The sequence below is a fragment of the Paenibacillus sp. HB172176 genome, assembly GCF_011947265.1.
Lineage (GTDB): Bacteria > Bacillota > Bacilli > Paenibacillales > Paenibacillaceae > Pristimantibacillus.
This window is the reverse complement of record NZ_JAATHD010000038.1, coordinates 1-45,180: the sequence shown is the minus strand read 5'-3', so window position 1 is coordinate 45,180 and position 45,180 is coordinate 1. Positions and strand designations below refer to the sequence as shown.

Annotated in this window: 33 protein-coding genes and 1 pseudogene; 6 read left to right on the top strand and 28 right to left on the bottom strand. The window is 51.0% G+C overall.

Features of this window, described 5'->3' with window-relative positions:
• Positions 1 to 169 precede the first annotated feature (169 nt).
• The 6 genes from HFP08_RS27560 to HFP08_RS27535 all read right to left on the bottom strand — a co-directional run bounded on the left by HFP08_RS27560 (position 170) and on the right by HFP08_RS27535 (position 6,910).
• Positions 170 to 1,009, bottom strand: a complete 840-nt coding sequence (locus tag HFP08_RS27560; RefSeq protein ID WP_168123849.1) for a carbohydrate ABC transporter permease — start codon at positions 1,007 to 1,009, stop codon at positions 170 to 172.
• Between the two features lie 11 nt (positions 1,010 to 1,020).
• Positions 1,021 to 1,890, bottom strand: coding sequence for a carbohydrate ABC transporter permease (locus tag HFP08_RS27555; protein WP_168123848.1), 870 nt, complete (start codon positions 1,888 to 1,890; stop codon positions 1,021 to 1,023).
• Positions 1,891 to 1,970: 80 nt separating this feature from the next.
• A complete protein-coding gene (locus HFP08_RS27550; protein WP_168123847.1) occupies positions 1,971 to 3,329 on the bottom strand; it encodes an ABC transporter substrate-binding protein in 1,359 nt (452 codons plus the stop codon).
• A gap of 345 nt (positions 3,330 to 3,674) precedes the next feature.
• Positions 3,675 to 4,763, bottom strand: coding sequence for a hypothetical protein (locus tag HFP08_RS27545; protein WP_168123846.1), 1,089 nt, complete (start codon positions 4,761 to 4,763; stop codon positions 3,675 to 3,677).
• Between the two features lie 283 nt (positions 4,764 to 5,046).
• On the bottom strand, positions 5,047 to 6,114 hold the full coding sequence (locus HFP08_RS27540) for a Gfo/Idh/MocA family protein (RefSeq protein ID WP_168123845.1): 1,068 nt from the start codon (positions 6,112 to 6,114) through the stop codon (positions 5,047 to 5,049).
• A gap of 43 nt (positions 6,115 to 6,157) precedes the next feature.
• Positions 6,158 to 6,910, bottom strand: coding sequence for a sugar phosphate isomerase/epimerase family protein (locus HFP08_RS27535; protein ID WP_168123844.1), 753 nt, complete (start codon positions 6,908 to 6,910; stop codon positions 6,158 to 6,160).
• A 144-nt stretch (positions 6,911 to 7,054) separates the two neighbouring features.
• Between HFP08_RS27535 and HFP08_RS27530 the strand changes: the two genes are divergently transcribed.
• A complete protein-coding gene (locus tag HFP08_RS27530; protein ID WP_168123843.1) occupies positions 7,055 to 7,828 on the top strand; it encodes a helix-turn-helix domain-containing protein in 774 nt (257 codons plus the stop codon).
• Positions 7,829 to 8,026: 198 nt separating this feature from the next.
• Here the strand turns inward: HFP08_RS27530 and HFP08_RS27525 are convergent, their stop codons facing one another.
• The 20 genes and pseudogenes from HFP08_RS27525 to HFP08_RS27430 all read right to left on the bottom strand — a co-directional run bounded on the left by HFP08_RS27525 (position 8,027) and on the right by HFP08_RS27430 (position 35,932).
• The gene (locus HFP08_RS27525) at positions 8,027 to 9,553 is read right to left on the bottom strand and encodes a sulfatase family protein (RefSeq protein ID WP_168123842.1); all 1,527 of its coding nucleotides are present in this window, start codon (positions 9,551 to 9,553) and stop codon (positions 8,027 to 8,029) included.
• A 605-nt stretch (positions 9,554 to 10,158) separates the two neighbouring features.
• Positions 10,159 to 16,614, bottom strand: a complete 6,456-nt coding sequence (locus HFP08_RS27520) for an S-layer homology domain-containing protein (protein ID WP_206109332.1) — start codon at positions 16,612 to 16,614, stop codon at positions 10,159 to 10,161.
• A gap of 394 nt (positions 16,615 to 17,008) precedes the next feature.
• Positions 17,009 to 17,824: an ABC transporter permease gene (locus tag HFP08_RS27515; RefSeq protein ID WP_168123840.1), complete on the bottom strand. Its 816-nt coding sequence runs from the start codon at positions 17,822 to 17,824 to the stop codon at positions 17,009 to 17,011.
• Positions 17,825 to 17,827: 3 nt separating this feature from the next.
• On the bottom strand, positions 17,828 to 18,616 hold the full coding sequence (locus HFP08_RS27510; RefSeq protein WP_168123839.1) for an ABC transporter permease: 789 nt from the start codon (positions 18,614 to 18,616) through the stop codon (positions 17,828 to 17,830).
• Positions 18,613 to 19,635 (bottom strand): ABC transporter ATP-binding protein, encoded by a 1,023-nt coding sequence (locus HFP08_RS27505; protein WP_168123838.1) that lies wholly within the window; start codon positions 19,633 to 19,635, stop codon positions 18,613 to 18,615. Before HFP08_RS27505 ends, HFP08_RS27510 begins: the two co-directional genes overlap by 4 nt.
• A 309-nt stretch (positions 19,636 to 19,944) precedes the next feature.
• Positions 19,945 to 20,457 carry a DinB family protein gene (locus HFP08_RS27500; protein WP_240941916.1) on the bottom strand — a complete coding sequence of 171 codons (513 nt, stop codon included), beginning with the start codon at positions 20,455 to 20,457 and terminating at the stop codon, positions 19,945 to 19,947.
• Positions 20,458 to 20,475: 18 nt separating this feature from the next.
• Complete coding sequence (locus HFP08_RS27495) at positions 20,476 to 21,981, bottom strand: amidase family protein (RefSeq protein WP_168123837.1); 1,506 nt, start codon at positions 21,979 to 21,981, stop codon at positions 20,476 to 20,478.
• An 18-nt stretch (positions 21,982 to 21,999) separates the two neighbouring features.
• Positions 22,000 to 22,170: pseudogene (locus HFP08_RS27490) on the bottom strand (SAM-dependent methyltransferase); the annotation flags it as partial.
• A gap of 476 nt (positions 22,171 to 22,646) precedes the next feature.
• Complete coding sequence (locus HFP08_RS27485) at positions 22,647 to 23,336, bottom strand: AIM24 family protein (protein ID WP_168123836.1); 690 nt, start codon at positions 23,334 to 23,336, stop codon at positions 22,647 to 22,649.
• Positions 23,333 to 23,842: a hypothetical protein gene (locus HFP08_RS27480; protein WP_168123835.1), complete on the bottom strand. Its 510-nt coding sequence runs from the start codon at positions 23,840 to 23,842 to the stop codon at positions 23,333 to 23,335. Before HFP08_RS27480 ends, HFP08_RS27485 begins: the two co-directional genes overlap by 4 nt.
• 124 nt (positions 23,843 to 23,966) lie before the next feature.
• The gene (locus HFP08_RS27475; protein WP_168123834.1) at positions 23,967 to 24,311 is read right to left on the bottom strand and encodes a YrdB family protein; all 345 of its coding nucleotides are present in this window, start codon (positions 24,309 to 24,311) and stop codon (positions 23,967 to 23,969) included.
• Entirely contained in the window at positions 24,308 to 24,952 is a 645-nt protein-coding gene (locus HFP08_RS27470; RefSeq protein WP_168123833.1) for an SGNH/GDSL hydrolase family protein, read from the bottom strand. Before HFP08_RS27470 ends, HFP08_RS27475 begins: the two co-directional genes overlap by 4 nt.
• A 249-nt stretch (positions 24,953 to 25,201) precedes the next feature.
• Positions 25,202 to 25,969: a sugar phosphate isomerase/epimerase family protein gene (locus HFP08_RS27465; RefSeq protein ID WP_168123832.1), complete on the bottom strand. Its 768-nt coding sequence runs from the start codon at positions 25,967 to 25,969 to the stop codon at positions 25,202 to 25,204.
• A 27-nt stretch (positions 25,970 to 25,996) separates the two neighbouring features.
• Entirely contained in the window at positions 25,997 to 27,001 is a 1,005-nt protein-coding gene (locus tag HFP08_RS27460) for a Gfo/Idh/MocA family protein (RefSeq protein ID WP_168123831.1), read from the bottom strand.
• 71 nt (positions 27,002 to 27,072) lie between these two features.
• Positions 27,073 to 28,647, bottom strand: a complete 1,575-nt coding sequence (locus HFP08_RS27455) for an FAD-dependent oxidoreductase (protein ID WP_168123830.1) — start codon at positions 28,645 to 28,647, stop codon at positions 27,073 to 27,075.
• A gap of 107 nt (positions 28,648 to 28,754) precedes the next feature.
• Positions 28,755 to 30,332: an ABC transporter substrate-binding protein gene (locus HFP08_RS27450; RefSeq protein ID WP_168123829.1), complete on the bottom strand. Its 1,578-nt coding sequence runs from the start codon at positions 30,330 to 30,332 to the stop codon at positions 28,755 to 28,757.
• 105 nt (positions 30,333 to 30,437) lie between these two features.
• Entirely contained in the window at positions 30,438 to 31,349 is a 912-nt protein-coding gene (locus HFP08_RS27445; protein ID WP_168123828.1) for a carbohydrate ABC transporter permease, read from the bottom strand.
• Positions 31,350 to 31,376: 27 nt separating this feature from the next.
• Positions 31,377 to 32,342 carry an ABC transporter permease gene (locus HFP08_RS27440; RefSeq protein WP_240941915.1) on the bottom strand — a complete coding sequence of 322 codons (966 nt, stop codon included), beginning with the start codon at positions 32,340 to 32,342 and terminating at the stop codon, positions 31,377 to 31,379.
• A 219-nt stretch (positions 32,343 to 32,561) separates the two neighbouring features.
• Positions 32,562 to 34,304 carry a sensor histidine kinase gene (locus HFP08_RS27435; RefSeq protein ID WP_168123827.1) on the bottom strand — a complete coding sequence of 581 codons (1,743 nt, stop codon included), beginning with the start codon at positions 34,302 to 34,304 and terminating at the stop codon, positions 32,562 to 32,564.
• A complete protein-coding gene (locus HFP08_RS27430; protein WP_168123826.1) occupies positions 34,301 to 35,932 on the bottom strand; it encodes a response regulator transcription factor in 1,632 nt (543 codons plus the stop codon). Before HFP08_RS27430 ends, HFP08_RS27435 begins: the two co-directional genes overlap by 4 nt.
• Positions 35,933 to 36,248: 316 nt before the next feature.
• On the opposite strand from HFP08_RS27430, the gene HFP08_RS27425 reads away from it, so the two are divergent.
• From HFP08_RS27425 to HFP08_RS27410, 4 genes are all read left to right on the top strand, one after another.
• Complete coding sequence (locus HFP08_RS27425; protein WP_168123825.1) at positions 36,249 to 39,956, top strand: glycoside hydrolase family 9 protein; 3,708 nt, start codon at positions 36,249 to 36,251, stop codon at positions 39,954 to 39,956.
• 125 nt (positions 39,957 to 40,081) lie between these two features.
• Complete coding sequence (locus tag HFP08_RS27420; RefSeq protein WP_168123824.1) at positions 40,082 to 40,720, top strand: SGNH/GDSL hydrolase family protein; 639 nt, start codon at positions 40,082 to 40,084, stop codon at positions 40,718 to 40,720.
• Positions 40,721 to 40,842: 122 nt separating this feature from the next.
• On the top strand, positions 40,843 to 41,049 hold the full coding sequence (locus tag HFP08_RS29070) for a hypothetical protein (RefSeq protein WP_206109330.1): 207 nt from the start codon (positions 40,843 to 40,845) through the stop codon (positions 41,047 to 41,049).
• Between the two features lie 150 nt (positions 41,050 to 41,199).
• On the top strand, positions 41,200 to 41,973 hold the full coding sequence (locus HFP08_RS27410) for a Fic family protein (RefSeq protein ID WP_168123823.1): 774 nt from the start codon (positions 41,200 to 41,202) through the stop codon (positions 41,971 to 41,973).
• Between the two features lie 69 nt (positions 41,974 to 42,042).
• On the opposite strand, the gene HFP08_RS27405 is transcribed toward HFP08_RS27410, so the two are convergent.
• Positions 42,043 to 42,861 carry a phytanoyl-CoA dioxygenase family protein gene (locus HFP08_RS27405; RefSeq protein ID WP_206109329.1) on the bottom strand — a complete coding sequence of 273 codons (819 nt, stop codon included), beginning with the start codon at positions 42,859 to 42,861 and terminating at the stop codon, positions 42,043 to 42,045.
• A 129-nt stretch (positions 42,862 to 42,990) separates the two neighbouring features.
• On the opposite strand from HFP08_RS27405, the gene HFP08_RS27400 reads away from it, so the two are divergent.
• Positions 42,991 to 43,887, top strand: a complete 897-nt coding sequence (locus HFP08_RS27400; RefSeq protein WP_240941914.1) for a helix-turn-helix domain-containing protein — start codon at positions 42,991 to 42,993, stop codon at positions 43,885 to 43,887.
• A gap of 63 nt (positions 43,888 to 43,950) precedes the next feature.
• Here the strand turns inward: HFP08_RS27400 and HFP08_RS27395 are convergent, their stop codons facing one another.
• Positions 43,951 to 45,003: an alpha/beta hydrolase gene (locus tag HFP08_RS27395; protein WP_168123822.1), complete on the bottom strand. Its 1,053-nt coding sequence runs from the start codon at positions 45,001 to 45,003 to the stop codon at positions 43,951 to 43,953.
• Between the last annotated feature and the right edge of the window lie 177 nt (positions 45,004 to 45,180).

The window sequence follows — 45,180 nt, the reverse complement described above, 5'->3', positions numbered from 1 at the left end:
TGTCACAGGGCTTCAACCTTAGGATCTCTCCACCAGTTGCCTGTCAGCTACGAGGCGACTTGGCTCTTACCTCGACCGGACTTTCACCGGCTAGTTGTGCCTAGCTTGGCTAGGCGCGCAATATAATAAAAAGGCAAGGGGCCGCCATCACCCGCGACTCCCCTTTCTCTCAACCCTTATGCGCGCTGAACGCCACGCCCTCAATAAATCGTTTCTGAAAAATAAAGAACAACACAATCATCGGAATAACCGCCATAAAGGCTCCCGCCATGAGCACCGGATAATTCGTAGCGAACTTTGAGACGAGTGTCGCCAGGCCCGCCGACAAGGTCAGCTTCTCGGGAGAGCTGTTAATAATGAGCGGCCATTGCAGCTCGTTCCACGCCCAAAGCAGTTGAATGATCACAATCGCGACGAGCGCCGATCTGACTAGCGGCAGCATGATGTGCCAGTAAATTTGGAACGGATTGCAGCCGTCGAGAACAGCAGCTTCCTCCAGCTCCTTCGACAAGCCCAGGAAAAATTGCCGCAGCAAGAAGGTCGCGAACGGACTGATCAGAGCTGCGATCCAGAGCGCCGTTACCGTATTGACCAGCCCCAGCTTGCTCATCATCAAATATTGCGGCGTATAGAACACCGGATTGGGCACCATCATGACCGAGATGATGAGGAAGAAGCAAAGCGTTCTTCCCGGGAACTTGATTCTCGCGAAGGCGAAGGCTGCCATGGAGCTGAAGATAACCGGGAATACCGTCTTCATCAGCGCCGATATGGCCGTGTTAAAATAGTAATAGCTGAACGAGGATTGCTCGAACGCTTCCTTGTAGCTTTCCCAGCGGAACGAAGAAGGAAAGACCTTAATCGGAATTTGCGTCGCTTCCGTCGTCGTTTTCAAGGATGTGAGAATCATCCAGAGAAACGGCAGGATCATGACGACGGAGGTCGCAAGAAGAACGATATGAATGGTAATATTAACCTTGCGATTGGACGCGGCTCTGCTGATGTTCATCTTACCCCTCCTCAGTCATATACGACCCATTTTTTCTGAAACAGGAACTGCAGGCCCGTCAGAAGCAAATTCATAACCAGCAGCATGTTGATGATTGCCGCGCCGTAGTTCTGATCATAATAGACGAACGAATTTTGATAATACGCATAGACGAGCGACCGGACCGCGGGCAGCGCCACATTGGTTTTGCCAATTAGCAAGTAGATCGCGTCGAAAATTTGCGAAGCGCCGATCATCAGCACGATTGTGGTGAAGAACAGCGTGGGCGTCAGCAGCGGCAACGTAATGAACCTGAACTTGTTGAACCGAACGGCTCCGTCGATTTCCGCCGCCTCGTAGAGCGATTTCGGAATGCCCTGCAAGCCCGCCAGAATAAGCAGCATGTTGAATCCGATCGCCGCCCATACCCCGACGATAACGAGCGAATACATCGCGAACCTCGGATCCGACAGCCAGGAAACATGCGTACCGAATACATAATTGATCAAGCCGTAATCCTGCGCGAACAAGACAACCCACACCATGGCTGCCGCCGCCGGCATCGTGACCTGCGGCAGGAAGAAGATGACCCGGTAGATCGAGCGTCCTCTTATCTTGGCATTGAGCAGCACGGCGAAGAAGGTGGACAGCACAATCGTAGCCGGCACGAACAGCACCATGTAATAGAGCGTATTGCGCAGATTTTGCCAGAACTCTTCGTCGTGGAACAGCTTGTCGTAATTCCGAAGCCCGACCCAATGATTCACCATTCCGAAATTTTCCGACTTCAGAAATCCAAGGTAAATTGAATAGACGGCCGGCCAGCTCCAGAATACCAATGTGCCGATTAATGTAGGGGCAATCATGATGTACGCCCATAGATATCTGCTTCTCGAATTCATTTTTGCCACCTCGTTCGATTGCCGCAGGCGCTCCGCTCCTCTGGAACGGAAGGCCTGCGACACTCTTCTTGTTTGGAAATCTATTTCGCGTCTTCAATCGCTTGATTCATCATGTCGGCAACCTTCTTGGCGCCGTCTTCAATCGAGATTGCTCCGCCCCATGCCTGCGACATGATCTCAGGCTCTTTGGCGAACCAAACCGGGTAAGCTTTCGAGCCGCTTGGATACGGAACGGCATTCGCCGCTTGATCAATGAAGATTTGCAAATTCAGATCCGGATTCGACGCGACCCATGCGTCCTGCGTGCCCTTGAAGGCCGGAATTGCAGCGCCCATCTCCGCCGTAATTTCCGCTGCGCGCTTGGAGCCCAGGAAGGCCAGGAACAGCTTCGATTCTTCCTTGTGCTTGCCTTGCGCCGACATCACGTTGCCAAGTCCGTTAATGATGTTGCCGCGCGTTACCTTGCCCTTAGGCAATACTGCCCAATCCCATTTGCCGTGGATAATCTCACTGCTGTCGATATCGCTGTTGCGCCATGAGCCTTCGAAGGTCATCGCCAGCTTGCCGGACTTGAACATCTCTGTCGCTTCCGTGTCCGTGAACTGTTGATGCGTCGGGGAAGCGCCGTCCAGAATCATCTGATAGCGGAACTTGAGCGCTTCGATCGAAGCCGGATCATCATAGCCGGATTTGGTCATATCGTCGTTCAGCACATAACCGCCGTTCGCAATCATGTCATTCCAGTAGCCGACCTGCGTATCCATCTTGGCGCCGAAGCCGTAGATGCCCTTGTCAGGCTGGGAGAGCTGCTTCGCCACCTCAGCCAGCTTGTTGTAATCCCATGTATCATCCGGATAAGGGATGCCCGCCGCATCGAATAATTCCTTGTTGTAGGCAAGACCGATCGTGTCAAAATCCTTCGGAACGCCATAGCTCACGCCGTCGAGCGTGTAGATGGAGCCCAGGTTCGAAGCGTAATCGTCCAGGTTGACCGCGCCCGAATCGATCAGATCCGTGATCGGCTCGATGAAATTGCCGCCGGTTGCGTATTTGATGAATTGACCGCCATGCATCCAGAACACGTCAGGCAGGGTTCCGGCAGGAGCCGCTGCGGACATCTTCGTCCAATAATCCGCCCAAGGAATAACCTCTACCTTGACATGAATATTAGGATGCTCCGCCGTGAATTCCTTGGCGATCGCTTCCATGGCAGGCTGTTGAATTTTGTCCCAAATGGTGTAAGAGATCGTTACATCCTTGGCAGACTCGCTGCCGTTTCCGTTGTCTGCTGGCTGATTGGTTTCCTTGTTGTTATTCGAGCCGTTACCCGAGCCATTATTCGAACCGTTGTTGTTCGAGCAAGCCGTCATCATCATCGTGAATACGAGAATCGCCCCTAGCAAGTAGATGGCCGCTCTGCCTCTATACCGCATCTTCATGTTTCATATCCCCCTCAAGGTTTTCTGCGAATTAGATTAAATGTGGCGGAAGAATCTGCGCAAATCCTCCCGCTTCTAGCATCAGGTGCGCCTTTGATAGCTTAATCATAAGACTCTGTGCCCCGCGGCGAAATGCCGAGGATTAAAGAATGGCTGCCCCATATTTAAGGTGGAGGAATCTTATTAACCCGCTAAGTGGACAAAATGTTCGGTAAAATCTGAGCCAGCGAAAATGCTATCACGCACGCAAAAAAACGGAATCGAGCCTGTTAAGGCGACTCCGCTTCTTTATCAATAGCATTCCAAACTCGAAATCTTCCGTTTTCAATGCTCAGATCTCAAAAATCACTCAATCAAGATGATTTGGTTTGCTCCCATAGAATCTTCCAACTCGAAAGTCACTGTTTTTTCAGGATCGCTTGAAAGCGTACCTGTGGCTTGGCTGGGAAGCCGCGGCTTAAACCAGTATTCGCCCTTGGCTAACGAATTGCCATTCTCATCCTTTTGATCCCAGGAAACCGATGTGTAATAGCTGCCCTTCCTATAGGGGATATTTCCGGTAAAAGGTTCGGTTTTTAATGTACGCACCAATACTCGGCTGTTATTTTCCATTTTATAAATATCAAGATAAAAAAACAAATCTTCCTGAATCGTAATATCATCATCGTCGCTTATATTAATCAATCGAGCGCCAATTTCTACAGATTGGTTTAACTTGACTGTATCCGCGTCTATATATGTCCCTACGATTAATGGATAACCATCGAGACCCCCAGCTCCGGTAAGAACGGATTCCGAATAGATTTGATTAAAATTCCATGTGGTTTGGGGCACGATTTGAAGCTGCAAGCTATACTGATCGGGCTCATCTATATAAGGAAATTCTGTAGAGAATTTAGTAATCTCACCTGCAACCATTTCATCAGCTTGTCTATATGCCAGCTTAAGTTGCTCAGATACAGCAATAACATCTCCATCCTGATTCAGCAAAGAAACGACCAGTTGTTTGTCAGTTGGGAGTGATTGATTAAATTTTAACGTTCCGGTTAACAATGGAGCACTATAATTCAAGTCATCAAACGATAAAGTGAATTTGCCCATTCCGACGGTGTTGCTTTCATCGAAGATTGTGAAATCCTTGTCATCAAGCTTATAAACAGATACGGTAGCTTTAGAATGTCCATAACTTCCCGGCGGTGCGTATTCAACAGTGCTTCCCATATGCTCGGCGAAAGAGCGAAGAGGCACATAAAGATGCTGGTTGTAATTGAGAATAATGTCTTCGCCGTCAGATCGTGTGACCTCATCATTTATTTGATAGGTTATAACAGTTGGGAACAGGATAGCTCTAACCTCAGAACTGGAAGCGGCAGTAGCAAGACATATTGCCATTCCGCATAGGAGACCAAGAATAAACTTTTTCAGAATGCCCACCCTCTCACAAATGTAATGGATATAACACTAGACGTGGATTTAGTGGAAAAAGTTTCTTGGGACGATCAATACTTGCATTCATTTCTCATCCATTTCGTTCATAAACCATGCAACCTATAAAATAAAGACGCAATACCTCCCAATCAGGAAGGCTGCGTCTTACAGAACCTATCACTCTTATTCAACTCGGTGAAGAAAGCCCGTTTCTTTTCTTGCAATAACCGCTATGGATTCCGACTCGACTCGATCCAATCCGCTCTGCTCGACAGCCGTTCTCTACAACCTACAGTCGCACTTCACGACCGGTTTCAGCAGATTCGTAAATCGCCGTCAGAATCTTAACCATATTCACGCCTTGCTCCGGCTCGAATATAGGACTCTCGCCTCTTAGCACGCAGTCTGCAAAGTGCAGAATATTACGACCATGTCCACCGACCGAATCCTTACGCAGCACCGGCTTAATATCAACGAGCTGTCCCGCTGTCTCCGAATAGATCTCAAGCTCGCTATTACGTATGCTTGAGCCTGCCTTCGTGCCTCTAAGCTCTACGAAATTCATCCCCGTTTCAACATTCGAAGCCCAGCTAAATTCGATTTGCAGCGTTGCTCCGTTATCGAAACGAATAAAGCCCGTTGCCAGATCCTCTACATCATAGACGCCATCAGCTTGCTTCTCGCCGAATTTGCTGTGAATCGAGTCGGACAGTTCATTGTCCGCGAACTTGGAGTAGGTTGCCCCGGATACCGCAATCGGCTTCGGATTCCCCATTAACCATATCGCAAGATCGATGAAGTGGACGCCAAGGTCGATAAGCGGACCTCCTCCAGAAAGCTCCTTGTTAGTAAACCACCCGCCCTTGCCCGGGATGCCCCGGCGGCGAACCCACCCGCAGCGACCCGTATAGATATCACCCATATGGCCTTCCTCGATATAACGCTTCAAATATTGCGAAGCTGGCGTGAAGCGATTGTTGCGCATAACCATAAGCATCTTGCCTGACTCGATTGCAGCATCAGCCATCTTCTGCGCTTCCTCCGGATTTACAGCATCAGGCTTCTCACAGAATACATGCTTACCTGCCTTCAACCCCGCTACCGCCACCTTGGAATGATACAGATTTGGCGTACAGATATCCAGCGCGTTAATCTCAGGGCACTTCTCCAGCATTTCATTATAATCTGTAAATACATGGGGGATACCATGTTCCTCTGCAAGCGTCTTGGCTCTCTCTTCATTAATATCACAAATAGCAACGATGGACATATCCTCAGCCGCCATAATATGTGGCAGATGTGCTGATTTAAAAATATTTCCAGCCCCAACAATTCCAAACTTCAACGATTCGGTCATGTCATTCACACCCCTATATTCAAATGTAGTTCGTTTGATATTTTCAACCTAACAGTTGCTTCAGGTTCTTCAAGCTAATCTCGACAGACTCCAACGGAGAACGGCGACAACGATCTTGCTCCACCACATACCATTCTACTCCGCTTTGCTCGCACCACTGCAGGATCGGTTTAAAATCAATACTGCCGGTTCCGATCTCGGCAAAGGTTTCTTCTTCGTCGCTCGTCATATCCTTCAAATGAATAATTGGCATTCTGTTTACATATGGGGTTAAGAAGGATGCCGGGTCATAGCCGCCTTTCTTAAGCCAATACACATCAAGCTCAGCCAGAAGCGGATTGTCTTCACTTGGCTCAAGAAGGAACGATAATGCGGTCTGATCGCCAACGGCTTCCTCCAATTCAAAGGCATGGTTATGATAACTGATTCGAATGCCTTCGCTCTCCAGTTTCCGCGCAACGTCCCCGAGCCGTGCCTTCATCTCGCGAAAGCCCGCTTCATTGCGCATATCCTGCGGCGTGTTCGAACAGATCAGATCGCGCGTGCCAAATCGGCGAGCTTCTGCAACAAGCTCATCCGCTTGTTCTGTTAATTGCATCAGATTGACATGAAGCCCTGCCGTTTTCATCCCAGTCTCATCCAGCACCGCTTTAAGCTCGGCCGGATTATAGTCATGAAAGCCTGCAAATTGAACGGCCGGCCATCCCATTTCCCCCAATTTTCTCAATGTGCCCGGAAAATCCGCTTTACACTCCTCTCGCACTGTATGCAATTGAAGCGCTATTCTCTCTACCATATGAACCTCCTGTTTATTCCGATTCAAAAAACAAACTAAGATCAAGTATTCGTTTACATCATAATCATTATGGGATAGGATGAACATATACAATCTGCCAAATATATGATCTATCTTACGATTATTTGATTGGAGCCAACTGCCATGCTTGAGATGAGCACAATTGATGTGTTAACCTGCAACCACGCCGTACATATCAAGCCATTCTCGGGAGAAAGTCATCTCTCCTGCTATCTCATCCGCTATCAAACGGAAGGAAGCAGCCGTATTCGACTCAACCATGTTCTCTATGAACAGCATCAAGGAGATCTTCTGCTATGTCGACCAGGCGATCATTATACGCTCGAGGATGATGCTTCGCCTGATGCAAGATGTGCAGATTATTTCATTCGTTGCAACGGTGAAGCTCTTGATCAATGGTGGGATAAAGAATACTCACGTCTCATCACTGTTGGTATAGACGATCAGCTCATGCACTTGTTTCAGCACATCATCTATGAACAACGCCGACAGCCAAGAGACGAGAGCCTCATTCAGCACTACTATCTTCGCATCCTCCTCTTGACGATCAAGAGATTACGGATGCATCCTTCAACCCATCGCTATGCTCCTTACCATATGAAGGAATACATCGAGAAGCGTGCAACCGAATCGCTTAAGCTTAGTGAGGTCGCTGCTGCAGTTAATTTGGGTGTTTCTCGCGCTTCTGAATTGTTCAAGTCCACCTTTCACTGCTCCATCATTCAGTATGTCATACAAATTCGCCTTACTCTGGCCAAAGAACGGATACTCTATGATGACTTGCCTCTCGAGGATGTTGCCTACTCCTGCGGCTTTCACTCTTATGCTCATTTCAGCCGAATGTTCACCCGGCATGTCGGAGAATCGCCAGGCTCCTATCGACAACGAAATCGCTGATTAGCTATTCATTACCACGCAGACAGCTTTCAATTCTCCTGGTGAATGAACGTTCATTTGCTTGAAATCATTAAAGCTTTGTATAGGCAATCTCATTTCGCCCAATATGCAAAGCGACCATCTCCAAAGCGAAGATGGTCGCTACGAATCATGCAGCTATATAATAGTTCGCTAGCATGGACAGCAACTAACAATTGATTAACGCAATTCCGGCTTGGTCGAGAACCAATAATTGCGAAAATCCCGCTTCAGCGGATATTCCTTGCCCTCCGGCAAGGTCGGCGCTTGCACGCGAATCATCCAGGTGCACAGCTCGGCCAGCATTTCTCTCTCGACATCCCTGCTGGCTTCTTGCCCGAACAAATTGTTCAGTTCGAGCGGATCTCTCGCAATCTGATAGAGCTCTCCCCTGCCATGCATATCGAGGTTGAGCTTCCAATCGCCTTTGCGGACGGTGCGCAGCCAGCCGGATTGCGTGTATCTGTTCAATTCGTTAAATAGGGCGACGCCGTTCGTCACTTTGCCTACCAGATCGAATTGCGGTTCATCTCCATTGACATGATACAGCCCGCCGTAGCCGTGTTCGGCGAATACGCTTTGAAACTCCCGTTCGGGATAGTCTCCGCCAGCCAGAATTGGCCAGAGGCTGCGTCCTTGCACACTGGCGGGAATCGGACTGCCCATCGCCTCGCACACCGTCGGCATGATATCCGCGAGCGACACATGGGCCGGATGCGGACTTGCGCTCGCCGCGACGCCCGGTCCGTAGAACTGGAGCGGAATGCGCGTCAGAATATCCGGCGCCTCGGGCCCTTTCTTGATCAGCTCATATTCGCCGACAAAATCTCCGTGGTCGGAGACAAAGACGATCAGCGTGTTCTCCAGCAGCGCCTCGTCCTCGAGGAATTGCACGAATCGCCGAATCTGGTCGTCGATCAGGCGAAGCATTCCCAGATAATTGGAACGGGCTCTCGGAATGCGTTCCTTGTAGTCCGGGAGAAAGTGTTCGATTTGATCGCCGTAAAACTTCCACTTCTCTCCTTTGCGATCCCGCTCGTCTTCCTTGGCCCGAAGCGGCGGCAGCTCCTCCGGATCGAACATGGAATAATACGGCTCGGGCGCTTGATACGGATTATGCGGCTCCGGGAAGCTGAGCCACATCATGAAGGGCTGCTCTCGTTGTTGCTCTTGTTGCTCTCGTTGCTCCCGAATCCAGCTTTGCGCAGCCGATACCGCACGATAGGGAAGCTGGCAATGCAGCGGGAACGGCGTTGCTTCCATGCTGACTTGAGATAGCGTCTTCAGCCACCCATCGTAAGCCTTCTCTTCGTCCGTCCGCTGAGGTCCGAAGCCGCCCCAATGACCTTGTTCCAGGCAAAAGTCAGTTTTTTGCTCGGGTCGAAGATAACTGTGATTTTTGCCTATGAGCGCCGTGGCATAGCCCTGTTCTTTGGCTACATCGAATAAGTCCTTCTCGTAGACAGCCTGGTCCAAACAGAAATTCCCGCTCACGCGATGCGCGCTGGGCCAGCAGCCGGTCAACAGACTGGTTCTCGCGGGCCCGCAGATCGGCATCGTCGTATACGCCTTGTCGAACCATGTTCCGTTTTGCGCCAGGCTGTCCAGGAACGGCGTCGTATCCAAGGGATAACCTTCCAGTGCCCGGACGTCGCTTCTTTGCTGGTCGGTCATGATGACGACAACATTCTTTTTTCCGTTTTTCATCACAACATCTCCTCATCGCTTAGCATTCGAATGAACAACCACCGTCATCGTCACATGACCTGCTCCTGACAATGAAGCCCTTTCGCTTCAATGGCGGTTTACAAACATGAAAACGCTTTTAACACTAAGTATACCGACATAAATTCGAGTTCCATTATAAATTCCTGCTATTTTACTGCAATAATCCGTACTGTCCGCTTGCCGTCGCGATGCGATTTGCTCTAAAATTCTGAATTGGCAAAAACAAGCTTCTAAAGGTCGCAAATGTCCGTCAGCTGCAAATCCATCCTGAACCTTATCGCAGAGGGCGAATCCGCATTCCTCCAATCCATCACAATCCGGGAAACGACCCCGCCTCGAAATTTTGAAAAGAATACGAGAAATCCTCTACCCTCGGCCTTTCGAAGATGAGCGACCTAAAGCTTTGCGGAGCAAAGCAGCTTCGTAAGCATGAGGAAAGTTTTATCGCCAAATGAATTTACAGTTTAAATGTCCAGGAAACTTATACGCTATTGTGGTGAAAAGGACACTTCCGGCGATGCTGCTGCAAGAGCAACGGCGCTGAAAGTGTCCCTGATGGAGAATAACGATTACGTTCGTTTCAACTATTCGTTCATAAATTCCATAAATTTCAACAATCGTTTCATCATGACAGTGGCTTCCGCTCTCGTTGCGAGCTCGGCTGGCGCGATTATGGTCTGTGTTCTGCCCTTGATGATTCCGGCCAAGATTAACTCCGACATGGAATCCCTCGCCCACGAGTTGACAGAGCCGTTGTCCGCGTAGCCGGCAAGAGCAGTCGTTTGTTGAGCCTCATCGCTGACAGACTGACCCGCAAAGCTTAGCGCTCTCGACAGCATAACGGCCATTTGCTCGCGCGTAATGGCGTCGTTCGGTCTGAACGAATCGTCCGCGAAGCCATGAACGAGACCGGCTCTCGCAGCAATGGCAATGGCATCCGCATACCAATCCCCTTCGCTTATGTCGACGAAGGACAGGCTCTCGTCGTCCGCTGCTGTCAGTCCTAATGAGCGCACGAGCACAGCTGCAAATTCCGCGCGTGTAGTGGAGCGATCCGGGGCAAAGCTGTCATCCGCAACACCGTTCATTATCCGCTTCGAGGCGAGCAACTCAATATCCGTTTTCGCCCAATGCCCGTTCAGATCGGAAAATGTCTTATCGCTTGAGACGACTGTATACATGCTGTTTCCATTGCGCTTGATGATGACCTCTGTGCTTCCGTCCTTGGCGTTAAATACGGCAGGCACGAAAGTGAATGACTTCGTTGCCGGATCATAAAGAACAGCAGTCGCATGAGCTGAATCTATGGACTCCGGAAGGATGATTGTGCGCTCCACATAAACGCTGCCGAACCGGTTCACATCTATCGTCTTCCCGTTGCTTTCTATTGTAATGCTGTACTCATACAGAGGAGCAAGCAGCCTCATTCCCTCTTCTTCCGCTTGCACAGCGATGGAATCGGCTTCGCTTCCTGCGAGCTTCGAAATAGAGATGCTTACTGTCATTTCACCGAGTCTTGCGCCAAGCGACTCGGCTATTGCTGATAGATCGAGCGCCTCCAGCGGCAATTTGTAGCTGCCATCGTCGGTTTGCACTTGGAGTACCGCATTCGGCATATCATTCATGACATCTGCGAAGGCCGCAGAGGACAGCTTCACTTTCGCGTTTCCTCCTGCATTGTCCACCTTGACCAGAACCGATCTCTTCTCGTTCGAGCTTCCTTGAAGAGCCTTAAAGGCGGCCTTTAGCTTATCCGTATCAAGGGTAGCGACCGTCTCGGTCAAGCCGTTCCCGTTTGTCAGTTGCTCTATTATCATGGCTTCCGCGCCGAGCGCGACTTCGCCGTTCACAGGCTCATTCGGCGTCGTTGTCGGCGTTGACGGCGAACCAGAACCTGAGCCCGTTCCAGAACCTGTGCCGGATCCCGTTCCTGAATCGGAAGCAACCGTTACCTGGAACGTTTTCTCCCAATTCCCGTCCAATGTTCTCGCCGTAATAACGGTCTGGCCCGCGCCGACTGCCGTCACCAAGCCATTCCCGGACACATAGGCTGCTTTCGCGTTCGATGAAGACCATACAACGCCTTTGTTGCCGGCGTTCTGCGGCACCACGGTAACAGCAAGCTGCGAGGTCGATCCAGGCTTCAGCTTGATTTCACCTGCTGTGGTCGCCTGCAGACCTGTTACCCTGATCGGGACCTCTGCCAAACTGTTCGCAACTTCGACGCTGCCGAGCTTCAGCCATCCATCTCCGGCTTGCTCCGCATTTGAGAAGCGGAAGCTCTTCGCATCCGAATTCAACGCTTCGAGCGGATTGACATAACGAACCAGGATATCATACATGCCGTTGCTGAGTGCAGGATTGTCCGCGGCTTCGAATAGCATATTATTTTCATACCCGTTCTCGTTCGGAAGTAGATCTTGCAAATGCCAACCCGGCTGCCACACGCTGACAATGCCGTCTTCGTCTCGCGCGGCCAGCTCCACATTCCAGTCATAATAGAACGGCGCCACTCCCCGGTTCTCAAGTTCCATGCCGACCTTCAGCTGTCCGTCCGCTGCGTCCAGATAGGCTGCAGGCAAAACATAATCGTATCCCATGCTGCGAGAGCCTTCCGTTGCTCTTGCGAGCGGCTCCGCATCCAGCGGAGTCTGAAAAATTCCTTGCGCAATGAGCCAGGAGGCATGCGTCAGATTCAAGCTGGTGTAATAATCCTCGCCTTGACTGCCGCCAATCGGCGTGGAAGGCTCATTGTAGATCGGCGGATTGTTGTTCCACATCTTGACCTGAATTTCCGGTCTCATCTCGCCGCCCATGCTCTTCGTCTTCCAGAAGGAGGTATCTCCGGCGTCGATGACTCTGCCCCAGAACTTCCAGCTCTGTCCGCCCATGCTCGCGGGTAAGGTCTCGAAGGCGAAGGAATCGTCATGATAGCCGATATCAAAATCCTTCGTTTCGAAGGTGCTGTTCGAAACCGGATAACGGACAACGAGCTGCGTGTCATCGAACGAGTTGTCGAACGCTTCAAGCACGCGCTTCATGTTGGCAGGCGATGCCATATAGTTCGGATTTGGCTCGCTGGCGCCCGGCGAGATCACCTGACCGTCATACGGATACGTATGCCATTCTCCCCAGAATCCGATGAGCCCCGCCGTAATGAAGCCGATTCGCGGATCGCCGTCATAGCGCGCTCCCAGCGCTCCGATGAAATTCTCCAACGCCGCCATCAAGCTCGGATCATTATAATTCGGCGCTACGCTCGTGGCGTCTTTTCCGTTGTCATAGGCGGTGTAATCGTAGGTTTGCAGCCCTTCATCCAGCAGGAATTGCGGAATGCCCGACGGCTTGTTGGGATAGTCCAGGTAGATGCGGAAGACCGCCTGATTGCCTCTTGCGGCAATGTCCGATATCCGCCGATCCAGCTCATCCCAATTAAAATCATCGATATTGTTCATCAGCTTGCTCAGCGGCAAATAGAAAAACTCCATGCTATACGGCAATTGCGCCGGCCGGTCTCTCCAATCGTCGCCATCCGTGAAATAAGCCTCTTCCGACGCGTCGTAGAACGGAAGGAAGCCCTTGAGCGGATTCCCCGCGGGAGCCGCTTCGTACTGCAGGTCGAACGTTCCGCCCTCTGTCGCCCAAGTCGGCGGCTCAGGTCTCGCGACTGGCTCCTCCGTCGGCGTCTCTTCGCCTGCACCCGACGTTCTGCCCGTCAGCGCGTATAATCCGAGGGCGTCAATGCTCAGCACATTGTCCGACTGAGCCGAAGGATTAAAGCCGAATTGAACGCCGATTACACTGCTCGGATCGAAAGAAGCGCTGCATGCTCCCTGATCATTGTCGCATTGCCATGCGGCTTGAATGAGTTGATCCCAAGGCATTCTTATCATTCCTCGGTAATCCGAAGCAACACTTAGCGAGGCTCCGTTAAAGCCGACCTCTTCCCATTCGCCGCTAGACGAATTATAGTATTGCGCGGAACCTCCTTCTTTTAGCGAAAATTCGCCTCTCTGCACCGGAGTGATAACCGTTAGGCTTAAATCCATGTTCTTGCTGCTTGGCGATGTGTTGTTCACCCAGAAGGTCAGCCCGCTATAGTCGGACCAATCTCGATCTGGCTCAGCAATGGGATGCTGGATATTGGCCCATGTCGCTTCGGGATTGGTGACGGTGAACTGCAACGCTTGATCGCCATTCGACACATTCGCTTGATCGATGGACCTTAGAACGGAATGCTCCGCCGTTTCCCATGAGATCGGCCAAGCTGCCTGCAAAGCCGCATCATCCGCATAGGCCTCGAAATCATCTAAGGCTTTGTCTGCCCGAAATAAGGCAATGTCATCGATCGTAATCTCCGTGCCTGCGAAGGCTGAAGGCGCGTATCCGAACTGCAGCTCGTCCACTTCGGCAGGATCAAATGAGGCGCTGCATTGCTCTTGATCATTGTCGCATTGCCATGCCGATTGCACGAACTGATCCCAGGGAATCCGCACAAGACCTTGATAACCCGCCGCTACATGAAGCGAGCCTCCATCGAAGGCCGCCTCTTTCCAGCCTCCGTCAGCAGTCGGAATTAGAGCTGATCCGCCTGTTTTCAAAGCAAATTCTCCGTTCGCAACTGGCGTAATAAGCGCAATATTCAAGCTGAGGTCCTTATTGTCGCTTGCCGCGTTGTTCACCCAGAAGCTGATGCCGTCATAAGGAGACCAGTCTCTGTTCGCCTCGGGAATTTGGCGCTTAATATTGGACCATGTCGCCTGCGAATCCGCGACCGACAGCTTCATCGCCTGACTCCCGCTTGAATAGGTCGATTCATCCAGGGTGCGAGACACCGACCCGGGAATGTCCGACCAAGCCTCCACCCAGACGTCCTGAAGCGCCGCGTCATCCGCGTAAGATTCGAAATCGTCGACGAGGCTTGGCATTGCCTGTTCCGGAGTCTCTGGATCCGGGTTCGGGCTGTCCGGATCACTCGTCGGAGACCCCGATTCTCCATCCCCATCCGTAAGATAGATTTCATCAATATATACTGTTCCCTCGCTGCCCCAAGCAGGCGATATGGACAAGCTCAATGTGGAATTGGATACGTCAATGCCATTTTCCGCAAAGTCGATTACGATATCCTTGTATTCCGTCGTTATCCCATCTCCGCTTAGCTCGCCTATCGTCTTCATGACGCCGCCAAGTCCGATATTGATCTCATTCTCTTCTCCGCCCGCGGCTCCCTTTATCCGCAAGATCAACCGCTTCATGGACGAAATATCTTGATTAATATCGCTGTTCAACCAGCCTCCGCCCGCATACTGCAGGACCAAGGCGCCGTCCTGAACGACTCCGGCTCCTCCCGTTCCATTGGCGTAACCGCTGGCGCCGCTATATTTGCCGAGATCATTCGTTCCCGGCCATGAGGGTACGCCGTCATAATTGTCAATAACGAGACGATTAGCTGGCTGCTCCGGCGCAGGCGGCGTTGTCGGAGGAGCCTCGCAAGGGGATTCGCATTCTCCCACAAGCACGCTGCCCAAGCTCAACCAGCCATCCTGCGCCTGATCCGCATTGGCGAATCTTAGCTGCTTAGCCGCACTGCTTATTTCCTCAAGAGGATTCACGACCTTCATCACCAAATAATAATAGCCATCCTCAAGCTCCGGCGATGCTATCGTCGTATCGAAGTAATAAGGCTCGCCAAAATCCATATACTTCGGATCCCCGGGGATATTCCACTCCGGATATGTGCGTATTTGCGAAGGCATCACCCTGGTAATATCCCACGGAGTGTCCCATGTTTTCACGATATTTCCCGATACATCCTTCACGCCAACCTCAACCTTCCAAGGATACGAGAAGGGAGCAACGCCATTATTCTCAATGCTCACTCCGACCTTCAGCGGCGATCCCTCAGGCACATTATTATAATGAGAGCTCACGACATTCAGATCATAGCCCATCTTCCTGACGCCCTCGGCAACAGCTGCATCATTAGCGCTGTAATTGCTAATGCCGTACTGATTGATCATCCATGTCGCGTGGGTCAATTCGATATCATCGATAGCGCTGTCAACGTTATCTCCTCCGTTGAAGAACGCGCTCTGGATTTCCGGACGAACCTCCCCGCCGATCGATTCCGTCATCCACTTGTTCTCGGAGCCGGCCGCCAGCATCTGGGTCATGAAGGAATAATAAGCGCCGCCCATACTTTCAGGCTGCGTTACGCTTTGAAGCGGATCGCCTTCCTTGTACCCGAACGAATCGTCATGATAACCAATATGATAATCGGCGGCATTCGGCAGCTTGGCGTATCGAACCTCAAGCTTTGTATATTTGAAAGCGTTATCATATGCAGCGAAAATAGTATGGATCGTTTCGTCATTCGGCATATAATTCGGCAAACTATCCGCTGTATCCTCATCATAAGGATACGTATGCCACTCCCCCCACAAGCCGACAAGACCCATATGGATAAAGCCGATTCGCGGATCGCCATCGTAGCGCTCGCCGAATGCAGCGATAAAGCTCTCCAAATAGGAGACCATCTTCGGGTCGTCATAATCCGGCTCTATTTGGTTAAAGGTGTCATTGTGACGCATGGCAACGCCGCTGTCATGAATAAACTGCGGAATGGCGTCTTCCTTGCCCGGGTATTCCAGATAAACTCTCATCGCAGCCTGATTGCCTCTTGCGGCGATTTCATCCAAAATCGGCTCCAGGCCTGTGTCGAAGGTGAAGGAATCGGGCCCATCCATGACCGCCTTCAGCGGAACATATACCCACTCCATACTATGCGGAAACGAGTCCTGCGTCGGCCATGGATAGAACGGCGCAAAGCCTTTCAGCGGATTGTCGAGCGGTGACGGCGCGGCTGCGAGATTATGCACAGTCAACGCATCATCCGCCTCCGGACTCTGTACAACGGCTGCAGGTACTCCCGCCGGATCGGCTGAAGCAGCCGGTGCTAGATTCGCGAAGTACGCTATTATGAAACAAAAAACCAGAAACCATTTCACAGCTGTGCTTCTTGTCTGTCTCCAAGAGAACATCTTCAAAGTAATCCCCCTCTTATCAATCGAATTGGCAAGGCTTTTCCGTGCTCCTCCCTCTGCTATTCTCCTTAACATCATTAGTATAAATCGACGTTATATGGGGTGATACGCCCCATATTTAAGATCGAAACCCAACATTTAAGATCGCTTAACACGGTCAGCCGCTAGAGTTGCAGTCCCCGTCCACTCCTCATCGTTTTTGACGGCAGTGCCCTTTCCATGCGAGAAAACAAAAAAAGAGCCCGAAGGCTCTCATTCCTATTCACTTCATAGATTTCTTCAATTGGTTGTAAAAGTTTTCTCTTGTACCTGCGAGAATAATGACAATAAGTCTGTTCTCCAATACAATTTCCATAAGTTATGCCCCCTAATCTATTATGCTCAGCTTCGATTAATGCCCCGTGCTCTTGTACTTCGTTACGCCGATTCTCCACAGAAGCAGGGACAGGGAGAATAGAATAAGCCCCACTGCCGGCGTTAAATAAAGGAGCGGACTCTTTGAATCTTCGAACAAATAAGTAGCCGGATAATAATTGACGAAAGCCAGCGGAATGACAAAGGTCAGAAGCAACTGAATGACTTTCGGATAGATCGTGATGGGGTAGGCGATGAAGCCGCGCATTTGATAGAAAATCAAGCTCTGCATTTCCCGCGATTTCGTAATCCAGAACGTCATGGCCGCCGGAATGAGCAGAAGCGCGCCTTGAATCAGAATGCCCCCGGCAATAACAGCTATAATGGCAAAGGTGCTGGATAACGTAACCGGGATATGCGCATTACTGTAAGCATAGATGAACATCGCCAGTCCCAGCCCGCCATGCGCCATCGCCGCCATAATATCGGACTTGCGCGAGATGACTTGAAAGAACGCATTCATCGGCTTGGTCAAATAGGTATCGAACTCGCCCTGCTGAACTGTCGTTTCGAACTCTCTCACGCCAGTGAACATCACAATGCACAGACTATAGGAAAGGAATACAAAGCTGTACATGAACAGCAATTGACTAATATCCCAGCCGTTAATCGTCGAGAACTTCTGCAGCATCAGATATAGCGTAATAACGGTCACGCATTCCCGACATAAGACGGCAGCCGACAGGAGAAAGGTGTTCAGCTTATACGACATTCGCGCCTTCATCGTCATGGCGATGAATCGAAGGTACAGAACCAGGTACTCGGAAAACGTATGCTTGCTAAATGTTCTCATCGCCTATCCTCCCTGAATGATGAGCTTATTCTGCGCCAGACGCCATAGCAGAAAGGCGACAACGAACAGCAAAGCAATCCAGCCGAGTTGCATCAAATAAGTGTTCATCATATGCGTAATTGGCACCTTTCCCAAATAAATGGAAAGCGGCGTATAATAAATATCCTTAAACGGCAAATACGAGAAAATAGTCGAAAGCCTCTCCGGTATAAACCATAAGGGAATGGTTGCGCCTGAGACGAGCAGAATAACGGCATTCTTGATCGTAACGAGACTCCATGTATGATGAATCCAGAAGGCAGACAGCCAGAACAACAGATTAAACAAATACAGCTCCAGAAATCCAAGCATCAGACTGAGTGCAAAATAAATAATGCGCGACGCTTCGTCCGGCCACAGGAGGTGAAATACGAAAACTGATACGATCAGCACGGGCAATACCTTCGTCCAGAGATTAAATATCATATCGCCAATAATGACCGTCAGAATATAGCCCATAAATTTGTAAGGCTTGAGCAGATCGACGGCGATCTCGCCGGTTTGAATTTTGCGGTCAATAACAAATTCATTCATCGTAAACAGGGTCCGCATCAAAATCGCGATAACGGCGTAGGTAATCATCTGCTCTTTGGTGATACTGTCTATTCCGGCGCGATCTCCGAAAGCGGCTTCCCAGATGGAAACTGTAATAAACAAGCCAAGTAGCGCATTGAATAGACTCATGAAATATTCTGTCTTGTATGCGGCATTCCGACGAAAAACCAGCTTAATGAATTCAACATACACTCTCATACGGAAACCCGCTCTTGTTCTGGAATCGCATCAATCGAGGCAGGGCTCTGATAGATTCCCTTAATGATCGTTTCGATCTCCGGCTCTTCAATCGTCAAGTCTACGATCTCTTCAGCCTCCGATATGCGCGCGATCAACTGAGAGGCAGAAATTTCATCCTTGTGGAACTGGAACCAATAGCGCAGTCCATCCTTCTTGACGATTTCCGCGCCATTGATATGCAGCTGTTCCTGCGGGTGATATTTGAAATCCACTCTCAGCTTTCGATATTGGCTGTACTGCTGGCGAATCCGCTCAAGCTCGCCGTCATAGATGAGTTTTCCTTTGTCAATAATGATCATTCGATTGCAGATCTTCTCAATATCCGCCATATCATGCGTGGTTAGAAGCACGGTTACGTTGCGCTCGCGGTTAATGTTGACGAGCTGCTCGCGAATATTCTCTTTCGCGATAATATCAAGTCCGATGGTTGGCTCGTCCAGGAATAGAATCGGAGGTTCGTGGATGAGCGCGGCGAGCAGATCACCTCTCATGCGTTGACCAAGACTGAGCTGCCTGACAGGCGTATGGAGGAAGGACTTGATGTCCAGGAGCTCGGATAGATGCGCCAGATTTTTTTGAAATTGTTCTTGCGGGATTTTGTAGACATGCTTCAGCAGTTCAATAGAGTCGATTAAAGGCAGATCCCACCATAACTGCGTCCGTTGCCCGAATACAACGCCCAGATTCGCCGCATTTAATTCGCGATGCTTGTGCGGCACTCTGCCCAGCACGCTTACCTCGCCCGATGTCGGCACCAGGATGCCGGTCAGCATCTTGATCGTCGTCGATTTCCCCGCGCCGTTGGGACCTATGAAGCCAATCATTTCGCCAGGCTGAATATTGAAAGAGATGCCATCCACCGCTGGTTTGGTCTCATGCTCCGGCAGGAACATGCCTCGCACGCCGTTCCAGAAGCCGCTTGGTTTGCGCGCAATCTTGAATTCCTTCCTGACGTTGCTCACCTGAATTTGCGTCATGGATGCTGTTCTCCCGCAGCAAGTCCGACGTGCACTTCTCTTTCATTCATCTTAGAACCCCCACTAGAGTTGATTTTCACAAAAACTCGCAACTAATCACAACAGTGAAACCATACATGCTCTTATCAACGTAATAGCCCTTCTTAACATATTAGAAAGAATATCGTTATACCATGATCTATCCGCTTGATCTGGTGATGTATTCCAGTTGAAATTCTGTTTGCCAAGAAGAATCGCAAAACAAAAAGAGACGCCCGAATTGGACGCCTCTTCCATCTGCTTTAAATTGAATGATCATCGGTAGTCGAACTACTTCTGCGCCGCTTGTCTCGCTGCGTTCTCTTCTTCGCTCGGTCCGTAGACGCCCGGCACTGGAAGGCCTGCTTGGCGCATGAGAATCGTTATCTGACCGCGATGATGAATCTGATGACGGAGGATGAGATTTACCACGCTGCTGCGCGTCATCTTCATCGCTCCAAACAGCATTACATCCTCGGAAAGCTTCGCATCCGTCCATTGCTCCTTCATAGCCGCGATGGCCGCCTCGCTGACTTGGCGATAACCCTCGGCGATCTCAGCGCTGCTTGATTCAGCCGTTAGACTAAGACCCGGCACGTCAATCTGCAAGCCTCCCGCGCCGAAGATGCCTTTCAAGCTCATCACGACATGTCTTGCAATATCGCCAAGCGTTCTGGCTTGCTGCTCCGACACCGCTTGCTTAAGCGATGCGTCCGTCAGTCTGTCTAATACCTTCTGCGTCAATGCCGCTTCAATGCCGAGATCCGCGGTCACTTCTTCAATGCTCGTATACATGTTCATCATCACTCCTTCCTCCTAAGATTACCACTTCCGAATTATACTTCGCAATCCGAACGGATTCGGCGGCGGGAAGCGATGCTTCGTTGCTTGCTCGAAGGCATATGCCAGTTTGATGAGCACAGGTTCACTAAAGGCTTTACCCGAAAATACAACAGCGAACGGCCCCTTCGTCGAATCCCCGTCGGAGTCGATGCTTCCTTGCTCAGAGTAACCTGCCGGAACACAAACAAGCGGATAGCCCAGCCGAGCGGCAATATACATGCCGTCGATATCGCCGGGAAGCAGCAGCGCATCTAATTGATGCTGCTCAAGTACATAATCAATACCGCGTTCCATCGCGGCTTTGGAGTATTCGGCTTTCTTTTGCCGGTATTCTTCTTCCGTCATGGTTGAGGCCTGGGACCTTATCAATGTATCTTGCCCATGCCTTGCGGCGATCTCGGTATGCGCTTCATGATAAGCAATCAGCTCATGCAGCGAATGCACGGGTACTGAATCCGCCGTCTGCGACAAGTATCGATTCAGCCCTTGCTTGAATTCATAGCAAATGACATCATTATTCCAAGCCTGCTCTTCGACATAAATATCGATCGGATCAATAATCGCTGCGCCTTGCTGCTTCATGCTTTCAATCGCCGCTTCCATAATCGCAAGCCTTTCTTTGTCCAGATGCTTATAATAATGCCTTGGCACGCCTATTCTGGCCTGTTGCAGGGAGGAAGCATCCAAAAATGGCGTATAATCCTCATGCGTTTGCCCATGACTCGCATTGGTGGCCGCATCTCTCTCGTCCATTCCCGTAAGTGCTCCCAAGAGGATTGCTGCGTCGCGTACGCTGCGGGCAAGCGGACCGGCAGTATCCTGGCTCACTGAAATGGGAATAATGCCTGCTCGGCTCACCAGTCCGACCGTTGGCTTGATGCCAACCAGAAAGCTTTGGCAAGCCGGACCGATAATGGAGCCTGCCGTTTCCGTGCCAATCGCTGCAGCCGCGAAGCCCGCTGCAACTGCCGCTCCGGAGCCCGAACTGGATCCGCTGACGAATATCTCACCCGGCTCATAGGGACTTCGCACCTCTCCGCCTCTTGAGCTGTAGCCTGCCGGCATGGTACTGGACATGAAGTTGGACCATTCCGTCATATTCGTTTTCCCCAGCAGCACCGCCCCTGACTCTCGCAGCTTAGCCGCTACAAAAGAGTCTCTGGCCGCGAACGAATCAGCCAAGACAACAGAACCAGCGCTGGTGTGCATGCGATCACCCGTATCCACATTGTCCTTCACAAGAATGGGGATGCCGTGCAATAGACCGCGGCTTCCTCGTTCCCTTCGTTCCTGGTCCAGTTGCTTCGCAATCTGCAAGGCATCCGGATTGATTTCCAGGACCGCATTTATCTCGGGATTGTAGATTTCGATTCTTTCAAGGTAAATACTCACAAGCTCTTCTGAAGTGAGCAGCCCCTCTTCCATTGCAAGCTGCATACTGGTTATATCTGCCTCAATAATCCATTCTTCAAGCTTAATGTTCATGTGTCACTTCCTTATCCCTGCTTCGATGCATCCGAGATCCAAGATATTTTTGCCCTCGACATCTCCTGCCAGCTCTAACAGCACCGGCTTCTCGATGACATTATTCGGGCTGTTCTCCCGATTTCGACGAGATAAATAGTTATGGAAAAATGGCTCATTGTCGTATACGGATGAACCTTTGTATTCCATAGTTCTCCTCCTGTCTCCCACTCCTCCAACTTACTCATCCAATATACAACAGCTCATTCAGCTGAAACAGGCATTTTTTAATTATATGGAACAGCCCCCTCATCCTTATACCAATCTCAAAATCTTACCGCCTGTTGCCGGTTATAAATGTCCTTTAGCCGCTTACCGATTCGAATCAGGATTTGTTAGGGACGCGGATGTCCTTTAGCAGTCATCTCCACCTTATTTCGCGCAAATAATACCTTTTAGCGGTCAAATTTGTCCATTACAAGCTGAAAAATACTAAAATCAACCGCTAAGGGTCATCCGTGTCCGTAGCATTATGCAGTCAGGCGGTAAGGTGACCGATCAGCGATCAGTTGATTGGTCAGGCGGTCAGGCGACCCATTATGCTTTCAGTCAACAAAAAAAGCCTGCCGAGATTTCTCAGCAAGCTCGATCAGACTATGCTGCGATTTCCTATCACATAGCAAATCCTACTTAATATAAACGCCTCCAAAGGGAAGCACCTCCCGCAGCAGTCGCTTCAGCCAGCCGTCGTTCGTCAGCTTGTCCTCCAGGCCCGTGTCGCGAGAGCCGGTCTGAATAAGCACGGGACCTCTTCCCATCAGCTGCCACTGCACATTCATATGCTGGCTGGCCAGGGAATTGCCGTACACCGACAAGCGGATGGAGGCATCCTCCGGATAAGCAACTAACGCATTCTTGTCAACGAACAGAGGTTGATCAGGCTGGAGCTGAATCGTTGCGAGCTCTCCCGCGCTAAGCACGCCAAGCGTTCCCGGGCCGGAGAATTTGATTCGAACCAGCTCCCTCGTAATCCACGCCGTCCGCAGCTTGAGCACCTTCGTCTTGAAGGTCATGCCGTCGGTGAACAGCGCGGCGTGACGGAAGTCGAACAATAAGTTGCTGTCCTGCGGAATGTCGATAGCCGACAGCGAATAGCCGGCAGGCAGGCCCATAACGAATCGCGAGGGGCCTTGCAGCTTCGAGCGAATCCACTTCTTCTTCCTCAGCGCGCCTCCGAGATCCATGAAGCGATCCTCGCGGCTGCGCGGCGACCCTTGATAAGCGGCTATCGACTCGGGATGCAGCACATGAAGCGTATCATCGACATCAAGCTCCACATTCACGCTGCCTGTCCGGGGAGGCGTATCCAGCTTCATGGAAGCAGCGCTCCGCGCTCATCTCTTCCCTGTCTTCGCCATACCAGAAAGCGCCAGACACGAACCGACAGCGCATACGCGATAAAGGCCGCAATGAGCGAGCCTACGGCAATCACGCCTTTGCGGTAGGTGTCTTTCCGCTTCGCCTCGGCCTGCTCCAGCTGCTTCTGCATCTCTTCCTGCTTGGCCAGCATCTCCGCCTTCTCCGCGAGCAATGCCTCGTTCTGCTTCTGATAGCTCTCGTTGCTTTGCTGCAGCGCTTCTTGTCTGGCAAGCAGCTCCTCAGCTTGCTGCCTTGCCTCCTCCAGCTTTTCCTGCTGCGCCTTCATCTGTCCTTCGAGAATCGAGGCGCTCTGCTTGTAATACTCCTGCAAGTCATCGATACGCTCCGGCGTTTCATAAATATCCTTGACGCGGTCAATCATCCCGGCATGAGCCTTAAGCGGCGTTAATGAAAATAGTATAAGAAATAGAATAGCGGTTACGGTCAATCTAGCATATGTCACAGCCATCACCTCGTACCTACTATTCTACCATAATTTTGTCGATTGATGTCAGTAGATTATAAGGTTCGCAGGCGAAAATAGATGACAAAAACCCTGTATAAGCGCTTCTCTCAGAGCCTGTCGATCAATGAAGCTTTAGCAGAAACACGCCGCCCACGAGAAGGAAGGAAGCAATGACAAATACCGACGCCAGCGAGCCTAGCGAGCTCGCATACAAAGCGGCGGAGGCCAGCAGGAATACCAGGAGCTTCAGCACCGTTCGCGTGGTGGAAGAGAAGATCGGCATCGAGGCCTTCGGAGAAAGAAACATTCCCCACAGAACCGCGACGATTAGCGGGGCTGCGACTGCCAGAGCGATTTTCAAAATCTCGCCCGCGTGAATATGATAACCCCAATAGCCGAACGCAGCCAATGCGCATAGCTCCAACAGGAAGAATAGGGCTAGAATGAGGCCTTCCGCCGCCTTCACGACTCGCTTTCTCCATTCCGATGAGATGAGCTTGACAGAAGCGTATCCACAACTCCCGCCAAATAGGCCGCCTGAAGTCGTCGTACTTCATCCTTATAATGCACATGATCACAATAGGCTTCGTCGCCGAACGCTTGCGTGAACGAATACAGGTCAGCCTGCGGGATACCGCGCATCTCGCACACCTCGTCCGCAATGCGGTTAAAGCTCTCCACATCCGCATGATATCGCTTGAAGGCTTTCGAATGCTTCCAATGAATCGCATCGACCACATCCGTCGTCCGAATCCAGACGATTCTCCCTGACATCCCGCCAGCAACAGCCATAATCTGCTCCAAGTGCCTGCGGTATTGCTCAGGACTTACATTCAGCGCCTCATGCTCCACATCCCGCTTGATATCATGCAAGCCGCAATTCAGCAGCAAGACATCGTATGCAACCCCCTTCTCCTTCTGCTCCGTCAAATAACGCAAAACCATCGAGCTGTCGCCGCCATTGGCGCCTGCCGGACGATCCAGATTGGCATCCGTCGCTCGCTCCCCTCGCTTCCTGTCGTAACCGTATCTTCCTGCTGTCATCGCTTCCAGATAAGGACCATACTGCATCGATATGCTGTCGCCAATGACGAATAACTGCCGCATTCTGGATGCCTCCTTTTTTCCCTTCAATATACTATAGCCTCGCTTGAAGAACTAGCCTTTTTCCGCCCCCTTATATTTTTCTTCGTCCCATCATCTTCCGCAGCTAATCTGATCTCCATTGTCCATGCACAGCAAAGAGGCAAATCAGCCTGTGATTTGCCTCTTTGCCATGTAGCCGATGTGACTTCCCCCGCTGAGTATTTTCGAACATTGAAGCAACCGCGGATGCTGTCTTTCTAGCCGGATTGGTTAGAATTCCGCACCGAGCTTCTTCAGACACTCCACGCTATCTGCAAGGGCTTCGAATGGATCACGCGCATAACAATCATCTTGTTCAACCACGCCCCACACCGCACCTGCCACCTCGCACGCTTCCAAGATCCGCTCGAAATGCAAATTCCCTCTGCCAATCTCTGCAAACCTTCGTTCGCCCGAGGAGGTAACCGAATAATCCTTAAGATGAATAATAGGCGCCTTATCCTTAAGCCTCAAGATCCAATCGACCGGATCGCCGCCGCCGGCTTGCACCCAATGAACATCCAGTTCCATCCCGTAGCTGCCACGCCCCGCCGCATCCGCTAATAGCTCCATGCCCGCGTTTCCATCGAACTTGCAAAATTCAAAGGCATGATTGTGATACAACAGCTCTAAGCCGTGGCGCTTAAGCGCCAACCCGCCTTCCGTCATGATGGAGATGAACTGGGCGTAACCTTCCTTGTCTTCCCTGTATTCAGGCGGCATGCCGCCAATGGTGAAATAACGGCAGCCCCAGAGCTCACGCTTAGCCCTAATGTTTTCCATAGGCTGCAACAAATCTTGGTAGCCAATATGAGCGGATATGGCCGTCAGCCCTGTATCTTTCAGCAGCCCGGAGACTTCGTGCAAATAATCGATCTTGATACCGGCTACCTCCACATAGTTGAATCCGAGCTTCTTAACCTTCTCGAAGGTGCTCCGTATGGCATCCGGCGTCGTTAAGTGCTTATGCAGAGTGAATAGCTGCAGTGCGATCTTCATATCTATTCTCCTCGTCTTCCCTTTGCTCTATTGCTCGAACACAATGGCTCTGCCTTCTTTCGCTGAAATTTCCGTCATCTCCAGCACAGCAATCGTATTCGCCGCTTGGCTCCCCTGAACGATCAATTCCGCTCCCTCTCTGAGATGAGCCGAAATATTCTCATAGAAGGCTTTATAATGATTCGGCTTGCAAGGAATAACAGACTCGATCTTCTGACCGCCTATTTCGCTGTATAATGTAATTTCCGTATCCAGAGGCTTCTTGAGCACGATCGCCCCCTTCGTTCCAAGCACGCGAACGGCATCCTTCGGGGCTCTGGCGATTGTAGAGATTTGCAATTGAGCCGTTGCGCCGTCCTGAAATTCGATTATGCTTTCTATTTGGTCCTCGTTCGTTATGTCATGCCATAACCGATTATGAATGAATCCGCGAACCTCTTTAATGGGCGAGGTCACGATACCGAGCAGCCAATCCACGAAATGGGCTCCCCAATCGTAGAACACCCCTCCGGATTTGCCCTTATCCGCTCGCCAGTTTGGGCCAGGCTTCTTAAATCCGCCGAAGAACATATCCACCATGAAGATGTCGCCAAGCACGCCCTCTTGAATAAGCTCCTTCACCGTTAAGTACCAGCCGTCCCAACGGCGGTTATGATAGACGGTGAGCATGAGTCCAAGGTCGGCTGCCAATTGATTAAGCATCTTGGCATCCTCCGTTTTTATGCACATCGGCTTCTCCAATATGCAGTGCTTGCCATGCTCGAGCACGCTTCGAGCCAAATCCGCATGGGAATCATGCGGAGTAATAACCACGACGATATCAATATCTTTTTCAGCGAGCATTAGATTTGAATCGGTATAAGTGCGTATGCCGGGAAAATCAATTTGCGCTTGCGCGGCCCGAGCTTCGTCGGAATCGCATACCGCGACCAGCTCGATTCCGTATTCTTGCATCTGCCGGGCATGGGCCTCTCCCATGCCGAATTGACCTCCGTACCCGATAATCGCGCTTCGCAACGGTTTCGTACTCATATCCACCACAATCCCTTCCTTAAACCATTCTTTTTTTACCACTAGACCTCTAGTCCTCGATAGAGGTTTTCTCACAATGCCCTTAACTCCGGCCACTCCAGCTCCACACCGAGCTCTTGCAGCATCTTCTGGAAGTCCTGGACATGCTTCTCGCTTCTAACTTGACGCGGCTGCAAGCTGTGCTTGAGCGTGTACGCAGCGAGCGCTCCGGCAGCTTCTCCAATATTCCATTCCACGGGATGAAGCCGATAACAGCCGTTCGTAATATGGGTTGTTCCAATATTTTTGCATGCCGGAATCAAGTTGTTGACCCGGATGGGCAGCAGACTGCCAAGCGGAATTTGGAACGGCAGCGCCGAGACATCCACATAATTGCGCAACCCTGTGCTGGGATGCAGGTCAATGCGGTAAGAGCCAATTCCTACACTGTCGTCAAATGCAGTCGCTTTCGGAACGTTCTTTCCCTCAGGAGAGATATGCTGCTCCAGCACGGTGAACTCCGCTTGAATTCTGCGTGATTCTCGAATATACGGGGCCATGGCCAAACCATCATCCGTTCCCGTCACATGCGGCGCCAGTTTCAGCCCGGGGTACCCTTGTTTGCCGTCAGGCCGAATCGCTTCCGTCTGCATCCAATAGAGAAACGACAGACTTAAGTTCCTCGCCTGCCGCAAATGCTCGGCCGCTACATCTTGCTCGACTTCAAATACAGGTCCCAGCCAATAATCGATCTGAGGCCAATTCACGAGTGTTATGTCGCTGCGGTAGGTTCCTTCCTGAAAGTTAGTCTTATCGATAATCCGACGGAATTGCCATAACGAATCCGCTCGACTTGGCGAGGGGAACAGCTGTTGGTGATTGGGCTCAAGCGTCCAAGGCACCGGTGTAACAAAGCTGAAATGGTTATCCGGCCAAAAATCCGCTTTATAGGCGCGCCAGAAGTCATATCCTTCGGGCTTCGCAATCGTATGATCCTCGAACTCGTCATATTCAAGAGCGAAGCAATGCGAGATTGCCTGCATATCGAGAGGCTGGCTGTCATCGGTCAGCGCTCTTGGCTCTCCCGTTACAAGCTGCGACTCTGCGCCTGTCACATATTCCGTCTTTGTTAAGGGAAGCAATTCTCCTATTTCCGTAGCATCGATGAATATCGGGGCGATGAGAGTTAGCATCTCATTGGTTCCTGCGCGCTGCACGGTAACGGCGTCGACGTCATCTCCCGTTACTTCAGCGCTGATCGGCCGTGTTTGCGTCATGATACTCAGCCTGCCGCTATTTACATAGGGAGCTAGCAGATTGTGAAGCACAGCCAATGCCACCCGCGGCTCATGACATAAACGGCTTACATGGCCATTCCCGGGATTCAAGTGCAACGCGGCTTGGGCTTTGTTCGACAACGGATAATGCTGCTCATAATACTTTCGAACGCCATTGCGGAATTGTCGGTACGTGCCCGTACAGCCGAACTGTTCGATCCAGGGATGTTCATCCGGCGGGACAGCTTGGCTCGTCAACTGTCCGCCAATCCATTCTGTCTCTTCCGTCATGATGACCTTCAATCCTAATCGACAGGCTGCGAGCGCAGCTGCGCATCCGCCTGTGCCTCCGCCGACAATAACCAGATCTGCCTTTTCTTCTCTATTCATTTGCCAAACAACTCCTCCGTGTTCAATCATAAGGGCTGTCGCAGGAGGCCAGACATCGACCTGTTGGGACAGCCCTGTAGAGGTCAAGCTATCGAGATGAGCTCCGATTAATTTTTCGCAGCGAGCCAAGCGTCGACTTGCGACTGAATTTCCGCTCTAATCTTCTCGATGCCGGCATTCTGCAGCTTCTTGTTCCGCTCTTCGAGCAGCTTGACAGGATCCGCGACCGCGCCAGTGGTGATCAACTTGTATTCGGTGGCGATTGCCGTCATCTGTGCGATTTCGTTCTTCACGTTGGAATCGTTGAATACGAATCCAAGCAGGGGCGAACGTTTCGCTTCATTGTTGAATTTAATCCAGTTCGTATAGTAGTCGTCAGGCTGACCTGGCTTCAGGTAGTTAATCATTTGATTGCCGAGCACCCAGAACAATCCGCTTGCGCCATAGCCGGAATCGGCGATCGGCTCGATGCGGTTTTCGCCTGTTTTTTTGTAATGAACATCCTCGATGCCTTGCACCAGCAGGTTGACCACATATGGATCCGTGTGCATCGCATTCAGCACCATCATCGCGCGGGCAGGATCCTTAGACGTACGGGAGATGGCGAACATGGAGCCCGTCGTCAAATCCGTTGTCACATACGGTTCGTTAAGGACATTGGATACGAATTCATATTCATTGTTTGTCGTGTTGCTCATCTCAATGTCTGTACCCGGTTTCCAAGACGTTTCCTGATACCAGGTTTTCCCTTCTCTGCGCAGCTCTAAGACGAGTGTTTTGGCTGTTGCCGCGTCGCTGTTTGTATAACCGAGCTCGAACCACTTGCGCGCAAGCTCGTTCGCGTCATTGTTGATCTTGACGATTTCTGGATTAAGGGCATCGATAATTTCGATTTTGTCCTGAGTTGGATTGAAGAAGAACATAGCGAGCGAGCCCGGCGTCGGACCGATCGGCAGGAATCTTCCGTCCGACTCGTAACGCACTCCGTCACTGCCGCCTCCAGCGTTGTAATTCGGGATGATGTCTGGCTCATTTTCCTTGATCACTTTCAGCCATGGCTCAAGATCGGCTTTTGTCTTGATCGTATCGAGCGGGATATCATATTTATCTACGATATCTTTGCGGAACGAGAGCGCGCGGGCTTGCGTAATCTCTTTGTTCGTCGGAATTGCGTACAGCTTGCCATTCATCCGCGGCGCTTCCAGATACATCGGGTTCAGTTGCTCCTTAATGCCTTGGCCGTACTGATCGAGCAGGTCGTTCAGCTCGAGGAACGCACCTTTCGTCGTGTTGGAGAAGAAGTCCAGCCACGAAGCGGTGAACACAAGGTCCATCTTCTCGGCGCTGTTCATCATAAGCTCCGTTTTCTGCTTATATTCGCTGCTTGCAATTGGATTTAATTTCACAGTCGCATTAATCTTTTCCTTGAAATACTCATTCAGCTTATCTTCAACCAGCGCTACGTCTCGTTCCGGAGTCGCGAAGTACGTAATCGACACTTCATAAGGCTTCAGATCTTCAGCCGCTTCTGTTGCAGCTGGAGCAGCTGATCCTTCCGGCGCTTTCGTGGCTTCGGGGGAACTGTTGCCGCCTGCGTTATTGCCGCTGGAACATGCTTGCATCAGCATCGCTGCAAGCAGCGCAAATCCGATGAACATTTTCTTCATGCCTGATCTTTGATTCATGTGAACCCTCCTCGATTATGTGAAACAATCTTCTAATCTATATAGATCGACCGGAAGTCTACGGCGCCTGAGATCCCGATCGGAACTATCTTCACCAGAGCCGATTCAGCCTTTGACCGCACCCACTGTAAGTCCTTTGACGAAATACTTCTGGAAGAACGGATAGATGATCAGCATGGGCCCCATCCCGACGACCGCCATCGCCATTTGAAGCGACTCATTCGGCAAATTAGCGAGCAGTTCCGGATTCTGGGCTGCGAGTTCGATATTGTTCCGCAAATATTGAACATCATTAAGGACCCGCATCATCAAATATTGCAGCGGAAATTTGTCTTCGCTCGTGATATAGAGCAGCGCGTTAAACCAGTCATTCCAATAGTTAATCGTACTGAACAAGGCCATCGTGGCAAGCACCGGCAAGGAGAGCGGCAAGACGATAGTCGCGAATATTCGAAGTTCCCCCGCTCCATCGATTTTGGCGGACTCGACCACGGCGGGATGAATCGTCGTTTGGAAGAACGTCCGCATAATGATGACATTGAACGGGATGATGAGCAACGGAATGATTAGCGCGATGTAGGAATCTTTGAGTCCCAGCACCTTCGTGTAAACCAGATAGCGGCTGACGAGACCTCCATTGAACAGCATCGTGAAGAAAAGGAAAAACGTAAAGCCTCCGCGAAAAGTATAATCGCTTCTTGAGATCGGGTACGCATACAACGCCATCATGACAACGCTGAGCAGCGTGCCGGCAATCGTGATGCCGATGCTGACGGCGTAGCCGCCCAAGATTGTGCCGTAATCCTTGAACAACGATTCGTAGGCGATAAGAGACAAGCGATCCGGCAGGAAGCTGTATCCCTTGGCAACGATGGATTCGCTGTGCGTGAACGAAACAATGACGACGAGCACCACCGGCAACAGGCATAGTAGAGACAGTACGACGAAGCCGATATTTAACAGGAAGCCATTAACAGGAGACAAGCTGTTGTCTCTTCGGATTGATCCTATTTTCATAGTCTTTACCTCAGTCTTTCATCTGATTTAGAACAACGCCTGCTCTTTATTGATCTTGCGTACGGTCCAATTCGTTAGAATGACCATGACGAACCCTACGACCGCCTGAACAAGCGCTGCTGCCGACGACATGCCAATATCGTTGATGACCATCAAGGAACGATACACATAAGTATCCACAACATCCGTCACCGGATATAATGAGCCCGAGTCCTGCGGAACCTGATAGAACAAGCCGAAGTCCGCACTGAATATGCTTCCCATCGACAGAATGGTCATAATGATAATAATTGGTTGAATGGATGGCAACGTGATATGGATAATTTGCTTCCACTTGGAGGCTCCGTCGATAATCGCCGCTTCGTAATATTCGGGATCGATTCCGGCGATTGCCGCAATGTAGATGACGGCGCCAATACCGACACCTTTCCATGCGTTAACGAGAATCAGAATATAGGGCCAGGCTCCTGTTTCCGAGTACCAGTAGACCGGATCCACGCCGAACCACTTCAAGAACGTCATGTTCACGAATCCGAGTTCAGGATGCAAGAAGGCGTAAACCAGATAACTGACAACAACCATGGACAAGAAGTTCGGCATAATGATCAAGGTTTGATAGGTCTTGGTCAGCCACTTCGTGCGAAGCTCGTTGATCGCAATCGCGATGGCAACCGAAATGACCATATTAACGATCATGAACGCCAGGCTGTACAAAATCGTATTTCTCGTGATGCGCAGCAAGGCGTCCGACGAGAACAAAAACTCGAAATTTCTGAAACCCGCCCAAGGACTGCCGAATATGCCGTCGATGTAGTTAATGTTTTTAAATGCGATAAACACTCCAACCATCGGAAGATAGCTGTGCAGCAAAATGATGATCGTTGTCGGAAGCAGCATCAACGTTAAATATTTTTGCTTCCACATGAGATGCAGCCACATGGACCAAGCCGTTTTCTTCTTCACACCAAGGGATTGCTTTATTGCTTCTGTCATCGCTCTCTCCACGGGAACACTTCCTCTCTCACTCTCTCTAGTGGTTCAAGTATATGATGCGGAGGATTGCATAGCGATGATATATTCTTTCTTGTTTTATGATAAATAGTGATTACGCATACTCGATAGGTTGAACGATGAAAAAGCCGTTCCCATCGTCATTGAAGACGACAAAAACGGCTACTTCACACCATTGGAAAGGCTGCTTGACAGGTTATCTCATGCTTGCTTTCTAAGAGGCATATGAATGACGGCTCGCAGCCCGTCGCCATCCACGCGTTCGTACCGAAGCCCGTACGCCTCGCCGTAATGCAGCTGTATGCGCTGATGCACATTGCGGATGCCGTAGCCCTTGTCCGTCTCTTCACCCCGCACGATTCTTGCCAGTCGCTCGATGTCGACAGACACGAATCCATTGTCCTCGACGGACAACCGAACTTCATCCTCGCATCGCTCCACGCGAATGAGGATGACACCATCGCCTTCCATCCCGCTGACGCCATGGAAGATCGCATTTTCGACAAGCGGCTGAATAATAACTTTCGGCAACACGAATGACAACAGCGTCTCGTCCACATGCCACTCCACCTCGAACATGCCCGGATACCTTTTGTTTTGCAGGCGAGTATACGCGCGCACATGCTCTAGCTCTTCTTCAATCGTAATCATGATCCGTCCTTTGCTCAAGCCGATACGGAGAAGCTTGGACAAGTCTTTGACCATATAGCCGACATCCTTGTTGCCTCTGTCCCGCGCATACCAATAGATCGAATCCAGCGTATTGTACAGCAGATGTGGCGTAATATGGGAATGCAGCATCATAAGCTCGTACTCTCTCTGTTTCAGCTGCATGCCATAATTTTCTTCGACCGAGCGGTCTAATCTTCTCGTCATCTTGAGAATGGCGCCGTACAGGATGCCGAATTCATCCGAACGAAGCTGCTCGCTGCCAAGCTCCAGTTTTTTGCCCGGTTCGTACAGCTTTGTTATGGATATCAGCTTGCCCAGCGGCTTTACGACGATCCGCAATACATATAGGATGAACACCAGCACCACGCATAGATACAAAGCGGACAATACCGTCAGCATGCCGAGGAGCGTCGATTGATTGCCGGTAATCGACTCGTATGGAATTTTATAGATCAGAGTCGTCTCAAAAGCCGATTTCCTCGAAAACGCATAAAGCCATTTCGCGCCATGCTCGCTCGCGAAATAATAACCGGATGTTTGTTCCTTGATCCTATCCGGAATCTCGATTAACTCAGACGAAGGCGAGCCTGCCTTCATCAACCGTTCATTTCTGTCATTGAATAGAAAGCTGCTCGCGCCATCCGGCATTTCGACCGACACCAGATCCCTTGTCAGCAGCACCTCAAGCTTAGTCACTACGAGCAGTCCCATGACATCGTAATACGAATTCGGATTCAAGATACCGCGCAAGAAGCTGATTGTCGTCTCTCCATCAGGCAACGAGATCAGTCTGAGACTGCTCGCTCCTCCTTGCCCCAGCGTTTCCCTCACCCAATCGGGCGTTCCAGCTCCGCTCTCCTCCACATATTGGAAGCCCGCTTCCTTGTTCAATGTCTGGAGAGGCATTTGTTTGCCTTCCCTATTGCTCATGTACAACGAATATTGCGTTCCGTCCGATGACCACTTCTCGAGGATCGAATCGGCGGCGGTATATTCGCCGAGCGTATCCACGCCTGTCCAGAATTTATACTGCTCGGGATTACTGAAGAAGTGCGTATCCAGCAACGTAACCGTCTTATCGTTGACGGCGGACAACGTTTTTTCGATCGTAACATGATTCTGATTCACAAGCTGCAGCGTTGTTCTCCCAATCTCATCCTTCATTGACTCCGATGTCTTGTATGCGGAATACCATCCCATGACGAGGAACGGAGCAACGATGAATAGAAGGAAAGCGATCGTCACTTTATACTTCAGCTTCAGCCCTCTCACCCCTGTATGTCCTTGCGGAACTCCGCCGGACTAATCCCTACATACCGCTTGAACATTCGGCTGAAGTGCTCCGGCGATTCATAGCCGACCTCATAGGCCACCACATATCGTTTTTTGCCCGTCGAAGCAAGCAACCGCTTGGCCTCCTCGAGGCGCTGCTCGGTCACATAGTCCCACAGGTTTTGTTTCATTTCTTTTTTGAACAGATTACCGAGATAAGCCGTGCTGAAATTCACTTCATTGGCGATATCTTGAATTTTGAGCTCAGGATTGCGGTAATTCTGTCTAATATAGACGATGATGCGTGACAGAATCGATTGATCGCGTTCCTTGACCATCTCGTGCAGTTGAAGGACAACCTCTAGGGTATATTGGTTCAGCGACTCCTGTCTCGAATCCGAATCGGAGACGCGGAAATAGACTGACGGATCGAAGCGATGCAACGAGATGGCCTGGCTATGCCCGTATTCGAGCAGCAATCCGTACATCCTATACACCAGCATGCCGAAACAGCTGTTATATAGCTCTTCGGTATGCCCGTATTTGATAAGCTGATCGATGATCATCGAAGGATCGATGGAAGCTGGATCCCTGGAAGCGGATTTCAGAAGCTTCATATAGTCGTCGACCTTCTTCATCCATTCGACAATATTCAGATTATGCTGCGAAGCGATATCGTCGAAGTAGAACACGGATTGCTCAGGATGAAGCTTGCGCCATTCAATCGCCGTCCCGGCTTCTTCCATCAGCTTGGGCAGCATGAGCACATTCGGACTCAACGTGCTTATGCCGACTGCCGACTCAATATTCAAGTATTGCTTGACATTCTTCGTCAGGAGTTGTCCGATGAATTGCAGTTGGCTCTGGCGCTGCAGCTGTTGGCCGCTCGCGAGATAATCATGGATTTGCACGATGGCCACCAACTCGTTGCCATAGCCGTTGAACACGGAACCGTTCCACTCACGCAGACTTTCTTCAATAATATTGACCGCCCCGTATTTGAGCAGCTTGCGATCGTTCAACTTGATCTGGCGGTTGCTGAAGCCTCCGCTGTCGAGCTCCAGCCTGATTAACATCATGCCGAAGTAAGCGTCCTCACTAGAAGACTTCAGTTCAGCCAGCAGCTCATCGTAATCATTGAGGTTCAAGTTTTTTTCGGTTACAAGCTCCATCAATAGCTCGTTTCGCCTCGTTAGGCCGTCCTTCTCTTCTTCCTTCTGCTGCTCCGTCTGCTCCAGCGTTTGCTTGCCGAATTGTTCTTCCTCCTTCAGCACTTGCTTGACAGCGCGCAGAAGCTCTTCTTCCTCGACCGGTTTGATCAAGTAGTCCCTCGCGCCGAACTTAAGAGATGTTTTGGCGAATTCGAATTTTTCGTGCGCGGAGATGACGATAACCGGAAGATGCAGTTGTTCCATATAGATCGTCTCCATCAGTTCGAGACCGCTCATTCGTCCCATTTGTATATCCGTTAGTACAAGATCGTAATGCTCCATTCGCAAGTAGTCGATCGCCTCGTAGCCGTTAAGCGCTGTCTCGACATAATCGATGTTCAAATCGGATTCCAGCAGAAAATTGCGAATTCCCGTACTTACTCGAGGCTCGTCGTCGACAACCAATATTTTGTACATGAGGCTCCTCCGTTCTGTAAATGATTACATTCTATCGCAAATAACCTGGCTTGGCGATGATGAATTAGGGATGAAATCGTGATGAATATTGTAGCGCGAGTCATTCGGACGTAGAAATATATCATCAATTTGAACACTATTCATCATTGCTTGTCTGCCGCGCGCCCCTCTATGATAGGGAAGCGAAAGTGACCTTGCAGGAGAAGGAGGGAGAAGAGAATGCCAATAGCGCAAGAGCTTCTTTTCACATGATCCATTCTCGATCAATCTGTGAGCAAGAATGAGCAATAAAACAATCCATGGGAGGTTTTATGTAATGTCATTGAGAAGATGGAAAACTTCTGCAGCCACACGATTTACCGCGCTTAGCCTCAGCATCGTCCTTATCCTGTCTGCCTTGACTGCCGCGCCGCTGGCTACTGAGGCCGCGATCGCTCCGCTGCCCGGGCCGAGCAACCCGCTCGTGTATGACGACTTCTCGGGGGGCGGTGTATTCAAACAGAACTGGATGAACTGGTGGAATCAGGACGGCGGCACCGGCACCTTCACGAAGACCACCGAAGATTCCCGCCAAATTGGAAAATTCGCGCAAACGCCCGCTTCCAGCAGCTCATGGGCGAAGTTCCAGCCCTGGAACGAAACTGTCGATTTACGAGGCTACCGCTATTTGAATTTCACGCTCAAAAATCCAGGCTATGCCGACGCTCGTCTAAAAATCGCCATTCACGACGGCTCACGTTATTATACGCTCGTGAACTGGGAAACTGTCGACAGCAGTTGGACAACCCGCCAGTTCGATTTGGACGCTCTCTCGCCGACAATCAACAAAAAGAAAGTCAAATTCGAAATTTGGCTGCGGCAATCGAGCGGTGCTTATGGCGAAATCTGGATGGACGACATTGTCGCGACGACCGATTCGGGCAGCAACGCTCCCGTTCTATCTGCGACCGGCATGACCTCCAATACCGACGGCAGCCCCAATCAGAACACCTCCTTCACGTTCTCTGCCACCTACACCGACGCAGACAATGAGAAGCCGTACGCTGTGCAGGTTGTCATTGATGACATCGCTTACGATATGAAGGCAAAAGATGCATGGGATGACGATTACACGGATGGCAATGCGTATACTTATCTGACCAAGCTGCCCGTAGGCTCTCATTCCTACTTCTTCCGTGCTACGGATCTCAGCTCTGACGGCGCCGCAACCACTCCCGTATCAGGACCGACCGTCGTCAGCACCAGCCAGCCCATCGACGTTGTCGCAAGCCAAGTCGGCTATAGCGTTAACGACGTTAAGACGGCCAAAGTCACTGCTGTGCAGCCGCTCACTGACACCACCTATCAAGTCCGCAATAGCAGCGGCACGGTCGTCGCATCCGGCAACATGACTTACGAAGGCGTGACCTGGAACAAACATGTCTATACCATCGACTTCTCGGCCGTTTCCACGGTAGGTGACAACTACACAGTGAAGACGAACGGCGTCTCCTCCTTCCCATTCCCGATCGAGACGAATGTCTGGGACAACTTCAAGGACGAGATGACCGCATTTTATCGTCTGCAGCGAGCCAGCATCTCCACCGTTGACGCCTATCCGGATGGCTATAGCTCCGTCGCTCCTTCCGAGAAACTCTATCACCAGGCCGGACATCTCGACGATGCCGCTTCGCCCGACGGCACGCAGCACTATGATTTGACCGGCGGATGGTACGATGCCGGCGACTACGGCAAGTACGGCGGCAACCACTGGGTCGGCGCTGAAATCGCGCTCGCTTATGTCCGCTATGCTGGCGAGAGCAGCGTCGCGTTCGACAACGACGCCAACGGCGTGCCGGATCTTATCGATGAAGCGATCTGGGGCAGCGAATACTACATCAAGATCGCCGATCAGTTCGGCGGCGCAATGTACAACATTCGCAACAATGCCTCCTTCGTTCATCCGGATAAGAATACCGACAACATATCGGGCACCGCCGACGATCGCAAAATATCCGACTACAACATCGGCGGATCCGCCAAAGCCGCGGGCTCGCTCGCCGCAACGGCACGCGCGATTCAAACGGCCATCGCGGGCGGCGATGTCAGTTCGTCCAACGTCGCAGCGCTGACCGCTTTTGCGGTGGAATGCCAGGATGCTGCCGAAGTCTTCTATGACTATGTGTTGAACCATTACAGCGACCCGATCGGCTCTTACCAGACGCGCGGCGGCATTGACAATTCCATGCTGCTTGCCGATGTACAGCTCTATCTGTTGACGAATGAAACCGATTACAAAAACGCTGCCGCCGCCAAAATCAACGCGCTTGACTTTTCGGACCTGTACGCTACGAACTATTGGGATATGCGGCCAATGTCGCTGGCGGAATTTTATCCCGTCGCCGACACCTCGACACAGGCCCATATTCATGATCTGCTTAAGCAGCAAGTGAACTACTTCTTGTCGACGGCAGACGATACACCTTACGGCGTGTTCGACCATTTCGAGAACTTCGGCGTTAATGAGCCGCATGCCTCGTACCTCGGCGACCTGCTTCGTTATTACGAACTGTTCGGCGATCCTGAAGCCTTGAATGGCGTACTCGAAGGACTGTATTGGATCTTCGGCGAGAATCCGTGGAACATCAGCTGGGTGTCGGGAATCGGCTCCGACTACGTAGACTTCCCGCACACTCGCTATGACGAAGAAGCCAACACGCCGGACGCCCGCGGCATTGTGCTGCCTGGCGCCATGGTCGGCGGACCGATTATTAAGGACACCAAAGACAACAAAAGCGTTAGTCCATGGTACGAGGATCGTTCGCTTTACCAGGATGATACGAATCAGTGGCGCTACAACGAATTCAGCATCAGCATTCAAGCAGGCCTCCTGTACACGATTATGGGTCTTAGCGCGACCGACAGCACTGTCGTCTCTGCTGGTAACGTGCCGCAAGAACTGCCGATTACTTCTCCGATTATCGGCGATTATGTACGCGGCAATGTGACCGTCTTCGCGGATCCTGCAGCTGGCGTAACGTCGGTGCAAGCGAATCAGAACACGCCAGGCACCGGTTATATCGCCATGACCCCATCCGGAGATGCATATAGCCAAGTCATAGACGAGAGCTCCTCCGCTCCGTTCACCTACCGCCGCATCGATGTCAAAGGCACAGATGCGAACGGCAACGACACTTATAGCTCCACGCACTATACCGTTGCGGCTCCGCTGCCGGATCCGTCCAACCCGCTTCTCTACGACGACATGGGCGGCGGCGGATTATGGGGCTCAAAGGGCGGCAGCAGCCAGTGGGCCAACTGGTATAATCAGAACGGCGGCACAGGCACGTTCTCCAAGACGACTGTGGATGGGAGAACGGTCGGCAAGTTCACGCAGACGCCTAGTTCAGCAACCTCGTACGCCAAATTCCAGCCGTGGAATGATATCGTCGATCTGTCGGGCTATCGCTATCTGAACTTTACGGTCAAAAACCCGGGGTATTCGAATCTGCGCGCAAGAATCGAGCTGTACGACGGCACTCGTACGCATGTTCTGACCGGCGGTTGGGCGAGCATGCCTTCCAGTTGGACAGATCTGTCATTCGATCTTGACAGCCTTGCTCATCCGGTTAACAAAACAAATGCCCGGCTGTCCATCTGGCTGAGCCAAACGGGGGGGACTTACGGCGAGCTGCTAATCGATGAAATCAAAGCAACGAACGTTGCAAGCGGAACGGCTCCAACGCTGACGAACGGCGGCGTCGACGTCACAGTTGGCGATCAGACAACGGACTTCACGTTCGATGTGACATACAGTGATGCGGACAACGAAGCTCCGTTCGCTATGGAGCTTGTGCTGGACGGCGTCATACGCGCGATGGAGGAGGTCAATCCCGCCGATACGAATTATGCGGACGGCAAAGACTACACCTATACGACCAAGCTGCCGGTCGGCGTGCACTCGTATTCCTTCCACACGACCGACACCTCGTCGGATGCGGTAAGCACGGCGGTAACGAGCGGCCCGACAGTCAGCGGCAGCTAGAAACTCATCAATGAAGCAATAAAGATGCGCGACACAGCCGACGGTTACTCTATCCGTCGGCTTCCCTTCCATATCCCGCAGCAAATACTTGCGCAATTGAGCGCGATGAAGGAGAAACGATGGATATGAATTACATTCCCATGTCCGACAGATGGCGGGAATCCACCTGGGCGACGTTCGGCGACAGTATCACGCAAGAGAACGGCTATCAGCCGCTCGTCCAGCAAGCGTTGCAATTAAAAGATGTACGCAACTATGGCAAAGCCGGCTGCCCGATGACAGCCGGCGGAGCTACAGATGAAGGGTCCACCTGTCACGTCATTAAGAATACGACAGAGGGCTGCGACATCATGACGATCTTCGCAGGCACGAACGACTTTCGATTGAACAAACCGCTCGGGGAATTGCACAGCATCGGCAGCGACTATGATCTCTTCACGTTCACCGGCGCTTACCAAGCGACTGTGGAGCACCTGCTCTCACATTTCCCTCTGAGCAGATTAAATCTATGGACACCGCTTCAGAGGGATAAGGACGGCTACGACATTTACAGCATGAACGAAGCCGGGTTCCGGCTTGAGCATTATGTTGAGCAGATTCGTGATATCGGCAAGCTATATAGCTTGCCCGTTCTAGATCTATATACGACGAGCGGCATCAATAAGCTGACCTTGGATACGTTCACCTCCGATCGCTTGCATCCGAATGAGGCTGGCTATCGTCGTATCGGGGGAATCGCTGCTTCATTCATGATGGGACTGTAGGTTGGCATGTGGCACAAAATCGAAAGCGCTGATGATTAAACCGCTATATATTGATTTCAATCCACGGCAATATATACTATAGCTTAGCTTGAAGAACTAGAGTTTTTCCACCCGCGGGATGGATGCTTGGCGCTTATACGCTCGGAGCCGCCGTATTCGCCCTGATTGCAGGTCCGCTCTCCGACGGTTGGAATCGCAGAAGTGTTCTTCTGTGCTTCGGGGGTTATCCGCCCATCGGCATATTCGCGTCCGGCTGTCTTGTCTTGTCGCTTGCGGTCTTCCTGCTCGGCGGCCTACTTGGCAGGGCAAATGCAATGGACAGCGCGTGAGCTCGCAGTAATCTAATCATTCCACCCTCTTATATATCTATATATTTTATAGTATAATATATATAGTTAAACGTCGCGATTATTCAAAGTACTGAATCCTCGAACCGCATTGAACAGATCATCGTTTCAACCAAGAGGTTAACCGAAATTGTGAATGGGCATTCGGAACCGATGGATCGATCTGAATCTGAAATCGCGGGTTATCGCGATGTTTTGAACATCATTCATGAATCCTTTGAGTTTATGCCTGTCACATCCAATGTTATATTGCAATTGCATAAGTATTTGCTCCAGTATGCAACAGGAAATGGAGGCAAATACAAAATAAGCGATAACGATATTACGGAGACTATGAATGAATTGACACTCGGCTTCCGAAGGCTGAAATCTGAGGGAATATTCCCGGAGCTATTACTCATTGCTATCTTTATACTGGATTTCCTTTCGATTCATCCATTTTCTGATGGAAATGGCCGAATGGCCAGATTGTTAACATTACTCATGCTTTACCAAGCAGGATATGAAGTTGGCCGTTACATTTCCTTAGAAAAATGTATCGAGGACACGAAAGAGCAGTATTACGATACGCTTAAAAAATCGTCAGCGGGCTGGCATGAGGGAACAAATGATGTGAGGCCATGGGTAGAGTATTTTTTAACAACATTAATAGAAGCTCATCGACGGTTCGAAGACCGTCTTGGAGATCTGGATCGTGGACGAGGATGGAAATCCAGACAGGTTGAGGCGGTAATTAAACACAGCATGGGGACATTCAGCGTCTCCGATATCATGGATCGTTGCCCCGGCATCACAGGACCCACAATACGACAAGTACTTTCTCGAATGTCGAAGAAAGGATTGATCGTATCCGTTTCAAAAGGTCGGAATGCCCGCTGGCACAAAATCGAAAGCGCTGATGATTAAACCTCTACATTTCAAAAGAAACGGCAGCGTCCTCCATCGAGTTCGCTGCCGTTTCTATTTTTTTACGCCTCATCCCTGCTCAAGCTTCATCGACTTCAGAGGAACCATCTCGTCCTTCGGCACATAATAGTTGAACTTGTTGTCGCTGATAACGCCCAGCAGTTGCCTGCGGATCGGATCTGCATCCTTCAAGAGCTCCTCTGAGGCAACATGATAATCGATCGGACGCATCCAGATCGGACTGTACCCGATGAACAGCTGCCTTCTCTCGAAGTTCGAACGATTGGGAGAACCGGCATGCCACAGATTTTGCGGAAAAATAAACACATCGCCCGGCTTCCCGCATACCTGCACCTCGCCGTCCAACTGCTGGCTTACGTCCTTGTGGGTCGGATTGTAGGGCTGCTTGTGGCTTCCCGGAATGACCTTCGTGTTCCCCCGGTTCGGCTCCGACATGTCGCTTAGAATAAAGCAAGCCTTGATATAATAAGTCGAAGTTAAACCTCCTATGGACGGGAACTGCGGATGCGGACCGTCCTGATGCCAGTTGATGAAGCTTGATGTCGCCGTCTTCGCTTCGGTCGGATTCGGTTTGCGAATCGTCAGATGCGAGATATGAAGCTGGATATTGTAGCCGAGCAAATTCACGATAAGCGGCAGAATCGTTGGATTATCCATCAAGTCGGCAAACTCGGGATGGCGTTCAACGCTGTTATAAATATTGTAAGCGAGCGATTCCTCCTCGCCGGCCACAAGCTCGTCGATGATGCCGTTCAAGCGCTTCACCTTCTCGGCAGACAGCACATTCGGAATAACCAGATAGCCTTGCTCCTGAAATTGCTCCATCCAATCTCTAATCTCGGGCTCGTTGACAGCAGCTTCGTTCATATTCATCCATCTCCTCTAACTTGTAATTAATTCTATTATAGTAGAGGATATATGATGTTATAATGTAAGGAATCGATAAATTTCTTGTATATATTTTCATCAGTGAACGAATTAGGGGAGGTTGGAAACTTGACGTCTGTCGAGTTGCTTGAACCGTTGATGCGCTTCCATGTCTATGTGAAGGATACGCCGCAATTTCAGAAGACGCATGATCTCTACAAGCATTGGGCACTGTTCATTGCAGAGGAGGGGAGCTTCGAATTTCGGATGGGCGGTATTGCCGGCACGGCTGTGCAAGACGACATGGTCTTATGTCCGCCCGGCGTCACCTTCAATCGCAAGACTGAGGGCGTGTCGTTCCACTTCATCGGCTTCGACTGGGGGAAGCCCATGACTGATGGGGATGGCCGAGCTGCAAATGAGGGTGGCGGCTTCCTGGCAGATGCCGGCGCAGCAATCTCCGCACCTTTGTATCCGCAGCTGCCAGCGGATCATTCCTCCGCCGTCGACGAGTCGGCCTTCCCGCCCATCGGCAAGCTTCGGCTTCTGGGCAACAAGCGCTTCCGCACCTCTCTCTCGCAATTGCGCGAGGCGAACGACTTGCCAGATACCATGAAGCTCGCTTACAAGAGCCATATTCTGCGGGACATCTTCTATCAATGGCAGGTGGAGAATAGCAAGAGCGTCAGCGAATTGTACAGCGAGAATCCACTGCTGCGGCAAGCGGTCCGCCTGCTGCAGCAGCAGGCGGAATACGGCACCCCGCTGAAAGCGATCGCCGCCGAGCTGCATGTGAGTCAAGTGCAGCTGACCAGGCGCTTCCAGAGCGAATTCCGCATCGCTCCAAGTGCCTATGCGGCGAAGCTTCGCATGGACAAGGTGAAGCAGTTGCTGAGCCACTCGTCGCTCACCTTGGCGCAGATCGCGGAATCCTGCGGCTTCACGGACGAGCATCATCTCAGCAAGAGCTTCAAGAAGCATTGCGGACTGAATCCGTCCGTCTATCGGAGAACGCACCGAGTATGATCGGGGTTCCTGCGAACAGATCGAATTCGCAAGATCGGCCTTGAGCCATCATGTTATCCCAAGCTACACTTCGTTTGCCCAGCCCAGCTTCTCGAGAAATCGTTCAATATCCCTCATCGCCCGCTCGATGCCCTCTGCCGTACCTGTGTAGTTATACAGCACGAAGGCGTGCTTGCAATCGTCGTAAAGGATAAGCTCGGAGTGATTCCCCGCCTCCAAATACGCCTCATGCATCCTCACGCTCTGATGGGCCTCGACGACCCGGTCCAATAAGCCATGCTGCAGCAGAATCGGGGGCAGGCCGCCCGCGATATGGAATTGCGGCGACACCCGCTTCGCCTGCGCGTATCGACGTTGAAACCGGCTGACATCGTCGCCAGATTCATCCTGATCCGATCTTAACGGAACATTCAGGAAGCTAATCGTTAGATCGGTAATGCCGTTAAGAATAATCGCCGCGTTCACGAGCGGTACGAGGGCTTCCCGTCTATCCTCTTCAGAGACTGTAACCTCAGAATCCCTTACAATAGAAAGCGGTTGCAATTCCGACACTGTCGCCATACATGCAGCCAAATGCCCGCCTGCGGAATCACCCGCAACCGCGATTCTCGCCGGATCCACGCCCAGCTCTTCCGCATGCTGCCGAATATAGCGAATGGCATCCTCGCAATCGGCAATGCAGTCCTCAACGGTGGCCGTTTCTGCAACGCTCGCTTTTCTCCCTGCGTCTTGTTCTGCTGGTTCAACCTCTCTGCCGACATCGTCAAGCTTGCTGCCGGCCAGTCGGTATTGCACCGAGAAGCACACCATACCCTTCGCGGCTAAATCATAGCAATTCGGCAGCAAAATCTCCGGCGTTCCACTCTTCCAACCGCCGCCATGAATCCAGACGACTGCGCTTCGATGATCTCCTGGCCCCCAGCCTTCAGGTTTCACATGATACAGCTTGAGGGCTTTCCCCCCTGCTACTTTATACGTAATTGGACTCGGCTCCACGCTCACACTCTCGATATTCAACGCATAATCCCCCTGTCTATCTAAAACGGCAAGACTGCATTCCCAAGTAAAACCATACACCGAAATCGTTTCCATTTCAATGAACTTAATTTCAAACATTGAGAAAACCTCTACCCTCGGCCTTTCAAAGATGAGCGACCTAAAAGCTTTGCGGAGCAAAGCAGCTTCGTAAGCATGAGGTAAGTTTAATACGAAAATAAATGCTGCATAATGGATGGTATGGTGGTTACGAGCAAAAAAAAGCCCCACCTCCCGAAAATCTGATGTTTCAAAAAA

Excerpts from the sequence above, each read along its gene's own strand:
- HFP08_RS27530 (WP_168123843.1), top strand. The coding sequence starts at position 7,055 with ATGCTTGAGATGAGCACAATTGATGTGTTAACCTGCAACCACGCCGTA.
- HFP08_RS27460 (WP_168123831.1), bottom strand. The coding sequence starts at position 27,001 with ATGAGTACGAAACCGTTGCGAAGCGCGATTATCGGGTACGGAGGTCAA.
- HFP08_RS27535 (WP_168123844.1), bottom strand. The coding sequence starts at position 6,910 with ATGGTAGAGAGAATAGCGCTTCAATTGCATACAGTGCGAGAGGAGTGT.
- HFP08_RS27450 (WP_168123829.1), bottom strand. The coding sequence starts at position 30,332 with ATGAATCAAAGATCAGGCATGAAGAAAATGTTCATCGGATTTGCGCTG.
- HFP08_RS27440 (WP_240941915.1), bottom strand. The coding sequence starts at position 32,342 with ATGACAGAAGCAATAAAGCAATCCCTTGGTGTGAAGAAGAAAACGGCT.
- HFP08_RS27525 (WP_168123842.1), bottom strand. The coding sequence starts at position 9,553 with ATGAAAAACGGAAAAAAGAATGTTGTCGTCATCATGACCGACCAGCAA.
- HFP08_RS27510 (WP_168123839.1), bottom strand. The coding sequence starts at position 18,616 with ATGAGAGTGTATGTTGAATTCATTAAGCTGGTTTTTCGTCGGAATGCC.
- HFP08_RS27495 (WP_168123837.1), bottom strand. The coding sequence starts at position 21,981 with ATGAACATTAAGCTTGAAGAATGGATTATTGAGGCAGATATAACCAGT.
- HFP08_RS27465 (WP_168123832.1), bottom strand. The coding sequence starts at position 25,969 with ATGAAGATCGCACTGCAGCTATTCACTCTGCATAAGCACTTAACGACG.
- HFP08_RS27430 (WP_168123826.1), bottom strand. The coding sequence starts at position 35,932 with ATGTACAAAATATTGGTTGTCGACGACGAGCCTCGAGTAAGTACGGGA.
- HFP08_RS27470 (WP_168123833.1), bottom strand. The coding sequence starts at position 24,952 with ATGCGGCAGTTATTCGTCATTGGCGACAGCATATCGATGCAGTATGGT.
- HFP08_RS27520 (WP_206109332.1), bottom strand. The coding sequence starts at position 16,614 with ATGTTCTCTTGGAGACAGACAAGAAGCACAGCTGTGAAATGGTTTCTG.
- HFP08_RS27455 (WP_168123830.1), bottom strand. The coding sequence starts at position 28,647 with ATGAATAGAGAAGAAAAGGCAGATCTGGTTATTGTCGGCGGAGGCACA.
- HFP08_RS27420 (WP_168123824.1), top strand. The coding sequence starts at position 40,082 with ATGAATTACATTCCCATGTCCGACAGATGGCGGGAATCCACCTGGGCG.
- HFP08_RS27515 (WP_168123840.1), bottom strand. The coding sequence starts at position 17,824 with ATGAGAACATTTAGCAAGCATACGTTTTCCGAGTACCTGGTTCTGTAC.
- HFP08_RS27555 (WP_168123848.1), bottom strand. The coding sequence starts at position 1,890 with ATGAATTCGAGAAGCAGATATCTATGGGCGTACATCATGATTGCCCCT.
- HFP08_RS27540 (WP_168123845.1), bottom strand. The coding sequence starts at position 6,114 with ATGACCGAATCGTTGAAGTTTGGAATTGTTGGGGCTGGAAATATTTTT.
- HFP08_RS27405 (WP_206109329.1), bottom strand. The coding sequence starts at position 42,861 with ATGAACGAAGCTGCTGTCAACGAGCCCGAGATTAGAGATTGGATGGAG.
- HFP08_RS27505 (WP_168123838.1), bottom strand. The coding sequence starts at position 19,635 with ATGACGCAAATTCAGGTGAGCAACGTCAGGAAGGAATTCAAGATTGCG.
- HFP08_RS27485 (WP_168123836.1), bottom strand. The coding sequence starts at position 23,336 with ATGAAGCTGGATACGCCTCCCCGGACAGGCAGCGTGAATGTGGAGCTT.
- HFP08_RS27560 (WP_168123849.1), bottom strand. The coding sequence starts at position 1,009 with ATGAACATCAGCAGAGCCGCGTCCAATCGCAAGGTTAATATTACCATT.
- HFP08_RS27500 (WP_240941916.1), bottom strand. The coding sequence starts at position 20,457 with ATGATGAACATGTATACGAGCATTGAAGAAGTGACCGCGGATCTCGGC.
- HFP08_RS27425 (WP_168123825.1), top strand. The coding sequence starts at position 36,249 with ATGTCATTGAGAAGATGGAAAACTTCTGCAGCCACACGATTTACCGCG.
- HFP08_RS29070 (WP_206109330.1), top strand. The coding sequence starts at position 40,843 with ATGCTTGGCGCTTATACGCTCGGAGCCGCCGTATTCGCCCTGATTGCA.
- HFP08_RS27445 (WP_168123828.1), bottom strand. The coding sequence starts at position 31,349 with ATGAAAATAGGATCAATCCGAAGAGACAACAGCTTGTCTCCTGTTAAT.
- HFP08_RS27550 (WP_168123847.1), bottom strand. The coding sequence starts at position 3,329 with ATGAAGATGCGGTATAGAGGCAGAGCGGCCATCTACTTGCTAGGGGCG.
- HFP08_RS27395 (WP_168123822.1), bottom strand. The coding sequence starts at position 45,003 with ATGTTTGAAATTAAGTTCATTGAAATGGAAACGATTTCGGTGTATGGT.